The organism is Actinoplanes aureus (genome assembly GCF_015704865.1).
Taxonomy (GTDB): domain Bacteria; phylum Actinomycetota; class Actinomycetes; order Mycobacteriales; family Micromonosporaceae; genus Actinoplanes; species Actinoplanes aureus.
On the sequence record NZ_JADQTO010000008.1, the window covers coordinates 27231 to 84763 of the forward strand.

A 57533-nucleotide genomic window follows, 5' to 3' on the forward strand; every position below is an offset into this window, starting at 1 on the left:
CTGTCTATCACACCCCCTCCCGGGGGGGCCCGGGGCCCATCTCCGGCCCCCCCGCTTCCGTAGGCTTTCCGGTATGCGCCGCGAGTGGCATCAACTCAGTCACCCCGGGGTGGGCAACCCGGCTTTCCAGACGTCCCGCCCGTCCACCGACTCCGCCGAGGACTCCGCTCTCGGCCTCGACCACTGGCGGAGCCTGCCGCGCGTGCAGATGCCGCCGTGGCCGGACATGGGCGAGGTGGCCGAGGTCTGCAAGGTCCTCGACAACGTGCCCTCGATCGTCGCCCCCTACGAGGTGGACCAGCTGCGGGTCCGGCTGGCCGAGGTGTGCGAGGGGCGGGCGTTCCTGCTGCAGGGCGGCGACTGCGCGGAGACGTTCGCGGACAACACCGAGAGCCATCTGCTGGCCAACGCGCGCACGCTGCTGCAGATGGCGGTGGTGCTGACCTACGGCGCGTCGATGCCGGTGGTCAAGGTGGCCCGGGTGGCCGGGCAGTACACCAAGCCGCGGTCGTCGATGACCGACTCGCTGGGGCTCCCGGCGTACCGGGGTGACCTGATCAACTCGCTGGACGCGGACGAGGCGGCCCGCGTCGCCGATCCACAGCGCATGATCCGGGCGTACGCGAACTCCGCCGCGGCGATGAACATGCTTCGCGCGTACCTCTCGGGCGGCCTGGCCGACCTGCACGGCCTGCACGACTGGAACAAGGATTTCGTCCGCGCCTCGCCGGCAGGCGAGCGCTACGAGGCCATCGCCCGGGAGATCGACCGCGCGCTCGACTTCATCCGGGCGTGCGGGATGACCGACAGCGAGGCGCTGCGGACGGTGAGTCTGTACTGCTCGCACGAGGCCCTCGCGCTGGAGTACGACCGGGCGCTCACCCGGGTGAGCGACGGCCGCGCCTACGGCCTCTCCGGCCACTTCCTCTGGATCGGCGAGCGCACCCGCCAGCTGGACCACGCGCACATCGACTTCATCAGCCGCATCGCCAACCCGATCGGCGTGAAGCTGGGCCCCGGCACGTCGCCGGAGACCGCGATCGAGCTCTGCGAGAAGCTGAACCCGCAGAACATCCCGGGCCGGCTCACCCTGATCAGCCGGATGGGCAACGGCAAGGTACGCGACACCCTTCCCCCGATCGTGGAGAAGGTGACCGCGACCGGTGCCAAGGTGGTCTGGCAGTGCGACCCGATGCACGGCAACACCCACGAGTCGTCGAACGGCTACAAGACCCGCCACTTCGACCGGGTCGTCGACGAGGTGCTCGGCTACTTCGAGGTGCACCGTGGCCTGGGCACCCACCCCGGCGGCATCCACATCGAGCTGACCGGCGAGGACGTCACCGAGTGCCTCGGCGGTGCTCAGGGCATCGAGGACCTCGACCTCCCGGACCGGTACGAGACCGCCTGCGACCCACGCCTGAACACCCAGCAGAGCCTGGAACTGGCCTTCCTGGTGGCGGAGATGCTCCGTGGCTGACCTTCGTTCCGACACCGTCACCCGGCCCACCGCGGGGATGCGCGAGGCGATGGCGACCGCCGCGGTGGGCGACGACGTCTTCGGCGACGACCCGACGGTCAACGCGCTGGAGAACCACGTCGCCGCCCTGTTCGGGCACGAGGCCGCCCTGTTCGCCCCGTCCGGCACGATGGCCAACCAGATCGCCCTGCAACTCGTCGTCCCGCCGGGTGGCGAGCTGCTGTGCGGTGCCGACGCGCACGTGGTCACGTACGAGCTGGGCGCCGCCGCCGTGCTCGGCGGCATCTCCACGCGTACCTGGCCGTCCGACGGCGCGGCCCTGGACGTGGACCGGATCGCCGCGATGGTCCGCCCGGCCGGCTACCCGTCGGTGCCGACCGCCGCGATCGCCGTGGAGCAGACCCACAACCTCGGCGGTGGCGGCGTGGTCTCCCTGTCGGTCTTGCGTGACCTGCGCGCGGTGGCCGACGCACACGGGCTCGCCCTGCACTGCGACGGCGCCCGGATCTGGCACGCCCACGTCGCCGACGGGGTGCCGCTGGCCGAGTACGGCGGACTCTTCGACACCCTGTCGGTCTGCCTCTCCAAGGGCCTCGGTGCGCCGGTCGGCTCACTGGTGATCGGCAGCCACGAGAAGATCGCCCGGGCCCGGCTCCTCCGCAAGCGGATGGGCGGCGGCATGCGGCAGGTCGGCATCCTCGCCGCCGCCGGCCGGTACGCCCTCGACCACCACGTGCGGCGGCTCGCCGAGGACCACGAGCGGGCCCAGCGGCTCGCCGAGGCCCTGGCGCCGTACGGGGTGGTGGATCCGGCGCAGGTGCGGACCAACCTGGTGCCGCTGGACCTGTCGAAGTCCACGGTGGACGCGCCGACGCTGGCCGCCGAGGCGGCGAAGCGGGAGGTGCTGATCGCCGCGATGCTGCCCCGGACGGCGCGCCTGGTCACCCACCTCGACCTGGACGACGCCGCGGTGGATCACGCGATCGCGGTCCTGAGCGAGCTGCTCTCCTGACGCGCCGCGGCGGCCCGGACGAAGCCCCGGATCACCGGATGCGGGTCCGAGCCGTCACCGGCCAGTTCCGGCTGGAAGAGCGTGGCCAGGTAGAACGGGTGGCCGGGTAGCTCGGCCACGCGTACCTCGCCGGCGTCGTCGTGCCCGGTGAAGCGCATGCCGTGCGCTCGCAGCAGATCCAGGTGCGCGGATGCCAGGCCGTAGCTGCAGTGGTACCGCTCGACGGTGCGGGGCGCGCCGAGCAGGCGTTCGATGAGCGAGCCGGGTTCCAGGTCGATGGCGGCCTCGTGCCCGGCGAGCGAGCAGGCCAGTTCGACGACCAGCTCGTCGTCGCCGGCCGGACCGTACTCGGCGTGCTGGGCGCCGCCGAAGCCGCAGACGTCGCGGGCGAATTCCAGCATCGCGTGCTGGAAGCCGCCGCAGGTGCCCAGGAACGGGATGCCGGCGGTGCGGGCGAGCCGGGCCGCGGCGATCGCGCCCTCCGGGCTCCGGTACGGACTGCCCGGCACCATCCAGACGCCGGAGAACCCGCGGAGAGCCTCCGCGTCCTCGGCGTCCGGGGTGGGGAGCCAGTAGACGTCGATGTCCTCACTGTCCCGGAGCGCATCGAGGATGGCGGGGATGCGGACATGGGCGCGGACGGCCGGGGAACGGTCACCGACCAGGGCGATCGTAATCATGAGCTCATCCTCGGCCGCCGGGTGCGATCACGTCCAACGATGACTGATGACATCGGCATTAGCATCGCTGATGTGGATCCGCATCTGCTGCGTACCTTCGTCGCCGTCGCCGAGACCGGCTCCTTCTCAGCGGCCGCCCAGCGGCTGCGCTACACCCAGTCGGCGGTGTCCCAGCAGATCGCCGCACTCGAGGCGGACCTCGGCACGGCACTGCTGACCAGGCGGCCCGTCGCGCTCACCACGGCCGGCGAGCGACTGCACCGGCACGCCAACCTCATTCTGGTACGCCTGGAAGCCGCCCGCGCCGACGTGACCCGCGCGATCGCCCCGCCCGGCCGGTTGATCCTCGGTCTCACCCCGCTGGCCTGGAGCGAGCCGGTCTCCGCCGCGCTCGCCCGGATCCGGGGCGACTCCGCGCGCCTGCGCAGCCACGTGCTCGTCGACGGCCGGGACCGGATCGTCACGGCCGCCGCCACCGGCGAGATCGACCTCGCCCTGGTCGACGGGTTCACCGCCCCGAACGATCCGTTGCGCCTGCCCGAACCCGGTGCACAGGTCGCGGTGGGTGTGGCCGGAAGCCCGGCGGTGGTGGCGGTTCCCGACCGGCACCCGCTCGCCCGGCGGGCCGCGCTGGACCTCAATGACCTCGCGGACGCGTACTGGATCGACGCACCCATGGTGGCGCCGTTCTCCCGGCTCCCGGTCGACGGCCTGCGGGCCGGGCTGCGCTACGAGGGCGCCGACGTCACAGTCCTCACCGGCCTGGTCGCGGCCGGGCACGGCCTGATCGTGCTGCCGGCCCCGCTGGTCGAGCGGCGGCCCGGCCTGACCGGCGTGCCGATCGCAGCACCCCGGCTGGTGCACCGGGTGGAGCTGCTCCGCACCCCGAACGACGAGGAGCCGGCCGGCCGCCTGGCCGCGTTACTGGGAGCGCAGCCCCTTCAGTAGGGCGATGTCGGCGGCGTGGCCCTCGTGCTCCTCGGTCGGCGTCTCGACGATGATCGGCACGCCGGCCGTGGCCGGATGGGTGAACAGCTCGGCGAACGGGGCCGTGCCGATCCGGCCCTTGCCGATCGTCTCGTGCCGGTCCCGGGTGGAGCCGCACTCGTCCTTCGAGTCGTTCGCGTGCACCAGCTGGAGCCGTCCCGGTCCGGCCGCGGCGACCAGGGCGTCCAGCGTCTCAATCATGCCGCCCGGGGTGGCCAGGTCGTGGCCGGCCGCCCAGGCGTGGCAGGTGTCGAAGCAGACACCCAGCCACGGGTGGCCCTCCACCGCCGCCAGGTACGCCTCCAGGTCCTGCACCTTCGACGCCAGGCTGCGCCCGCCGCCCGCGCTCGGCTCGACCAGCAGCCGGGGCAGTCCCTCCGCGGCGGCCCGGTCCAGCAGCGGCAGCAGCGACTCGCGCAGCTGGTGCATGGCCTTGTCGGCGTGCGCCTCGTCGACCGAGCTGCCGGCGTGGAAGACGACCGCGGTCGCGCCGATCGCCCGGCCGCGCAGCAGCCCGTGCTCCAGGGTCGCCACCGAGCGCTCCACCGTCAGCTCGGTGGGCGAGCCCAGGTTCACCAGCAGCGAGGCGTGGATGTACGCGGGCAACCCCCGCTCACCGCACCCGTCGCGGAACAGGGTGTCCTGTTTCGGGTCGCCCGGAGGCAGTGCCCAGCCGCGCGAGTTGGAGACGTACACCTGAAGTGTCTCCGAGCCCGCCGCGTCGGCGTACGGGAGGGCGGCCTTGGCCAGCCCTCCCGACGTCTTCGTGTGCGACCCGATCCGGCGGTCTAGAGACACGTGAGAGCGACCTCGGTCTGCGGCGGCACCTGGGTATTGGGCCCCGGGTTCTGCGCACGGACGAACCCGTTCGGGTTGATGTCCAGCCGGGCTCGCAGGTTCATCCCCTGGAGGGTGGCCTGCGCCTGCGGGCACGGCTGGTTGGTCAGGTCCGGGACGGTGATCAGCGGCGGGCCCTTGCTGACGTCGAGGGTGATCTCGGTGTTCTTGGCCACGCCGGTGCCCGGCTTGATCGACTGGGCGAGGATCGTGTCGGCCGGCTGGTCGCTGTCCTTGGGGCGCTCGAGCGCCGTCAGGCCCAGCGTCTGAAGATCACCGCGCGCCTGGTTGATGTTCTTGCCGACCAGGTTCGGCACGGTGATCGGCGCACGGCCCTTGCTGACCACGACCGTGACGGTCGCACCCGGCTTGAGCTGCTCACCCGCCTTCGGGCTGGTGGAGATGACCACGCCCTCGGGTGCGGTGTCGCTGAACTGGCTCTTGCCTTCCTTGACCTTGAGCCGGAGGCTCTCCAGCTCGGCCTTGGCGACCGCCAGCTCGATGCCGACCACGTCCGGCACGGGGTGGACCTCCGGGCCGAGCGACAGGTTCACGGTGATCGTGTCGCCCTTGACGATCTTCTTCTGCGGGCCCGGGTTCTGGCTCACCACCGCGTCCTTGGGAACGGTGTCGCTGTAGATCCCGTCACCGGTGAGGACCTCGAAGCCCTTCTCGCCGGCGAAGGCGACGGCCTGCGCGCTCGTCATGTTGACGAGCGTCGGCGCCTCCGTGTACCGCCCCAGCGTCACCCACCAGGTACTGCCCAGGATGACCACGGCCATCAGGGCGATCAGTGAGGTCATCACCACGCGGCGCCGGTCGGCGAAGAACCCGCCGGCGGCGGGGGAGGCGGCCCGCCGGTGCGGCATGCCACGGCCTCCGCCCTGCTCGGGGAGCCGGGCCCAGGTGGGCCGGTGGGAGGCGTGGTAGGTGCCGGCGGGCACCGGCGGCACGATCGCGGTGGCGTCGGCGGACTGCACGGTCGGCACGAGGCTGGTGGCGTCCGACGCCCGGGACGGGACCTGCCGCAGCAGCGCCGTCTCCACGTGCACGGTGCCGAGGCCGTCCCGGACCGCCTGCACCTCGCTGAGGAGGGCGCCGGCGTCGGTGGGCCGGGAGCCGGGGTCACGGCGGGTGGCCCGGGCGACCAGCCGGTCCAGCACGCCCGGCAGGCCGGGTGTGACGGTCGACGGCGCCGGCACGTCGTTGTCGACGTGCTGCCAGGCGACCTCGACCGGCTCCGCCCCGTCGTACGGCACGCGGCCGGTGAGCATCTCGAAGAGCACGATGCCGGCCGAGTAGACGTCGGTGCGGGCGTCCGCCTGACCGGTCTGCACGAGTTCCGGAGCCACGTACGCCACGGTCGCCATCAGCTGGCCGGACTCGTCGACGGTGCTGGCCTCGATGGCCCGGGCCAGACCGAAGTCGGCAACCTTGACCACCGCGTCGACCAGGTCGGCGGTGCCGCCGCTGGGCGCCTCGGCAACCAGCACGTTCTCCGGCTTGACGTCGCGGTGGACCAGGCCGGCGCGGTGCGCGGCGGCGATCGCCGCGAGCATCTGCTCGAGGATCGCGAGCGCCTCGACCGGGCTCAGCTTGTGCCGCTGGCTCAGCAGGTCACGCAGCGTGCGGCCCTGCACGAACTCCATCACCAGATAGGGGAGTCCCTGGTGGCGGCCCTGGTCGTAGACGGCCACGACGTTCGGGTGGGTGAGCCGGGCGATCGTCTTCGCCTCGTCGGTGAACCGGTCGACGAAGTGCACGTTGGTGGCTTGCGAGGGGTGAATGATCTTCAGGGCGACGGTGCGCTCGAGCCGCTCGTCGGTGGCCCGGTAGACGGTCGCCATGCCACCACGGGCGACGCGACCGGTGATCCGGTAGCGCCCGTCAATCGTTGTGCCGATCAACGTATCGGCGACTGTGGTGTCCATCGGCGTGAAGTGTATGTGTCTTTCCGGTGGGGGTACGTCAGGATGTCACAGCTGAGTCCAAACGGGTACCCAGACCACCTGTGACCTGCACTGATCCCTTCTCGCCAGGCTGCGCAAAAAGGATCTTCCCGACTAATGCCGGTTCCGCCGGTGGTGATGGTGGCCACTGTCTCCGGCGCTCGGGCTGACATTCGGCACAGCTTCGGCCGATCCGCTCGGGTTCGCGGATGGGCCCGGTTCGCCCGAATTGCCGGGCTCGGCGGAGGGCTCTGCCGAGGTCCCGGAGGGTGCCGGGCCGGCGTTGCGCGGCGGAGTGGCCGACGGCGCCGTGGGCGTCGGTGCCGGCGGGGTGGGGCAGTGGCACTCCGGGTCGGCCGGACGGGTGGCGGGCCGCGGGGCCGGGCGCTGGGACGGGGTGTCCCCGGCGACCGGGATCGTCGTGGCCGGTTGCCCGGCCGGCCCGGCGGCCACCGGTGCGGCGCCACCGGCCGCCACGGCGGGCGTGGTCCGAGGCCGCCCGGCGGTCACCGGTCCGGAACCCAGGCCTGCCTCGTCAGAGCCGGAGCCGGTCGCCGGCGCCGCGGCCGGAGGAGCCCCCGGCGAGCCCGGCGACTGCTCCGCGAACACCGTGGTCGCGGCGAAGTAGGAGCCGCCGGCGCCGAGCACGGCGAGCAGGCAGAACGTAGTAACCGCGACAAATCGCCTCGGGGGTCGGGCATCCACGTCCGGCTGCGAGACGGGCAGATCCACCAGGGACCCCGGGAAGGTGCTCATCCCGGTCGAGGTGACGTCCGGCCCGCCGGTCGGCTCCACCGGCCGCCGGCCCAGGTCGTAGCGCAACGAACGCCACGCACCGGCCGACTCGTCGCGGATCCTGTGCCACAGGCTCATCAACTGCTCTCCGATCTGGTCTGGCACGCTGTACGAGTGAGTGAACCCGTAACCGCCGGCCCGGCCGGATGGATCAACCTGCCGGACGTTTCCGAGAAGCTCGGCGTGTCGATCAGCAAGGTGCACCAGATGATCCGAGAAGGCGCGCTGCTCGCCGTCCGCCGTGACGGCATCCGGCTGGTGCCCGCGGAACTGGTGGCCAACGACACCGTGCTGAAGCACCTGCCCGGCGTTCTCAACTTGCTGCATGACGCCGGGTACAACGACGAAGAGGCGCTCAAGTGGCTGTACGAACCGGACGAGGCGCTCGGCGGCAACGCGGCGATCGGCCTCGGCGGCCAGCAGGCGCGTGAGGTGAAGCGCCGCGCCCAGGCCGTCGGTTTCTAGCCGGCGACCTCAGACCGAGCGGCGGGTGCTGGCCTCGGCCAGCGCGGCCAGCACGCCGCGGGCCTCGTCCTCGATCGGGGCCTGCCGCAGCGCTGCGAGGGCCTCGGCGCTGAGGACGTCGATCCGCTCCTCGGTCGCCGCCAGGGCCCCGCAGTCGCGGATGACGGCCCGCAGGTGCTCCACACCGGAGTCGTCCAGCTCCGGATCGCCGAGCGCCGCGTCCAGCTCGGCCCGGGCCGGCTCGTCCAGCGCGGAGAACGCCGACGCCACCAGGTAGGTGCGCTTGCCCTCCCGCAGGTCGTCGCCGGCCGGCTTGCCGGTCTGTGCCGGATCGCCGAAGACGCCCAGCACGTCGTCGCGGAGCTGGAACGCCTCGCCGAGCGGCAACCCGAAGGCGGCGTACGCGGCGAACACGTCGGCGCCGCCGCCGGCCAGGGCCGCCCCGAGCAGCAGCGGCCGCTCGACGGTGTACTTGGCGGACTTGTACCGGGCCACCTTCCCGGCCCGCTCCACGGAGGTGTCCGCGGTCGCCTGCGTGAGCACGTCGAGGAACTGCCCGACCGTCACCTCGGTACGCATCTGGTCGAAGACCGGCCGGGCCCGCGCCAGATCGGCCAGCGGCAGCCCGGAGCCGTGCAGCATCTCGTCCGACCAGACCAGCGCCAGGTCGCCGAGCAGCACCGCCGACGAGTCGCCGAACCCCGCCGGGTCACCCCGCCAGCCCGCGCCGATGTGCCGTGCCTCGAACCGCCGGTGCACCGACGGCTCGCCGCGCCGGGTGTCCGACCGGTCCATCAGATCGTCGTGGATGAGGGCGCTGGCCTGCACGAACTCCAGTGCCGAGACAGCCGCCACCACCTCGTCGGAATCCACACCGCCGGCGCCCCGGAACCCCCAGTAGGCGAACGCGGGCCGCAGCCGCTTGCCACCGCCGAGGACGAACGCCGCCACGGTGTCGGCCACCTCGTCGAGCGCCGGGTCGATCTCCAGCAGCCGGGCCCGCTGAGTGGCGAGAAACCCGGCCAGAACCTTGTCGACACGCGGCCGCAGGCCGGCCCGCTCAAGGGGAGAAGTTGTCACGGAACTGACGCTATCTGGTCGGCTGTGGCACGGCACGAGCAGATCACCCGCCGTGGGCGCCCGGTACAGTGCCGGTGTGTCTCTCGGTCTTCCCTCCCGCCTGCCCGGCACGCCGTCCATCGGCGAGCTGATCCGCGGGGCGGCCCCGACGTTCTCGTTCGAGTTCTTCCCGCCCAAGACGCCGGAGGGCGAGCGGCTGCTCTGGCAGGCGATCCGCGAGCTGGAGTCGCTGCGGCCCAGCTTCGTGTCGATCACGTACGGCGCGGGCGGCACCACGCGGGACACCACGGTGGCCGTCACCGAGCGGGTGGCGACCGAGACCACCCTGCTGCCGATGGCGCACCTGACCGCGGTGAACCACTCGGTCGCCGAGCTGCGCAACGTGATCGGCCGGCTGGCCGGTGCCGGAATCCGCAACGTGCTGGCGCTGCGCGGCGACCCGCCCGGCGACCCGATGGGCGAGTGGGTGCGGCACCCGGACGGCGTGGACTATGCCGAGGACCTGGTCCGGCTGGTGCGGGAGGCCGGCGACTTCTGCGTCGGGGTGGCCGCGTTTCCGTACAAGCATCCGCGCTCGGCGGACGTGGCGGGGGACACCGCCAACTTCGTCGGCAAGTGCCGGGCCGGCGCCGACTTCGCGATCACCCAGATGTTCTTCGACGCGGACGACTACCTGCGGCTGCGCGACCGGGTGGCGGCGACCGGCTGTGACACGCCGATCGTGCCCGGCGTCATGCCGGTCACCCGGATGGCGACTATCGAGCGGTCGGTGCAGCTCTCCGGCGCGCCGTTCCCGCCGGAGCTGCTGCGGCGCTTCGAACGGGTCGCCGGCGACGAGGCGGCGGTCCGCAAGCTCGGCATCGAGACGTGCAGCGAGATGTGCGCGCGGCTGCTCGACGAGGGTGTGCCCGGCATCCACTTCATCACCCTGAACCGGTCGACCGCGACCCGCGAGGTCTGGCAGCAGCTGGCGCCCACCCAGGTCGCCGCGGCCGCCTGACCCGGCGGTGACCTGGGACGAGTACGCGACAGCCTGGTCCGGGCTGCACGGTGGCTTCGATCCGCGGCGGGCGTCGCCTCTGATCCGGGGGTGGGTGCGTGGGGCGTACCGAATCGGGTCCTGGCTGAGCCGTCACCACATCGCGCCGATCGTGGTGACCGCGACCGGGCTGCTGCTCTGTCTGGCCGTGCCGCTCGCGGCACTGGCCGGGTCGCCGGGTCTCGCGCTCGGCGCGATCCTGGTGCTGCTGGCCGCCGCCGCGGACGGGCTGGACGGCGCGGTGGCCGTGATCAGCGGGCGGACCAGCCGGGCCGGTTTCGTGTACGACTCGATCGCCGACCGGCTGGGTGAGATGGCCTGGCTGGCGGCCTTCTGGGTGGCCGGCGTGCCGGGCTGGCTGGTGGTGGTCGCCGGGGCGGCGAGCTGGCTGCACGAGTACCTGCGGGCGCGTGCGGCGGTGGCCGGGATGGCCGAGATCGGCGCGGTGACGGTGGGGGAGCGGCCCACCCGGGTGGCCGTCACGGTCAGCGGGTTTCTCGTCGCGCCCCTGGCCGCGCTGGTGGCGACGCCATGGGTCACGATCGCCGTGCTGGTCGTGGCCGCCGGCGCCTGGCTGGCGCTGCAGGTCGCCGGCCTGATCCAGCTGACCGTCGCCGTGCGGCGCGCGCTGCGCTGATCTTTATTCGGTTGTCGGGCGTCGATGCCGCGCCTATTTTCTTTGTCAGCAGGCAGGCCTTCTGACCTGCGATTTCCTTCACTTATTCGCTTGCGGAGGTGACGAAGAATGAGCGCGGTCATGGTGCTGAACGCCGACTGCGGGCCGCTGCATCGGGTCAGCCTCCGGCACGCGATTCGGATGCTGTTCCGGCAGGTGGCGGTGGTGCACGAGGCGCAGCCGGACGCGACCATCGGGGTGTTCCCGGTGCCGACCGTGGTGCGGCTGGTCAGCTATGTGGTGACCAGGTGGCGGCGGGGACGCGGACCGGCCTGGTCGCGGGCCGGTGTGCTGGCGCGGGACGGGCGGGTCTGTGCGTACTGCGGGGACACCGCGTCGACCATCGACCACGTGCTGCCCCGCTCGCGCGGCGGCCGTAACGAGTGGACCAACACCGTCGCCGCCTGCGGCCGGTGCAACAACCGCAAGGGTGACCGGACGCCCGCCGAGGCTCGCATGCCGCTGCGCGTGACGCCGACCGCGCCGGTGTGGGCGGTCTTCTCCTGATCAGACGGCCGGCGGGTGCACACGGGGACCCGCCGGCCGTCGCCTTAGGCTGGTTCTCGTGCCCGCGCCCGAACGAGCTCAGCGTGACATCAGCCGCCTCCTCAATGAGGCCGGGCACGTCCTGTCGAACCGGCTCGCCGCCGCGCTCGCCGAGATCGACCTGACGCCCCGGACGCAGTGTGTGCTGGTGCACGCGCTGGAGGAGGAGCGCACCCAGATCCAGCTCGCCGCCCTGGCCGGCGTCGACAAGACCACCATGGTGAGCACCGTCGACGAGATGGAGCGGCGCGGGCTGGCCGAGCGCCGCCCGGCCGCCAGCGACCGGCGGGCCCGGATCATCGCGGTCACCGAGGCCGGCCGGCGCCTGGCCGAAGAGGGCCAGCGAATCGTCGACCGCGTGCACGGCGAAGCCCTCGCCGCCTTCGATCCGGCCCGCCGCGACGCTTTCATCGACCTGCTGACCGAGTTGGCCGGCGCAATCTCACCCACCGGCCCGCAGCCGATCCGCCGCCCTCGCGGTCGCTGAGCCTGGCTATGTCAACAAATCGTTGACTTACGGTAGGCTGCCGGGGTGGCTGATCTGAGTGACCTTCGTGCGATCCCGGCTCGGCGGGCTCGCCTGGACGCCGAGGAACTGGCATTGATCGACCGGGCCCGGCGCGACGGTGCGACCTGGCCGGAGATCGCCGCGGCGCTCGGCCTGGCCAGCCGCCAGGCGGCCGAGCAACGCCGGCTCCGATTGGCCCGGGCCGCCGAGCGCGAGTCCCGGCCGCATCGGGATCAGCTCGATCTGGGGTACGGCCAAAGCGTCCCCGGCCTGCGCGAATCCGCCGTCGAGCTGCACCGGAGGATCGGTGCGGACCGTCGCTGGGACGGCCGGTTCGCTCGCGCCGCTCTGGTGCGCGAGACGCTGTCGGCCGCCCCCGATGCCCCCGCCGGAGCGCTCTTCGACCTGGTCGCCGCCGTGCTGACCGACCTCGCCGGACCGGAGGTCCCCACGCTTCCGGCACCGCTGCGCACGGCAGTGGCGCGACTGCGCGAGACGATGGCAGCCGCCACCCCGGATTGACATCGGTCCACTCAACACCCCAGGATTTGAGTCCTATCGACTCAGGTCTGGAGTGGTGGATGCGACGCAACAGCGCACTGTTCGTACTGATCTCGCTCTTCTCCGGCTTCGGCGGCAACGCGATGACCCTCGCCGCCGGGGTCTGGATCGTGGATCTGACCGGCTCCGCCGCCCTCGCCGCACTCGCCGGGCTCGGCATCTACGCACCCAGCCTGGCCGCGCCCTGGCTCGGTGCCCTCGTCGACCGGTTCCCGCGCCGCCCGCTGCTGATCGCCACCGATCTCCTGGTCGGCGCCGCGCTGTGCAGCCTGCTGACCGTCCACTCGACCGGCCAGGTGGCACTGATCTATGCGGTCCTGCTGGTCCGCGGCATCGGTTACGTCCTGCTGGACGCCGGTGAGACCGCCCTGCTGCCGGCCGCCCTGCCGCGGGATGCGCTGGGCACCGTCAACGGCTGGCGCTCCAGCGCCCAGGAGGGCATGAAGCTGCTGGCTCCGCTCGCCGGCGCCGCCCTCTACGCTTGGCGCGGCCCGGTCCCGGTCGTCCTGCTGTGCGCGGTCCTGCCCCTGGTGACCGCCCTCCTGTACGCCCTGGTCGCCCTCAGACCGGCCGCCACCGCCCCGCCGGCCGAGCACGAGCCCGCCGGCCTCGGATGGCAGTCGGTCAAGGCCGGTGTGCGCACGCTCTGGGATGGGCCGATGCGGGTTCCGGTCGCGGTCGCGGCAGTGGCGATCGGCGTCTCCGGTGTCACCAACGCGGCCGTGCTGTCCCGTGTCGTCGACGGGTTGCAGCTGCCCGCCACTCACCTGGGAATTCTCGCCAGCGTTCAGGGCGCCGGCTCGATCGTCGGCGGCGTCCTGGTCGGCCGGTTGCTGTCCCGGATCGAGGCCACCCGGGTGGCGTCGCTCGGCGCGGTGCTCTTCGCGTTCGCCTGCGCGGCCTGGTGCCTGCCCTGGTGGCCGGCGCTGATCGCGGGCAGCTTGCTGGCCGGGCTGGGCCTGCCGTGGACGTTGATCGCCGCTCTCACCGCGATCCAGACCGGGACGCCGGACCACCTGCTGGGGAGGGTGGCCGCCACCGGGAACATGGTCATGTTCGGCCCGATCGCTCTGACTCTCCCGCTCGGTTCGGCGCTGGTCCTGCTGGGCAGCCGCGTGCCACTGCTGCTCGGCATGGTGGTGGTCCTGGCCACTGGTCTCCTCGCGATCACCAGGCGGCCGGTGCCGGCCGACCGGCTGACGGTCACGACTGAGCGCGCAGACCGGCGAAGACGACGGTGAGAGTGCGTCTCTGCAGGTCTTCGTCCCAGCCGCTGTGCAGGGCGCCCTGACAGACGCTCACCAGCAGGGCCATCACCTCGGGCAGCCGGATTCCGGTGTGCACCGCACCGCTGGCCTGCGCCTCGGCCAGCAGGGTGCCGACGGCGCTCTCCAGATGACCGACGGCCTCCGCCAGGCGGATGTCGACGGGCAGCAGGTCGACGACGGTCTTCTTGGCCGCCGCCTGGGCCACCACATGCGTGAAGAAAGCGAACAGGTCGTGCTCGGCGGCCTCCTCGACCAGCCTGGCTAGCAGCCGTTTCATGATCGCGGCGAGCAGGTCGTCCTTGGTGGGGAAGTGCCGGAAGACCGTACCGATGGCGACTCCGGCGCGGCGGGCCACCTCCTCGGTCGAGGCGGTGGGTCCGAGTTCGGCGAAGACGGCCTCGGCGGCGTCCAGGATGCGTGCCCGGTTGCGCGCGGCGTCGGCGCGCAGGGGCGGCTCCTCTAGCAAGTTGAGTCTCCACTCACTATTGTCGGATAAATCGAGTGCTGACTCATATTACGAGGAGACTGCCGTGACACCGAGCGAAATCTTCGACCGGATGCGCGCCCACTGGCTGGCCGGCCGGTCCACCTTCGACGCCGAGCTGCTCGCCGACGACGTGGTGATCGAGACGCCGTTCGCAGCGCCCGGCCGGCCGAGCCGGACCGAGGGCAGGCAGCGGGTGCTGGAGTACACCGAGGCGGGCCGGGCGTCGTTCCCGGTGCGGTTCGACGACTGTCGCAACGTGACGATCCACGAGACCGCAGACCCGGAAGTGATCGTCGTCGAGTACGAGCTGGCCGGCACCCACACGGGCACCGGCGTGACCGCCTCCGCGCCGTTCATCGCGGTGCTGCGGACCCGGGACGGCAAACTCGCACACTGGCGGGAGTACCAGCACACCCTGGCCATCGCCGAGGCGATGGCCGGCTGAGCGAGGGAAAGCATCCGCCGATACCGGTGGGCAAGAGCCGAAACGGGTGCCCGGCACGTCGTTGTGCCGGGCACCCGGGTTCATGATCAGTGCTTGCTGATCGCCTTGCGGTAGTCGCTGTTGAGACGGCCGATCAGGCTGAGCGGGATGCCCTTGGGGCAGACCTCGGCGCACTCGCCCATGTTGGTGCAGCCGCCGAAGCCGGCGTCGTCCTGTGCCTGGAGCATGTCGATCACCCGGGTGTCGCGTTCCGGCTGGCCCTGCGGCATCAGGCCGAGGTGGGTGATCTTCGCGGCGGTGAACAGCATCGACGAGCCGTTCGGGCAGGCCGCGACGCAGGCGCCGCAGCCGATGCAGGTGGCCGCCTCGAACGCGGCGTCGGCGTCCTTCTTGGGCACCGGGGTGGCGTGCGCGTCCGGCGCGGTGCCGGTGGGGGCGCTGATGTAGCCACCAGCCTGAATGATCTTGTCGAACGAGGTCCGGTCGACGACCAGGTCCTTGATCACCGGGAAGGCGGCGGCGCGCCACGGCTCGACGTCGATGACGTCGCCGTCCTTGAAGTGCCGCATGTGCAGCTGGCAGGTGGTGGTGGCCTTCTCCGGGCCGTGCGCCACGCCGTTGATGACCATGCTGCACGCGCCGCAGATGCCCTCACGGCAGTCGTGGTCGAAGGCGATCGGGTCGTCGCCGTTGAGGATCAGCGTCTCGTTGAGTACGTCGATCATCTCGAGGAACGACGCGTCGGGGGAGATGTCCTTCACGTCGTAGGTGACCATCTGCCCGGCGGAAGAAGGGCCGGACTGACGCCACACCCGTACCTTGATGTCCATTACTTGTAGCTCCGCGTGCTCGGGTGGACGTACTCGAAGTTGAGCTCTTCCTTGTGCAGGGTCGGCTTGCCGTCGGCGCCGAAGTACTCCCACGCCGCGGCGTAGCTGAACTCGTCGTCGTGGCGCAGGGCCTCACCGTCCGGGGTCTGCGACTCGGCCCGGAAGTGGCCGCCGCAGGACTCCCGCCGGTGCAGGGCGTCGATGCACATCAGCTCACCGAGCTCGAGGAAGTCGGCGACGCGGCCGGCCTTCTCCAGGTTCTGGTTGAGTTCCTCGCCCTTGCCGGGCACCTTCACCCGGGTCCAGAACTCCTCCTTGAGCGCCCGGATCAGGCCGACCGCCTTGGTCAGCCCCTCCTCGGAGCGCTCCATGCCGCAGTACTCCCACATGATCTGGCCGAGCTCACGGTGGAAGGAGTCGACGGTCCGGTCGCCGTTGATCTCCAGCAGCTTCTTGATGCGGTCCTCGACCTGCTTGCGTGCCTCGACGACGGGCGCGTCCTGCTCCGAAAGGGAAGGGAACGGGCCGGCGGCGAGGTAGTTGTTGATCGTGTTCGGCAGCACGAAGTAGCCGTCGGCCAGGCCCTGCATCAGCGCGGACGCGCCGAGCCGGTTGGCGCCGTGGTCGGAGAAGTTCGCCTCGCCGATCACGAACAGGCCGGGGATGGTCGACTGGAGGTCGTAGTCGACCCAGAGGCCACCCATCGTGTAGTGCACGGCGGGGTAGATGCGCATCGGCGTCGCGTACGGGTCCTCGCCGGTGATCCGCTCGTACATCTCGAAGAGGTTGCCGTACTTCGCCTCGACCGCCTTGCGGCCCAGCCGCTTGATCGCGTCCGCGAAGTCCAGGTAGACGCCGAGACCACCGGGGCCGACGCCACGGCCCTCATCGCAGACGTTCTTGGCGGCACGCGACGCGATGTCCCGGGGCACCAGGTTGCCGAACGACGGGTAGATGCGCTCCAGGTAGTAGTCGCGGTCTTCCTCCGCGATCTCCGCAGCGGGCTTCTGGCAGTCGGCCGCGCGCTTCGGCACCCAGACCCGGCCGTCGTTACGCAGCGACTCCGACATCAGGGTCAGCTTCGACTGGTGCGAGCCGGACTCCGGGATGCAGGTCGGGTGGATCTGCGTGTAGCAGGGGTTCGCGAACAGCGCGCCCTTGCGGTGCGCCCGCCAGGACGCCGTGACGTTGCAGCCCTTGGCGTTGGTGGAGAGGAAGAAGACGTTGCCGTAGCCACCGGAGGCGAGCACCACGGCGTCGGCGAATTCAGTGGTGATCTCGCCGGTGACCATGTCCCGCACCACGATGCCGCGGGCCTTGCCGTCGACGATGATCAGCTCGAGCATCTCGTGCCGGGCGTTCATCTCGATGTTGCCGAGGCCGATCTGCCGCTCCATCGCCTGGTACGCGCCGAGCAGCAGCTGCTGACCCGTCTGGCCCCGGGCGTAGAAGGTCCGGGACACCTGGGTGCCACCGAACGAGCGGTTGTCGAGCAGGCCGCCGTACTCGCGGGCGAACGGGACGCCCTGCGCCACGCACTGGTCGATGATGTTCACCGAGACCTGGGCGAGCCGGTAGACGTTCGACTCGCGGGCGCGGAAGTCGCCGCCCTTGACCGTGTCGTAGAAGAGGCGGTAGACGGAGTCGCCGTCGTTGCGGTAGTTCTTCGCCGCGTTGATGCCACCCTGCGCGGCGATCGAGTGCGCCCGCCGCGGGCTGTCCTGGTAGCAGTACGACTTGACCCGGTACCCGGCCTCGGCCAAGGTGGCCGCGGCCGAGCCGCCGGCCAGGCCGGTGCCCACCACGATGACGGTCAGCTTGCGGCGGTTGGCCGGGTTGACCAGCTTGGCGGCGAACTTGCGGCGCTCCCAGCGGGTCTCGACGGGTCCGTCCGGCGCCGCCTTGTCGACGACCGGCTCGCCCTCGATCCAGAAGTCATTCATGATCAGTCCACCAATCCGGTCAGCACCGCGAACGGCACCGAGAGGTACATCGCGACCAGGGCCAGGGCCAGGAGCGAAGCGGCCGCCTTGGCCCGCCGCTCACCGTGCTTCGTCTGCTGGCCCAGCGTGCGGACCGCACTGAAGATGCCGTGCTGCAGGTGCAGGCCGACCGCGATGATCGAGACGGTGTAGAAGAGCGTCACGTACCAGCGGTCCGGCGCGAAGTCGGCGATCACGTTGGCGTGCGGACGCGAGCTGTCGCCGACCGGGTTCAGGTGACCGGTGGTCAGGTCGAGCAGGTGGTAGATGATGAAGAGCAGGACCAGCACGCCACCCCAGCGCATCGTCCGGGCGGCGTAGCTGCCCTGGATCTTGGGCCGGTGCGCGTACTTGACGGGCCGGGCCTTCTTCGCCCGCACGGTCAGTACCGTGGCCGACCAGATGTGCGCGAGGACGGCGACCAGCAGGCCGACTCGCATGATCCAGAGGAACCAGACGTCCGGGAGCAGGGGCGTGCCGATGGTGCGGAGCCAGTGCGCGTAGTGGTCGAAGTCCTCGTTGCCGACGAAGATCTTCAAGTTGCCGGCCGCATGCGCGAAGAGGAACAGGACCAGAGCGATACCACTGACCGCCATGATCAATTTGAGGACGACCGACGAGGGTCGCACCGACTTCCGCGGAGCGGGGCGTGCCGTCGCGCCCGCTGCGTTGGTCGTCTTCGGAATAGGAGTGTCTACCGCCACAACTTGGACCGTATGAACTCCGGGGCCATTCGTCTAATGCATGATCGGACGGGGTTCCATAGCTATAGTCTATTACCGTGCAGCTGCAACAACTCCGGTACTTCGTAGCGGTCGCCGATACCCGACATTTCACTCATGCAGCGGACATTTTGGGCGTCTCGCAACCGACCCTGAGTAAGCAGATTCACACCCTTGAAACTTCACTCGGCACGCCGCTGTTCGAACGGGTGCGAGGCGACGTAACCCTCACCGTAGCTGGTGAAACGCTGCTCCCGCTGGCACAGCGGATGGTTGCGGACGCCGACGCGGCGCGGGAGGCCGTGCAGGACATCGTCGGCCTGCGCCGCGGCGAGGTACGGCTGGGCGCCACCCCCAGTCTCTGCTCCTCCCTTGTGCCGGCCGTGCTACGGACCTACCGTGCCGACCACCCCGGCATCCAGTTGTACGTCAGCGAGGGCAGCTCGCAGGACCTGATCGCCGATCTGCTCGCACACTCCCTCGATCTGGCCCTGATCGTGCATCCCGAGCAGGGCGTCGACCCGGCCCTGGAGGCCACCGAACTGCTGCGGGAGAGTCTGGTGGTGGCGTCGGTGGCCGACGGGCCGCCGCCGACGGTGGCGCGCCAGCTGGATCTGGTCGAGCTCCGGCACACGCCGATGGTGATGTTCCGGGCCGGCTACGACATCCGCGACGTCACCCTCCAGGCCTGCGAGCGGGCCGGCTTCACCCCGAAGTTCGCGGTCGAGGGCGGCGAGATGGACGCGGTCCTGGCCTTCGTCGAGGCCGGGCTCGGGGTGGCGCTGGTGCCGAGCATGGTGCTGGCCAACCGGCCGCTGCTGCGGGCGACGCCGCTGGCGCCACCCGGCATGCGCCGGACGATCGCGATGGCGCAGCGGCGGGGCGCGGTGCTGCCACACGCGGCGGCCGCGCTGCGCGAGGTGCTGCTGGAGCACATCCGATCCGGTGAGCTGCCCTTCGGAGTATCCGTCCACTTCGGGTAGTGAGCGTTTCATACAAACGCCGTGGTCGAGGTCTGCTTGCCGGTCACTGTCCTTTTCGGTACGAGTGACCGGCGTCTTGCCGAAGCCGACCCGTACCCGCCCTCCCCGCGCGAGCCGAGCTGTCCGTCCCGGCCACACCGCGGCCGCCGGGAAACACCGATCCGTTGCGGTACGGCCGGGCTGTTTCCCGGCGGTCGCGCTGGGGCGGTGAGGGGCAGCCGGGCTCGCGCCGGGAGAGCGGGGACGGAGTCGGCTTCGGCGGGACGGCGGTTACGCGTACCCCGAATGAGCGGAACCGGCGGGCAGACCTCGACCCAGGAAGGGGTCTAGCATCCGAGCGTGTGGCATGGCGAGTTCCGCGATCCCCGGCTGGTCGAGGTCTATGACGCCGAATGCCCCTGGGGCTGGGACGACGACTTCTTCATGGCGGTGCTCGCCGAGCGCACCGCGCCCCGGGTCCTCGATCTCGGCTGCGGCACCGGCCGCCTGGCGATCGCGATGGCCGCCACCGGACACCAGGTCACCGGCGTCGACCCGGCCCGGGCCGCCCTCGACGCCGCGCGACGCAAGCCTGGTGCGGCCCGGGTGCGATGGATCGAGGGCTCGGTCGAGACGCTGCCGGCGAATTCGTTCGACGCCGCGTTCCTCACCAGTCACGTTTCGCAGTTCATCGTCGGTGACGAGGAGTGGTCCGCTGCCCTGCACGCGCTGCGCCGGGCCCTGGTCACGGGCGGGCGGCTGGTCTTCGACAGCCGGGATCCGGCGAGCCGCCACTGGGAGAAGTGGAACCCGGAGGACTCCCGGCGCTCCATCGTGCTGGACGACGGCGCGGTGGTCACGGCGTGGAGCGAGGTCACCTCGGCCGGCGCTGACGGTGTCGTGTCGTTCACCCAGCACTACCGGTTCTCCGACGGCCAGCATCTGACCAGTTCAGCAGCCATGCGGTTCCGGACCGAGGAGGACCTGCGGGATTCACTGTGGACGGCCGGGTTCCGGGTGGACCGGATCTACGGCGGCTGGGGACGGGAGCCGGTCGGCCTCAGTGAGGACGGCGAACTCATCGTGATCGCGAACGCCGAAATCAGCCCAAGATCGTGATCTTGTAGACCAATGTGCCAGATCTGGCAGAAGCCCCGGAAACCATTGCGAAACGTGAATCCAGGATTAGGATCCGCACCCATCGGCCTCGACCTGGATGAGGTGGCATGTCCGACAACGAGTGGCCAAGGCAGTTGCCCGCACCGGGCCACGGCGAGTGGAACGAGCCGGAGCACGGTCCGCGCCGGATAGTGCTCTCCGCCGTCCTGGTGCTGGCCGTCCTGCTGACCGCCGGCGGGGTCGCCTGGCAGCTGATGCGCAACGGCTCCGGGCAGCCGGCCGCCCAGTCCAGCGCGGCACCGTTACCGTCGGCCACCGGACCCAGCGTCGCGCCCTGCCCTGATCCGGAGCTCCGGGTGGTCGCGGCCCCCGAGATCGAGCCGGTGATCCGCGAGGCGGCCGCCACGCTCAACCCCGCCGGGCAGCGGTGTGCCCCGATCACCGTGCAGGCCCAGGAGCCGGGCGCCACCGTGCAGGACGCGCGGAAACCCGACGTCTGGGTGCCGTCCAGCAGCGCCTGGCTGCGGATCGCCGCGGACGGTGCCGCCTACTCGGTGGCGGGCAAGCCGGTCGCGTACTCGCCGATTGTGCTGGCCGGGCCGGAAGGCATCGGCCGGCTGTACGCCGAGGACGGCAACAGTTCCTGGACCGGCCTGATCCAGAGCCTCACCTCGGACCGGATACCCAGCGTCACCATGCCGGACCCGTTGACGACCACGGTCGGCCTGCTCAGCGTGCACGGCGTGCACACGGCGACCGCCCGTACCACAAAGGACGCCGGGATCGCCCAGCTCAAGGCACTCACCCTGCGCAGCCGGATCCAGGAGTCGACCGCGGACCCGGCCACCCTGCTCCGCCGGATGGCCGAGCAGCAGGACAACACCACCGCGGCGTACGACATCGGCGTCTTCCCGGTGGCCGAGCAGCAGCTCCGGGCGTATCAGAAGGCCGACCGGGGAGTCCGGCTGATCGGAGCCCCGCCGGTCGACGCGCGGGTGGAGGCCGACTACCCGTACGCGGTCCGCAAGGGAGCCGACCAGGCGCTCGCCGACAAGCTGCGCGCGGCGATCAGCAAGCAGGCGGTGACCGCCGCCGGCTTCCGTGACCAGCCCACCGCCGGAGTGCTCGGCCTGCCGGACACGGCGGCCCGGCTGCTCGGCCCGGCTCGCCAGTGGTCGCAGTACCAGAAGGTGGCGTTCCAGGTCCTGCTCCTGATCGACTCGTCCGGATCGATGAACGAGCGGATCACCGACCGGGGCGGCCGGGCCACCACCAAGGCCGCGCTGCTGCGCGAGTCCGGGTCCATCGCCGCCGATCTCTTCGACGACGAGGCGACGGTCGGGATGTGGTATTTCGGCAGCACCGATCGCAACGGTCCGGCGCACACCGAGCAGCTCGGGCTCGGGCCGGTCACCAGCACCGTCAACGGCAAGACCCGCCGTCAGGCGCTGGTCGACACCATCCGCTCGTACCGGCCGGCGGCAAACGCCGGAACCCCGCTGTACCAGGCGGTGCTCGACGGGGTAGGCACCATGCGGACCCAGGTCAAGCCGGAGACGGCGACCGTCGTGGTGGTGCTCACCGACGGTGCCGACGGTGGCACCCGGTTCGCCATGTCCAATGCGGAGTTCCAGAAGCGGCTCGCCGCCGGTCACGACCCGGCGAAGGCGGTGCCGATCATCGCGGTCGGGTACGGCCCGGACGCGAACATGCCCGCGTTGCAGGGCATGGCCAAGGCCACCGGCGGCAAGGCGATCGCCGCCCGGAACCCGGCCGACCTGGCCTCCGCGATCGCGCAGGCGTTCCTGGCCGCCCATACCTCCTAGGACGGGCCGATCTGGTCGGCGACGATGCCGGCGGAGAGGGTGACCATCGGCAGGCCGCCGCCCGGGTGGGCGGAGCCGCCGACCAGGTACAGGCCGTCGACCGGGCCGCGGTTCGCCGGCCGGAGCAGCCCGCCGGCGGTGCCGTAGATGGCGCCGCCGGGCGCGGCCGTGGCCTCTGCCAGGTCGGCCGGCGTACGCGTCTCGGCGAACGCCAGCCGCCCCCGCACGTCCAGCCCGCGACCGGCCAGCAGGTCCAGCAGGTGATCGCGGTACGCCTCCGCGAGCCCCGGCCGCCGCCAGTCCACAGCGGACCAGCCGGTGCCGTGGCGCGGCGCGTTCACCAGGACGAACCAGGCCTCGTGCCGGTCCGGCCGCACCGCCGGGTCGGCGGCCCGGGTCACGAAGATCGCCGGATCGTCGACCGGCCGGGCCCGCCGCGCGTCCGACCCGAAGATCGCGTCGAACTCGGCGTCGTAGTCGCGCGGGAAGAACACCGTGTGGTGCGCCAGCTCCGGGGTCTCGCCGCGCACTCCGAGCAGCAGCACGAACCCGCCCAGGCTGCGGTCGGCCAGCCCGGCCAGCCGCCCCGGGCTGGGCAGCAACTCCCGGTAGAGCGTCACCGCGTCCGCATTGGAGACGACGACATCGGCCGGTACGAACGCACCCGACGCCAGGCGCACTCCGCGTACCGCCGTGTCCGCCTCGATCGCCGCGACCGGGGAACCGAGCTCCACCCGTACGCCCAAAGATCGGCATCGGTCGTGCAGGGCCGCCGCCAGCGTGCCCAGACCGCCCGGCAGATACCAGCCGCCGTAGTTCAGCTCGGCGTACGGGATCGCCGCCAGCGCCGCCGGCGCGCGGCGCGGATCGGTGCCGGTGTAGGTGGCGTAGCGATCGAGCAGCATGCGCAGCCGCGGATCGCGCAGATACCGCCGGCCCAGGGCGCGCAGCGACCGGCCCGGCGCGATGGCCGCCAGGTCGCCGAGCCGCCAGGAGAGCCGGGCCAGCGACGCCGCGGTCACCGGACGGCGCAGCACCGACTCGTAGGAGGCGCGCCAGATCCGCTCGGCCCGGCGCCAGAAGCGGTCCCAGTCGGCGGCGGCCCCGGCGCCCAAGGCCGCGCGGATCCGGTCCAGGAAGATCTCGTGCGAGGAGGACGAGTCCAGGACGGTGCCGTCCGGGAAGACGTGCCGGACCACCGGGTCCAGCGGTTCCGGCCGCAGGTCCAGGTCCAGGTCGGCGAAGACCTGCGGCAGCGTGAGCAGGCTCGGGCCGGTGTCGAAGCGGAAGCCGTCCCGTTCGTACACGGCCAGCTTCCCGCCGACGGTGCCGGACCGCTCGTGCACCACCACCCGGTGTCCGGCGGCGGCCAGGCGGGCGGCCACGACCAGGCCGCCGACGCCGGCCCCGATGACCACGATCTCGCTCATCCCGACATGATCCTCCGGCCGCGCCAGACGAGCCGGCCCCGGCGCCGCAGATGGAACGAGCGCACCACCAGCCACCCGAACAGCACCACCGACACCGGATGCGCGACGGCGTCCGGCCAGGCCCGTCCGCCGGTCGCCGCCGCACTGATCACGCGCCCGGTCACGCCGAGCAGGTAGGCGGCTAGCGCCCACCAGCCGGTGGGCAGGAGGGCGAGCGGCAGCACGTACAGAAAAAGAAGAAGGACCACGACGGCGGCCGCGCCCGCCACCGAGCCGAACGACGCCCACAGCGACTTGCCGTAGCCGTCCGCCAGTTCGGACCAGGACTCGTACATCCGGCAGGTGGCCAGGCGGGAGCCGTCGGCGAGCGCGATGCGCCCGCCGGCGCGTTTCACCGCGCGCGCCAGGCCGATGTCCTCCAGGACGTCGTCGCGCACGGCGGCATGGCCGCCGGCCCGCCGGTAGCCGGCCCGGTCCACCACCAGCCACTGGCCTCCCGCGGCGGCCAGCGACGGCCGCGGCGAGCGTTCCATGCCGCGCAGCGGCAGGAAGGTGAGCCAGGACCACTGCAGCAACGGTTGGACCAGGCGCCCGGCACCGACGATCCGGGGGTACGGCGAGAGCAACGTGACCCGGGCACTCCGGAGCAGTTCCACCGCACCGGCGATCGCGTCGGGTGCCAGCACCACGTCGGCGTCCACGAAGACCAGTACGTCGGCGTCGCCGGCCTGGTCCGCGAGCCGCGCGCAGGCGTTCGGTTTGCCGAGCCAGCCCGGCGGTGGTGGGGTGCCGGTGTGCAGCCGCACCCGGTCGCCGGCCACCGCGCGCACCACGTCCGCCGTGCCGTCGGTGGAGCCGTCGTCGAGGACGTGGATCGTCAGGTCCGGCACGCCGCGTTGAGCCAGCAACGACTCCAGACAGGGCGTGACCCGCGCGGCCTCGTCGCGCAGCGGCAGCAGCACGGCGATCCGCTCCGATGTGGACGCGCTTCGGCGTGGGCGGCGCAGCAGCAGCGCGTTGCCCGCGGTGTGCGCGGTGAGCAACAGCAACGGCACCAGGAAGAACCAGGCGATCATGTGCGGAGCTTCAGCAGGAGGGGGAGGACCGCGGCGCCCATCAGCACCCCGCCCCAGACGGCGGAGGCGGGCAGATCGAGGAAGACGGCGTGCGCCAGGACCGAGGAGAAGTAGGTCCAGAGCCACAGGGCGTACATCGGTGTGTCTTTTTTATCGGTTTTTGAGGTGATTGTCATCGACAGAGCCGTCATCAGCAGCAGCGCGAACCCGAGCCAGCCCAGATAGTTGCTGATCGGGATGCCGGGCAGCCCCGGCAGCGCCGGCACCGGATCGTGCCAGCGCCAATAGCCCTCGGCGACCATCTGCGGATCGAGGAAGAGATCCCAGGCGGCCAGCCCGGCGGCGGCGAGCGCGATGCGCGCCGCCCGGCCGCGCACCACCCGCACCGCGGCCAGCCACGCCGGCCAAGCCATCCAGGTCCAGGCCAGGGGAATGATCAGGGGTACGCCGAGCAGCCGCGGACCGAGCTCGCCGGAGTAGTCGTAGGTCCCGAACGGGAAACCGGTCGCCACCCCGATCGCCTCGACCGCGAACCCGCCCAGCCCGGCCGACGCGACCAGTGCGGCGGCCGCCGTCGTCCCGCGGCTCAGGAAGGCGTGCGACACCGAGAGCAGAACCCCGACCAGTACGGTCGCCACGGTCAGCCCGGCGCGGACGTCACCGGAGGTGAGCGGATAGCAGATCTGGGCCAGGATCAGGACACCGAGCAGCGTCCAGGGAACCGCACGCACCTCTCAGCCGCCGACTGTCCCAGGACTGTCGTCGACCAGCGGCAGTTCCCGCCCGAGGATCGCGAAGGCCCGCTCGTCGCCGGGGAACATGAAGTTGCGCAGCACGTCGGTGAAGCCGAACCGCCGGTACAGCCGCCAGGCACGGGACGCCTGCTCGTCGGCCTCCGGAGTGGACAGCAGCACGGTCTTGCCCTCGGCCATGGCGAGCAGCGCGCGCAGCTGCCGGGCACCCACCCCGTGTCCCTGCGCCACCGGACGGACGTGCAACTCGACCACCTCGAAGCAGTCGGCCAGCCAGTGCCGCCGCGACGACTCGTCGAGCGCGGACCGCACCTGGTCGTGCCACCACTGGCCGGGAGCGGAGGTGTAGCCGTACCCGAAACCGGCGACCCGCCCGTCCGGGGTGGTGGTGGCGACCGCGCGGAAACCGAGGCGGCGTACGTGCGAGCCGATGTACCCGCGCCGGGTCTGCAGCAGCTCCTGCCGGTAGCCCATCGCCTCGCCGTAGACGGCGACCACGTCGTCGAGCCGGCGCAGCAGGTCGTCCGGCTGCCAAGCAACGAGCCTCATCGCTTCGTCCGCTCCTGTATGTCCTGTTCGGTGCCCGTCCAGCCCAGCACGGTCCGGTCACCGATGATGTCGTGCACCGCGAAACGGGCGAAAAGCTCCTCCGCGTACCAGCGGTCGGCCGGTGTGCGGGCGATCGCCGCGCGATGCTCCGGCTGACGGTACGCGAATGCGGTGAGATCCGTCGTGCTCCGCCACACGCTGACCGTGCCCTGCCAGCCGATCGGCGCCTCACCCACCCCGAACCGGGCGAGCAGCCCCGGCGCGGTGGCCACCTCCCGGGCCACCGCCGGGATCGCCCGCCAGAACCGGATCGCCCGGGTGGGCCGCAGCCGTGCCCGGGTGAGCGCCAGCACCATCCCCTCGGTCCGGCGCCCGGTCGGCTGGAACGGGCTGCGTCCGGACCACTCGCCACGGCTGACCAGCGGTTCCAGGTCGAGGCGCGCGCTGTGTGCGGCGATCCGGTCCCAGGCCGGGAACGTCACCGGCCGATCGGAGACCGTCACCGCCGCGTACCGGGTGAGGTCCGCGTCGCCGGGGCCGAAGCCGAGGCCGGTACCCGTACCGAGGAACTTGGCGAATCGGACACCGGGCAGGTGGCGGCGGGCGAAGGCCATGCGCAGCAGGGCCGAGCCGACGGCGCGGCGCGGCACCCGCCAGACGTGCAGGCTGACCTGGGTCGCGGTCATGCCACCTCGGCCGGGGTGCCGGCAGTGACTCGGACCAGCTCGGGATAGCTGATCGGAAAGACCGACCGCGGCACGCCACCGGCCGCCCAGACCACCGGGTACTGCTCAAGATCCACGTCGACCAGCGTACGCACGGGTTTCGGGTGGCCGACCGGTGCGACACCGCCGATCGCCTGCCCGGTGTGCCGCCGGACGAACTCGGGAGTGGCCCGGCCCAGCTTCGTGACGCCGAGCGAGGCCGCCACCTTCGCGGTGTCCACCCGGTGCGCTCCGGAGGTCAGCACCAGCAGCGGCTCCCCGTCCGCGTCGAAGATCAGCGAGTTGGCGATCTGGCCGACCTCGATCTCCAGCGCGGCGGCCGCGGCGGCCGCGGTGTGCACCGCCTCGTCCAGGATGACGATCTCGGCGGACACACCGGCGCTCTCCAGGGCGTCGCGTACCGCGGTCACGTTGGGATGGTTCCGCATCACCTCATCCTGCCGCGTTCTCGCTGGCTTCCCACAGCGCGGCCGCGAGTTGCGGATCGCGCGCGTACGGCGCCGGGCTGGTCAGCTCGTGGCCGACGTAGTAGCCGCCGTTCACCAACTCGCCGGCGGGTGCCGTGGCCAGCCAGACCAGCAGCTCCCCGGCCTTCTCCGGGGTCGTCAGGAACGGCGCGTACCGGTAGAAGAACCGGATGACCCGGCCGGTGCCGAAGTTGGTGCGGACCACGCCCGGGTGGAAGGACACGCTCGTCACCTCCGGCCAGCGCCGGGCCGCCTCGGCCGCGAAGAGGATGTTCGCCGTTTTACCCGCGCCGTACGCCTGCCAGGGGTCGTATCTGTCCTTCGCGCCGGGCAGGTCGTCCGGGTCGGGCCGGCCCCGGTTGTGCGCCCGGGAGGCGGTGTTCACCACCCGGCCGTCCTTCAGGCGCGGCAGCAACAGGGTGGTGAGCAGGAACGGGGACAGGTGATTGCTCTGGATGGTGGCCTCGTAGCCGTCGGCGGTGCGTCGATACTCGCCGACCATGCCACCGGCGTTGTTGGCCAGCACGTCGATCCGCTGATATCCGGCGAGGAGCTGGTCGGCGAGAGCGCGTACCTCGGCGAAGGACTCGAAGTCGGCCCGGAAGCTCGCCGGCTCCCGCCCGCCGGCCTGCCGCACCTGGGCGACCGCGTCCGCGAGCCGCCGCGGGTCCCGGCCCACCAGAATCACCTCGTCACCGCGGGCGGCGAACTGCTTGGCGGCCGCCAGGCCCACCCCCGAGCTGCCCCCGGTCACCACGATCGTCGCCACCTGTCGCCTCCTGCTCTCGTCCGCCCGCCTCGCCTGCCCGCCTCGCCTCACCGAGCATCCTGGCATCCGGCCCGGGTTTCAGCGCGGGGGCGAGGGTCAGCGTCACCGCGATCGCTATCACCACGATCGCGGATCCGGGCCCGGGGAGTTCGGCGACTGCGCCGGCCAGCCGGCACCGACCGCCTGCATGGTGTGCATGCCGAACTGTGCAACCCCGGCGGTCCCGCCGGAATCTCCTCGTCCCCGCTCTGCCGACGCGAGCCCGCCGCCCGTCCCGGCCTCACCGCGACCGCCGGGAACACCAATCCGTCCCGCCCGGCCCATCCCGCCCGGCCCATCCCGCCCGGCCCATCCCGCCCGGCCCATCCCGCCCGGCCCATCCCGCCCATCCCGCCCGTCCCGCCCGGCCCGTCCCGCCCCGCCCGTCCAGCGCCGGGGCGGGCTCCGCCAGGCGCGTTCCGAGTCAGACCGTCCCGCACCAGGCGGTTCCGTGCCGGGCTGTTCCGGCTGCTCACCGCAGGCGCCCGGCCAATGCCAACCCGATTCGGCCGGAACCACGTGGTCAGTTTCATGCGGAGCCGACCGGCCGACCGGCCGACCGGCCGACCGGCCGGCCGCTGCCAGCCGTAGTGGCGGCTCAACATCGCCGCCCTTTCACGTGTCGCCGCGCTGACATGGGCTGGCGGCCGAGCCACCTAACGACGGCCCTATCGGTGCCTCGCCGCCAGCCAGACTCGCTACCACCCTCTCCCCACGTGCGGCCGGGCTCACCCGGCTGGCGCCCAGTCCTCTCATGGAGGTTCTATCGGTGCCTCAGCGCCAGCTGGACCCGACTGCCCTCTTCACCTGCGGTTGGGGCGCGGGGACGGCCGGTCACGGGTACCGCTGGTGGAGAGCGGACCTCGGCCACTGAAGATGTTCAGCCGCTGCTCGCCGGCGCTTGCCGTTGTGGTTTGGCCCTGTCGGCGACCGGTCCCGACCACGCTTCGGGCCGGCTGATCCGGTGGCCGCTCCTTGTCGATCATCTGTTCGAAAAGATGCCCCGCGCGGGGCTGTGAAGGTTGCATTTTTGTCGTAGGGGGGTGTTAGTCTCTGCGGTAGTTAGAACGGATGTTCGAACGGGCTTCATCGCTCGGGCGACGGCGTTCTGATCCGGGAGCGTGTTTCGCGGCGCGTCTCCCGGGGCGGCACCGCGAAGTGCCGCACGCGTGGTTCGGGCATTCGCGGGCCCGGACCCGTACAAGGCAGGCCGTCGCCCGCTGCCCCCGACCCCCGGTGGCGGGCGACGGACCCGCCGGGTGGTGCCGCCGGGTGTGGTGTGGGGAAGCTTCACACCCGGTCGGCTCGCCGCCGGGGCAGGCTTCACGGTTTGCCCGACGGGGCTCCGGCTCTGCCCGCTGGAGCCCCGTCCCGGCCCCGGCCGGTCCGTTGCGGACCTGCTCGGCGCGCTGTGTCTTCCTCCGCAGCGCAACGGTTCGGCCCTCACGTCGGATGCGGAACAGGCGAGGAGAAACAACGATGGCGAGCATCACTGCCCCGGGCCTCGAGCCGGCTCCCGGTCCGGTTCGTGCCGGCACGGCCACCAGGGCGGATGCGCCCACGGTCCCGGCGCACATGCTGCCGCACCGCACACCGGCTCAGCTGCTGACGATCGCCCGCCAAGGGCTGGACGAGGCGGCACACACCAACCCCGACGGGCTGCGCTACGCGGCGGCTCATCTGGCCGCCCTGCGCGCCGCCGCCGCTCTGCTCGCCGCCCGCGCCCGGCCCGCCGCGCCCGGCCGTCGTGCCCGGGCGACAAGCGTCTGGTCCCTGCTCGTCCTGGTGGCTCCCGAGTTCGGTGATTGGGCCGGTTACTTCGCGCTGGGCGCGGGCAAACGCGCCGCCGCGGAGGCCGGTATTCCTCGTGTCGTGAGCGCCCGGGAGGCCGACGACCTGCTGCGCGCGGCCGAGCAGTTCGTCACCGTGGTCGAGTCGTCCCTGGGTCTGGCATACCAGCCACCCTTGGCGGCCTGATCCGGCCGTCGTGGCCGGGCTGTGGGCGCTGCGTGAGGGGGCGTAGTGGAAGCGGCCGTGCGCACGCTGCTGGTCTGGTGCCCGGACTGGCCGATCGTCGCTGCCGAGATTGTGGAAGGGGTGGCGGCCGGGGAAGCGGTCGTCGTCCTTTCCGGCAATCGCGTGCTGGCCTGTTCGGAGGCGGCGCGGCGGGAGGGCGTGCGACGGGGGTTGCGGCGCCGGGAAGCGCAGAGCCGGTGCCCGTGGATGACCGTCGTGGAGCATGATCCGGGACGTGACGCCCGGGCGTTCGAGCCGGTGGTGGCGGCGATCGAGGAGGTCGTGGCCGGGGTCGAGGTGATCCGGGCCGGTGCGTGCGCGGTCGCGGTGCGCGGCCCGGCGCGGTACTTCGGTGGTGAGGAGGCCGCGGCCGAGCGGATCGTCGAGCAGGTCGCGCAGGCGTGTGCCGTGGAGTGCCAGGTCGGAATCGCGGAGGGCGTGTTCGCGGCCGGGATCGCGGCGCGGACCGGGCGGGTCGTGCCGCCGGGGGAGACGCGGGAGTTTCTGTCCGGCGTACCTGTCGAGGCTCTGGAGCGGCCGGAGCTGACCGACCTCCTGCACCGGCTGGGGATCAAGACGCTCGGTCAGTTCGCCGCGCTGCCCGCCGGGGACGTGCTGACCCGGTTCGGGTTCGACGGCGCGCTGGCGCACCGGCTCGCGTCCGGGGCTGATCACCGGCCGCTCGCAGTCCGGAAACCGCCGCTCGACCTGGCCGTCGAGGACACCTACGACGAACCGCTGGAGCGGGTGGACGTGGCCGCCTTCGCCGGCCGGGTGCTGGCCGAGCGACTGCACGAGGGGCTTGCCGCGCACGGGCTGGCCTGCACCCGGCTCGGGGTGGAGGCGGTCACCGTGGACGGACAGGAGCTGTTCCGGATGTGGCGGCACGACGGCACTCTCACCGCCACCGCGATCGCCGATCGGGTGCGCTGGCAGCTGGACGGCTGGCTCACCGGGGCCCGGCGTGGCGTCCTGGAGCGGCCTACCGCCGGGCTGGTCCGGCTGCGCCTGGTACCGGACGGAGTGCTGGTCCATCTCGGGCTGCAAGCCGGACTCTGGGGCGAGACGGGCGCGGAGCGGGACCGGGCACACCGGGTCTTCAGCCGGGTGCAGGGCCTGCTCGGTCCGAACGCGGTGGTGACGCCGGTGCTGGGCGGTGGGCGTTCGGCGGACGACCAGGTGCGGCTCGTGCCGTGGGGCGACGAACGCGAACCGTCCCGGCCGGGTGCCGCGCACATCGATCCGATTCCCGGTGCCGGGCCGGAGCCACCCGCCGCGCCGGCGTTGCGGCTGGTCAGATCACTGCCAAGGGAGGCCGCCCAGGCGGCGCCGCCCACTGCGGCCGGGGCGGTGCCGGCCGCTGTGTCCGGGGCGGCTTCGGCCGCCGTGGCCGGAAAGGAAACGCCCGGATCGTCCGGTGATCTCGCTTCCGTGGTGCGGCTCCGCCCGCCGGAACAGGAACGTGAGCAAACGCGACCGGCGGCGGTGACGCGCCTGCGGCCGGTGCCGGTCATTCCGGCTGAGCCGGGCGGTGGGGCGCGGCCAGGTGGCGGGCGGGGTGGGCCGGTGCCGGCGGAGGTGCCGGACATTCCGGCTGAGCCGGGCGGCGGAGGGCGGCCAGGTGGCGGGCCGGGTGGGCCGGCCGCCGCGTCGTTTCCTGTGCCGGGGCCGGTGAAGCGGCCCGGTCGCAGGTCCGCCCGGCAGATCGCGTTGCCGCCCTGGCCGGGGCGGTTGCCCCGGCCAGCGCCGGCGGTGGTGCCCGGCCGGCCGGCTACGGCGGTGGTGCTCGACGCGGCCGGCCGGCCGGTGGGGGTGAGCGCCCGGCTGGAACTGACCGGGCCGCCGGTGACCGTCGCCGTGGAGCGGGGCGCGCCGGCCGAGATCGTCGGCTGGGCCGGGCCGTGGCCGGTGGACGAGCGCTGGTGGGCGGACGGGGAGGCGCGGAGGCGGGCCCGGTTCCAGGTGATGCTGGCCGGCGGGCGGGCGTTGCTGCTGTCGCTGGCGGGCGGTCAGTGGGTGGTGGAGGCGGTTTATGACTGAGGGGGAGTGGTGGGCTTCAACAACCCGGATGTGCCCTGGTCGCAGCTGGAGAGCACGCTGTCCGGGCGCACGCCGGCCGGGCAGCGTGACCTGTGGACGATCACCGACGACCAGCCGGTGGTCGATCCGCTGGCGATCGACGGGGACGGCGGGGACTCACCCGCCTGGAGCCGCAAGCGCGAGCCCTACCGGGCCGCGCCGGGGCTGGTCCGGGCCGAGAACACCACGGCGTACGCCGAACTGCACTGTCACACCAATTTCAGCTTCCTGGACGGCGCCAGCCACCCCGAGGAGCTCGCCGAGGAGGCGGCCCGGCTGGGCTTGACCGGGCTGGCCGTCACCGACCACGACGGCTTCTACGGCGTGGTCCGGTTCTCCCAGGCGGCCCGGGAGCTGGGCCTGCCCACGATCTTCGGCGCCGAGTTGTCGCTGGGCCTGTCCCGGCCGCAGGGCGGTGAACCGGATCCGGAGGGGGTTCATCTGCTGGCGCTGGCGCACGGCCATGAGGGCTATGCCCGGCTGGCCCGGGTGATCTCGCAGGCCCAGCTGGCCGGTGGGGAGAAGGGCAAGCCGGATTACGGCGACGTGGAGCAGGTCGCCGAGGTTCTCAAGGATCACGTGCTGGTGCTGACCGGATGCCGCAAGGGTCCGGTTCCGTGGGCGCTGGCCACCGGCGGCATCGAAAAAGCGGGGTACGAGCTGGACCGTCTCGTCAGCCTCTTCGGCGCCCCGAACGTGGCGGTGGAGCTGACCGAGCACGGCGACCCGTACGACTCGGATCGCAACGACGCCCTGTTCGAGCTGGCCGGCAGCCGGGGACTGGAGGTGGTGGCCACCAACAACGTGCACTACGCCACCCCGTCCCGGCGCCGGCTCGCGACCGCCCTGGCCGCGGTCCGGGCCCGGCGCAGCCTGGACGACATGGACGGCTGGCTGCCGGCGGCCGGCACCGCCCACCTGCGCAGCGGGGACGAGATGGCCCGCCGGTTCGCCGCCTATCCGGGCGCGGTGGCGAACGCCGCGATGTACGGCGACGGCCTCGCCTTCAACCTGGACCTGGTCGCGCCACGGTTGCCGGACTATCCGGTACCGCGGGGGCACACCGAGATGAGCTGGCTGCGGGAGCTGACGATGGACGGCGCCCGGAAGAGGTACGGAGAGCACCACCCGCGGGCCTACGCGCAGATCGAGAAGGAACTGCGCATGATCGAGGATCTCGGGTTCCCCGGCTATTTCCTGGTCGTCTACGACATAGTCCGGTTCTGCCGGGAGAACGACATCTACTGCCAGGGCCGCGGCTCGGCGGCCAACTCCGCGGTCTGCTACGCGCTTTGGATCACCAACGTCGACTCGGTGCGCTACAACCTGCTCTTCGAGCGGTTCCTCGCCCCGGAGCGGGACGGCCCGCCGGACATCGACGTGGACATCGAGTCGGACCGGCGTGAGGAGGTCATCCAGCACGTCTACGAGAAGTACGGGCGGGAGCACACCGCCCAGGTGGCGAACGTGATCTCGTACCGGCCGCGGTCGGCGGTGCGGGACATGGCCCGGGCGTTCGGGTTCTCCGCCGGGCAGCAGGACGCCTGGAGCAAGCAGATCGACCGCTGGGGTGACGTGGCGTCGGCCGACGAGGACATCCCGGAGCAGGTGATCGAGTTCGCGAACGAGGTGCAGACGTTCCCGCGGCATCTCGGCATCCACTCCGGCGGCATGGTGATCTGCGACCGGCCGATCATCGAGGTCTGCCCGGTGGAGTGGGGGCGGATGCCGGGCCGCACGGTGCTCCAGTGGGACAAGGACGACTGCGCCGCCGTCGACCTGGTCAAGTTCGACCTGCTCGGGCTCGGGATGCTGTCGGCGCTGCACTACGCGTACGACATGATCGACGACGAGCTGGACATCGCGACGATGCCGCTCGACGATGCCGAGGTCTACGAGATGCTCTGCCGGGCGGACTCGGTCGGTGTGTTCCAGGTGGAGAGCCGGGCCCAGATGGCCACGCTGCCCCGGCTCAAACCCAAGGAGTTCTACGACCTGGTCATCGAGGTGGCGCTGATCCGTCCCGGTCCGATCCAGGGCGGCTCGGTCCACCCGTACATCAGACGGAAGAACGGCCTGGAGCCGCCGCGCGTGCCGCACCCGCTGATGGCGAACGCGCTGGCCAAGACCCTGGGTGTGCCGCTCTTCCAGGAGCAGCTGATGCAGCTGGCGATCGACGTGGCCGGGTTCGACCCGGCCGAGGCGGACCAGCTGCGGCGCGCCATGGGCGCGAAGCGGTCCATCACCAAGATGGAGAAGATCAAACAGCGACTGTACGACGGGATGGCCACCAACGGGATCACCGGTGAGCTCGCCGACGACCTGTTCCTGAAGCTCTCCGCGTTCGCCAGTTACGGCTTCCCGGAGAGCCACGCGATGAGCTTCGCCTACCTGGTCTACGCGAGTGCCTGGCTGAAGCGGTACCACCCGGCGGCGTTCTGTGCGGCGCTGCTCAATGCCCAGCCGATGGGCTTCTACTCACCGCAGACGCTTGTCGACGACGCGCGCCGGCACGGGGTCGAGGTCCGCCGGCCGGACATCAACCGCAGCGACGCCGCCGCGACCCTGGAGACCACGCCGGCGATGAGGAGGAAGAGCGAGCCGGGGGAGCCGCCGCACGCCTGGGGGATCGGCGGCCCGGCCGTCCGGGAGGGACTGTCGAGTGTTCGCACGATCGGGACCGAGCTGGCCGAGCGCATCGAGGAGGAGCGGAAGGCGCGTGGGCCGTACCGGTCGATGACGGATCTCGCACGGCGTACCGGATGCTCGACTGCCCAGCTGGAGGCCCTCGCGACCGCCGACGCCTTCGCGGGTTTCGGTCTTTCGCGCCGTGAGGCGCTGTGGGCCGCGGGAGCGGCCGCCCTGGACAAGCCGGACCGCCTGCCCGGCACGGCGACCGGCACCGAGGCGCCGACGCTGCCCGGCATGAGCGAGGTGGACGTGCTGGTCGCGGACGTCTGGGCGACCGGGTTGTCGCCGGAGACGCATCCGGCGCGGTTCATCCGCCAGGAGCTGGAGCGGGCGGGCGCGCTGCCGATCGACACGCTGTCCGGTGTGGAGGCGGGCACCCGGATCCGGGTCGGCGGGATCGTCACCCACCGGCAGCGGCCGGCCACCGCGGGTGGGGTGACGTTCGTGAACCTGGAGGACGAGACCGGGATGCTGAACGTGACCTGCTCACCGGGGTTGTGGCAGCGGTATCGGCGGGTGGCCCGGAGCAGCGCGGCCCTGCTGGTCCGGGGCCGGCTGGAGAAGGCCGAGGGCGTGCTGAACCTGGTCGCGGACCGGCTCGAGACGGTGACGCCGCCGGTGACCCCGGCATCCCGCGATTTCCGATGAATTGCACCTTTCACGGTGTACGGTGCAACCCGAAGCTCATCGGGGGGCACCATGATCCAAACCATGATCGGACTTGCCGCGGTCTCGACGGCACTTCTGAGCACTGCGAACCCGGTGCCGCGGCCATCCGCCCGCGCCGATCTCACCCTCACTTACACGGCTGAAGCCGGCTTCGCCGCGGCCGTCAAACTCACCTGTTATCCGACCGGCGGTGGCCATCCCAAACCGGCCGAGGCCTGCGCGACGCTGCGGCGGGCCGGGGCGGACCCGGGGAAGCTGGCACCGGGCGACTCCATGTGCGTCCTGCTCTACCAGCCGGTGAAGGCGGAGCTGAAGGGCGTCTGGCAGGGCCGGTCAGTGCAGTGGACGAAGACCTACGGCAACACCTGCGAGATGAACCGGGCCACGGGTGTCCTCTTCGACTTCTAGGTCAGGGCTAGTCTGCCTGGGTGGAAACTGCATCTGCGCGTACCGGGAGGCCGGCTCGCACTGCGGCGGTCTGGGCGGTCCTCCGCCGGGAACTGGACCGGCACGCCGGTCGTGAGCTGACCGTGCTCGACGTCGGAGGTGGGACCGGTGGGTTCGCCGTGCCTCTCGCTGAGGCCGGGCACACCGTCACGGTGATCGACGCGAGCCCGGACGCGCTCGCCGCGCTGACCCGGCGCGCCGCCGACGCGGGCGTCGCGGACCGGGTGCACGCCGTGCAGGGCGACGGTGACGCGCTCGCCGCGCTGGTCGACCCCGGCAGCGCCGACCTGGTCCTGTGTCACTCGGTGCTCGAGGTGGTCGACGAACCGGCGCGGGTGGTGGCGGCGATCGCGGCCGCACTCCGGCCCGGCGGTGCGGTCAGCCTGCTGGTCGCGAGCCGCGCGGCCGCGATACTGGCCCGGGCCGTCAACGGCCACCTGCGTGCCGCGTCCGCCCTGGTCACCGACCCGGCCGGGCGCGCCGGGCCGCGCGACACCCTGCTGCGCAGATTTGACGCGGCCGGCGCCGTCGCGCTGCTGGAGGCCGCCGGCCTGACGGTGGAGGAGACCCATGGGGTACGTGTGGTCACCGACCTGCTGCCGGCCACGGTGCTCGAGGAGGACCCGCAGGCGGTCCTGGATCTGGAGCTGGCGTTGAGCTCCCGCCCGCCGTTCCGGGACATCGCCTCCCAGCTGCACCTCTTCGCTCGCCAACCGGTCGGGTAAGCCGTGGACACGCCCGAGGACGGCCTCCACCCCGACGCGCTCCGGACCCTGTCGCCCGCGTACGGGACGGGCAGCCTGGCCGACCTGCTGCCCAGCGTGTGCGCGGTGCTCGGCGTGCCGGGCGCGGTGGACGTCCTCGGCCTGACCGCCCGGCTGGACGGCATTGACAAGATCGGCGTGCTGCTCGTCGACGGGCTCGGCGCCTACCAGTTGCCGCTGGCCGCCCCGCACGCGCCGATCCTCGCCGATCTCGCCGCCGGCGGACGGGGTCACGCCGGCACGCTGACCTCCGGCTTTCCCTCCACCACCCCGGTCAGCCTGGTCACGCTCGGCGCCGGTGTGCCGCCCGGAGCGCACGGCGTTCTGGGGTTCACCGTGCGCCGCCCGGACGGCCGGGTGCTCACCCACATCTACTGGGCGGACGATCCGGATCCGCGCGAATGGCAGCCGGTGCCGACCTGGATGGAGACCGCCGCGGCCGCCGGGGTGCGGGTCACCGTGGTCAGCCGGCCGGCGTTCGAGGGCAGCGGGCTCAGCCTGGCGGCGAACCGGGGTGGCGAGTACCTCGGTGCCGCCGACGGCCCGGCCGTCGCCGCGGGGATGCTCGCGGCGCTGAACGCGGGCCCCGGCCCGGCCCTCGTCTACGGCTACCACCCGGACCTCGACCACTTCGGTCACGAGGACGGGATCGGCTCGGACAACTGGCGCCGGGCGGCCCGCGGCCTGGACAAGCTCCTGGACCAGGTGGTGCACGAGCTCCCGCCGGGCGCCGCGCTGCTGATCGTCGCCGACCACGGCCAGCTCAACATCCCGGAGAACGGCCGGTACGACATGGCCGCCATCCCGGCGCTGCGGGACGGCGTGATCGGAGTCGCCGGCGAGCCCCGGGTCCGCTACCTGTACGCCGCCGACGGCGCGCTGGACAGCGTGCTGGCGAACTGGCGCGGGGTGTTCGGTGCCGACGCCCGGGTGCTCACCCGGGACGAGGCGATCGCCGAGGGCTGGTACGGCCCGGTGACGCCGGCCCACGCCGGCCGGATCGGGGACGTGGTGGTGATCTGTCAGAGGCGGGCCGTGGCGGTCGCGTCCGGCTGGGAACCGGATAAGGCGGGACAGCTCGTGGCGTACCACGGCTCGGTCACCGCGGCCGAAATGACTGTCCCATTGCTGATCGTCCGTTGAGCCCGATCCCGGGTATTCTCGCCGATCTTGCGTATGGCCAGTTCACCGGCCGTGACCAGGGCCACTTCCACCCGTGATGGAGAGCCGTCACTCGGTCTTTTGGGGCGAACCGATCTTCCCGGCACGGAAAATCACCCGCACTCGGCCGTCGTCCCGCTTTCCGACCCGCCAACCCGCTCGTAGACTTGCGTGATAAGGCGGCCGACGGCTGCCCTGTAGGACCACACCTGCACCACCCCGACCCCACTGCGGGGCCGGACATGCGCCCGGGGAGGAATGCCGTGCCGCTCTCGGAGCACGAGCAGCGGCTGTTCGATCAGATCGAGCGGTCGCTTGCCGAGGACCCTAAATTCGCCTCGGCTGTGCGGGCCAACGACCCGCGATTCCATGCACGGCGCCGGCTCCTCATCGCCGCGTTCGTGATCGTCCTTGGTCTCGCCCTCGTCGTCTACGGGACCGTGAGTCAGAACACGCCGCTCGGCGTGGCCGGCTTCGTGGTCATGCTCGGCTCGGCGGCCTTCGCGATGCAGTCGCGACGCCGTGGCCAGGCGCCCGACCTGAAATCAGTCGGCGGCACCGCGACACGGCGCACACGGCAGGGCCGTAAGGGTGGACTCATCGACAGGCTCGAGGATCGGTGGCGGCAGCGCCCGGAGGGACATCGCTGACCTGCTGAGCCGGCGGCAAGCCGGCTCCCGACGAGGCGGCCGGAGCCGGCCGCCTTCGTCGTATTCCGGAGCGGTTCGCCGCACACACTCTCGATACGCGCTCGGGCGCGTCGTCAACAGCGCTGAGCGCCAGCCGAGCAATGTCGGCTGGCGCTCAGCGCTGTTCGGAACGGACCTCAGCGGGCTCGGCTGAGCAGCCGCCGTGGGCTGAAGCGACTCAGCGAGTCCCGCATCCGGGTCATGGCCTCCGCCGTACGCGTGGACCACTCACCCAGCGCGAGCCGCCAGTTCAGCAGCACCGACGGAGGCAGCAGGAGAGCCTGCATCCGGGTCCGGAACGTGGCCGACCTCGCCACCCCGGAGCGGACCCGGCCGATGGCGGTGACGAGTTCCGCCCCCTGCAACGGCCGGCGCGCGTACCGGGCTCGTTCCTCGGCCGTGCCCAGCAGCGTCGCGGCCTCGGACGCGTCGCCGGCGAGCTCGGTCTCCCGGATCAGCCGCTGCGCGGTGTGCCGCGGCGTCTCGGTCGGATCGACCGGTACCCGGAAGTCGATCATCGTGTCGATCAGTTCGTCCCAGGCCGCGTGCGCGTCCGCGCGGGCGCGCACCGAGTCACTGGTCACCACGATGTCGGTGACCGTACCGGCCGGCCCGGGATCACCGTCCGGTACGGCGGTGGCCGTCAGACCCGTGGTGGCCGAGTGCCGGCGGCGTCGCAGCAGGGCCCGGCGCATCGCCGGAATCAGCAGCAATGCGATGACCAGAGCCACCCCACCGGCGATCATCGCGCCCATCCAGGATCCGTCGTCCGGGACGACGCCGTCGCCGGCCAGCGCGCCGCCGCCGTCGTTGCCCTGCTCCGGGCGTTGCGGCACGGTCGGCGCCGCGGACGACTCGGTGTCCGGCCCGGTGGGGCCGGCCGAGGCGGAGGCCGTCGGTTCGGGACGGTCGACGTCCTGCGCCCACGCCGTACGGGTGGAGCCGGCCACACCGGCCGCCGGCGTGGCGTCGAACGGCACCCAGCCGAAGCCGTCCAGGTAGACCTCGGTCCACGCGTGCGCGTTCTTGTTCGTGATCTGGTACGTGCCGTTGCCGACCGCGGTGCCCCGGGTGAAGCCGAACGCCACCCGGGCCGGGATGCCGGCGGCGCGGACCATCCACGCCATCGCGGCCGCGTACTGCTGGCAGTAGCCGACCTTGTTCTTCAGGAAGGACGCGATGTCGGTGGCGTTGCCGCTGGACTCGGTGGCCACGTCGTACCGGAAGCCGTTCTTCGCCGAGAACGATTCGTAGATCGCCCGGACCTTGTCGTACTCCGAATCCTCGTTCCGGATCAGCCGCGCGACCAGGTTCTCCACCGAGGGGTCGTCGGGCGCCTCGGTGTACTTGCGCAGCGGGTCGTCCCGGTCCAGCGGCTGGGCCGTCCGCAGTTGCGACCGGTTGTACCGCGCCCGCTGGTAGGTGAACGAGTACTTCTGCTCCCCGGTCGTCGAACGCCCGGAGAACAGCACCTGCTGGCCCGGGTCGTACGACCAGTTGCCCTCGAGGTCGCGCACCTCGGCCGGGTAGGTGTAGAGCGGCACCATGCTCTGCCGCAGCGCGTCGCTGACCTCCACCTCGGCGCGGAACTGGGCGAAGTTCGCCTGCGAGGCCGCCTGGCGCGGGTCGGGCAGTCCTTCGGCCAGCGACGGGCCGCGCGGGGACTCGTTGCTGAAACCGTTCGTGGTCAGGGCGTCGGCGACGGCGAAGCGCAGGTAGAACGGCTCCGGCTCGTTCGTCGTCACCTTGATCAGGTTGACCGTGGCGGTCTGGTTGAGCTGACCGCTGAGCGCGGCGAACAGGTTGATCCGTCCGCCGCCGCCACCGCCGATGCCGGGACCGACTCCACCGCCGCTCTGGGTCCACCGGGAGAGCAGGCCACCCGAGACGGTCGGCACCGCCAGCGGCAGCAGCACCGCGACGAGCACGCCGAGCACGCCCATGCGGCGCCCGGCCGCGGCGAGCGGGGACGGCTCCCAGACGTCGACGTCCCGGCCGTCGCCGGTGAAGCGGCGGCCGAACCGGCGTACCCGGTCGACGTTGTCCGCCACCAGCAGCCACATGTAGCCGGCCGCGCCGATGATGAACGGGATCACCGGCACGCTGTCCAGGTAGACGGCGACCGGGATGGAGTAGATCGCGAGCATCGGCAGCCCGGCCAGGGCCGGACGGCGGAACACCGCGGTCAGCACATCCACCAGGATGGCGACCGCGCCGATGCCGAGGACGGTGACGAAGTGCAGGCCGTCCCGGTCGGGGACCGGTACGCCGTACGACCGGGTGTCCTCGCCGGCCTGCCGGATCAGGTCCGCGAAGTGCGCGAACGTGGCCGGCTGCGGGATCAGGATCTCCTTGCCGCTCGGGAAGATCCAGGTGAGGGCGAGTGCGAGCCCCACGATCATGCACAGGATCTGCGCCCAGGTGGGGAACCGCAGGGTACGTGCCCCGACCGCGGCGCCGGCGATGAGCAGCACCGTGAGCAGGCTCTGCAGCAGCCAGGTCCACGAGTCGAAGATCGCCGAGAGTGGTGCGGCGGCGAGCAGGGTGGCGCCCGCCGCGACCAGTCCGAGACGTCGCCGGCCGGTCATCGGGTCACCCCGCTCACGGTCTCGGCCATCGCGGCCCGGTACGCGAAGCCCTGCGAGCCCCGGCCCACCGAGGGCCAGAGCGCCGGCAGCGCGTCACCGTGCGCGACCGGCACCGATCGCCAGCCGCTGCGGACCAGGGCGAGTGACGCGGCCGCGTGCTCGCGGTCGGACTCCTGCCGGTCGCCGGAGGAGAGCGGCACCCAGGTGGAGCTGTCGATGGCGAATCCGATGCAACTCGCCCCGTTGCCGCGCAGCCCGCTGAGCAGCTCGGCCTCGGCCACCGTCAGCGCACCGAACAGGCCGATCACCAGCCCGCCGTCGTTGCGCCGCCGGACCAGCTCGACCAGCCCGGTGAGATCGCCGGTCTGGGTGAGCTTGACGTCGGCCAGGGTGTCCAGGATCAGGCCCTCGCCGCCCGCCTCGGAGGCGTCGATGTCGAGGCCGGTGCCGGTCACCAGCCGCAGCTTGTAGCCGGCCTGCCGCAGGTGGACCGCGATGCTGGCGGTCGCCGAGACGGCCCACTCGAAGCTGGCCGTCGGGCCCTCGCCCTGGTGCGCGTACAGCCGGGTGTCGAGCACCACCGTGGCCCGGCTCTCCCAGGGCTGCTCCTCCCGGCGGACCATCAGCTCACCGGTGCGCGCGGTGGACCGCCAGTGCACCCGGCGCAGGTCGTCGCCGCGCCGGTACTCCCGGGTCGCCGCGTCGTCCTCGCCGTGCACCGCGACCGAGCGGGCCCGGCTCTCTCCGGTGCCCGCGTACTCGCCGGCCAGCCGGACCCGGGGCAGCCCCACCACCTGCGGAATCACGGTCAGCCGGTCCACACTGGGGAACGAGCGGGTCAGCTCGCACAGCCCGAACGGGTCGGTGAGCCGCACCATGAGCGGGCCGATCGGGTACCGGCCTCTCACGTCGGCACGGACCGTGTACGCCACCGAGCTGGCCTGGTGCGCGCCGAGCCGTTCCAGCACCACCCGGGGCCGGCTGCCCAGCGCGTACGGCAGGCGGTCCTCCAGCAGCATGGTCCCGGTCGGCAGCCGGGACAGGTTCTGCAGGCGCAGGATGACCCGGGCGCTCGAGCCGACCGGAGCCCGGCCCGGCTCCAGCGACCGGGTGCAGGCCAGCTTGTACCGGCTGCGGCCGACGTACCACGCGGCCATCAGCGGCAGGGCGGCCAGCAGCACCGCGACCCGCAGCAGGTCGCGTTCGCCGAGGATGAGCGCGGAGACCGCGGCGGCGATCGCCGCGGCCAGGAACGAGCGGCCGCGCGTGGTCAGTCCCCGCAGCGCCTCCCGCATGCTCATCGCCCCCGTGACTCGTACGACGTGCGGCCGTCGCGGGTGTCGTACGGATTGCGGGCGCGATCGTGCGGCAACGGCAGCCGGTGCACGATCTCGGACACGATCGCGTCGGTGGTACGCCGGTTGAGCTGGGCGTCCGCGGTCGGAATGATCCGGTGCGCGAGGACCGGCACGGCCAGCGTCTGCAGGTCGTCGGGGAGCACGTAGTCGCGTCCCTCGAGCGCGGCCACCGCCTTGGCGGTGCGCAGCAGCTGGAGGGTGCACCGCGGTGACGCGCCGAGACGGATCTCCGGCGCCTCACGGGTCGCGGTGACCAGGGCGATCGCGTACTGCTGGACGGCGTCCGCGGCGTGCACGTGACGCACCGTCTCGATCAGCCGGCGGACCAGCGCGGCGTCCGCCACGGCACGCAGATCGTTCAGCGGGTCGTGGTCGCCGTGCCCGCTGAGCATGGCGAGCTCGGCGCGGGGGTCCGGGTAACCCATGGCGATCCGGGCGGTGAACCGGTCGCGCTGCGCCTCGGGCAGCGGATAGGTCCCCTCCATCTCGATCGGGTTCTGGGTGGCCACCACCATGAACGGCGCCTGCAGTTCATACGTCGTGCCGTCGACGGTGACCTGCCGCTCCTCCATGCACTCCAGCAGAGCGGACTGGGTCTTCGGCGAAGCCCGGTTGATCTCGTCGCCGACCACCAGGTTGGCGAAGACGGCGCCCGGCTTGAACTCGAAGTCGCGCGTCTCCTGGTTGTAGACGCTCACCCCGGTCACGTCGCTGGGCAGTAGGTCGGGCGTGAACTGAATCCGGCGTACCGAACAGTCGATGGAACGGGCGAGGGCCTTGGCCAGCTTCGTCTTACCGACGCCCGGCACGTCCTCGATGAGGAGGTGCCCCTCTGCCAGCAGAACCGCGACCGCGAGGCGTACCGTCGCGCTCTTGCCCTCGATGACCTGCTCGATGTTGGTCATGATGGCTTGCGTCGCGGCACCGAACTCGGCGCTCGTCAGCGGGCCTGCCGGCTCGCCCCAGGTCGGCGTTGTCACGGGCCTCCTCCAAGTCGTGTATGCCCCCGTGAGGTGAAACTCACCCCCCGCCGAGGACACCGAAGGTTGCGGGCGCCCAGCGGCCGTGGGCCTCCGGCGCTCGCCGCCCGTCCCCACAGGTTATCCCTGGACGCACAGATCGCCGAAAGGCCGGATCGACGAAGATCCGGGTCCGTGCGGGTATACCGGTCGCGGTCTGTGGCCGGTATGCGGGTATCATGCTTGCCATGGCTCGGTCCGTTCTGCTCCTTAGTCGGCCGTGCTGATCCGCTAGACGGACCAGGCACGGCGCCCCCTCCTGCGTGAGGGGCTTTTTTATGCCCTGAGGACGCGTCGACCCCAGCCGCGACGACTTAGACGAGATGGTGAAGATGAGCGAGACCGAGACCCCGCCGTTCCGCTACACCGCCGCGCTGGCCGGTGAGATCGAGCTGCGCTGGCAGGCCTACTGGGCCGAGAACGGGACGTTCCACGCACCCAACCCGGTCGGCGAGCTGGCCGACCCGACGCACCCCCGGGCCGGTGCGCCGAAGCTGCACGTGCAGGACATGTTCCCGTACCCGTCCGGTGCGGGTCTGCACGTCGGCCACCCGCTGGGCTACATCGGCACCGACAGCTACACCCGCTACAAGCGGATGGCCGGCTTCAACGTGCTGCACCCGATGGGCTTCGACGCGTTCGGCCTGCCGGCCGAGCAGTACGCGGTGCAGACCGGCACCCACCCGGCGACCACCACCGAGGCGAACGTCGAGCGGTACCGGCAGCAGCTGCGCCGGCTGGGCCTGGCCTACGACGAGCGGCGCTCGTTCTCGACCACCGACCCGGAGTACTACCGCTGGACGCAGTGGATCTTCCTGCAGGTCTTCAACTCCTGGTTCGACCCCGAGCAGGGCAAGGCCCGGCCGATCAGCGAGCTGATCGCTTCGTACGAGGCCGGCGAGCGGGGGACGGAATGGGCTGAGCTGACCCCGGTCGAGCGTCGCAAGCTGATCGACGCCCACCGCCTGGCATACATGTCCGAGGCGCCGGTCAACTGGTGCCCCGGGCTGGGCACGGTGCTGGCCAACGAGGAGGTCACGCCGGACGGGCGTAGCGAGCGCGGCAACTTCCCGGTCTTCCAGCGCAGCCTGAAGCAGTGGATGATGCGGATCACCGCGTACGGCGACCGCCTGATCGACGACCTGGACGCGCTGGACTGGCCGGAGCCGGTCAAGCTGATGCAGCGCAACTGGATCGGCCGCTCCCGAGGCGCGCACGTCGACTTCCCGATCGACGGCGGCCACATCCGGGTCTTCACCACCCGCCCGGACACCCTGTTCGGCGCCACCTACATGGTGCTGGCGCCGGAGCACGAGCTGGTCGAATCGGTCGTTCCCGCCGCCTGGCCGGAGGGGACGAAGGACGCGTGGACCGGTGGGCACGCGACCCCGGCCGAGGCCGTCGCGGCCTACCGCGCCGCCGCCGCGGCGAAGACCGAGGAGGAGCGGACCGCCGACGGCAAGGTGAAGACCGGCGTCTTCATCGGCGCTTTCGCGGAGAACCCGGTCAACGGCGTACGCATCCCGGTCTTCATCGCCGACTACGTGCTGGCCGGATACGGCACCGGCGCGATCATGGCGGTGCCCGGGCAGGACGAGCGCGACTGGGCCTTCGCCGAGGTCTTCCAACTGCCGATCATCCGTACGGTCGAAGCGCCCGACGGGTTCCAGGGCGCCTACACGGGTGAGGGACCGGCCATCAACAGTGACTGGCTGGACGGCAAGGGTGTCGCCGAGGCCAAGGCCGCGATGATCGCCTGGCTGGAGGAGAACGGCAAGGGCACCGGCGCCACCACCTACCGGCTGCGGGACTGGCTGTTCAGCCGCCAGCGCTACTGGGGCGAGCCGTTCCCGATCGTCTACGACGAGACCGGCCTGCCGGTCGCGCTGCCCGAGTCGATGCTGCCGGTCGAGCTGCCGGACGTCGACGACTTCTCGCCGCGCACCTTCGACCCGGACGACGCGGACACCGAGCCGGAGACCCCGCTGTCCCGCAAGAAGGACTGGGTGCAGGTCGAGCTGGACCTGGGTGACGGCCTGAAGACCTACACCCGCGAGACCAACACCATGCCGCAGTGGGCCGGCTCCTGCTGGTACGAGCTGCGCTACCTGGACCCGCACAACGACAAGGTGCTGGTCGACCCGGAGAACGAGGCCTACTGGATGGGCCCGCGCACGCCGGGCGACCCGGGTGGCGTCGACCTGTACGTCGGCGGTGTCGAGCACGCCGTGCTGCACCTGCTGTACGCCCGCTTCTGGCACAAGGTGCTGTACGACCTGGGCCACGTCTCGTCGTTCGAGCCGTTCAAGCGGCTGTTCAACCAGGGCTACATCCAGGCGTACGCGTACCAGGACGACCGCGGCTTCTACGTGCCGGCCGAGGAGGTCGTGGAGCGCGAAGGCGGGTACTTCTACGGCGACCAGCGGGTGACCCGCAGCTACGGCAAGATGGGCAAGTCGCTGAAGAACATCGTCACCCCCGACGAGATGTGCGACCAGTACGGCGCCGACACGTTCCGGGTGTACGAGATGGCGATGGGCCCGCTGGACGTGTCCCGCCCCTGGGAGACCCGCGCGGTCGTCGGCTCGCAGCGCTTCCTGCAGCGGGCCTGGCGTCTGGTGATCGAGGAGGAGACCGGCGCGGTCCGGGTCACCGACGAGCCGCTGGACCCGAAGACCCGCAAGGTGCTGCACCGGGTCATCGCCGGTGTCCGCGAGGACATGGACGAGCTGCGGTTCAACACCGCGATCGCGAAGCTGATCGAGCTGACCAACGCGCTGACCCCGCTGCCGGTGGTGTCGCGCGAGGCGGTCGTGCCGCTGGTGCTGATGATGGCCCCGTTCGCGCCGCACCTGGCCGAAGAGCTGTGGGGCAAGCTGGGCAACGAGGGCACGCTGGCGTACGCGGACTTCCCGGTCGCCGACCCGGCCCAGCTGGTCGCCGACGCGATCACGTACCCGGTGCAGGTCAACGGCAAGGTCCGCGGCCGGGTCGAGGTCGCGCCGGACACCCCGGAGGCCGAGGTACGCGAGGCCGCGCTGGCCGCCGTGGCCGAGGCGCTGGTGGGTCGCGAGCCCAAGAAGGTCATCGTGGTCGCCGGCCGGCTGGTCAGCGTGGTCGTCTGAGGTCGCGCACCGGGCCCGCCATGTGGCAACGTGGCGGGCCATGTCCTTCGACCTGACCGCGACCGAGTACCTGATCCGGGCGGATCTCCTCGCCCCGGGTCTGGTGGAGGGTCTCTACCTCCAGGGATCGATCGCGCTCGGCGACTACCGGCACGGCGTCAGCGACATCGACTTCGTGGCGGTGACCGAGGATCCGGCGGACCCGGGTCTGGTCCAGGAGATCCACCGGCGGATGCCGCGCCGCCCGTACTTCGACGGCCTCTACGTCACCTGGGACGACCTGCGCGCCGACCCCGCCTCCCTGGCACCCGGTCCGGCCGTCCACGAGGGCCGGGTCCTGCCGTCCTCGGACTTCGAGCGGAACCTGGTGACCTGGCACGTGCTGGCCCAGGGCGGTGTCGCGATACGCGGACCGCAGCGGCCGGAGATCTTCACCGACTGGCCGGCGCTGGCCGCGTCGACCCGGGCGAACCTGGAGTCGTACTGGCGGCCATGGGCCCGCCGGCTCCGCCGGCACCCGATGAGTCTCGGCTCGTGGGCGGTGTCCTGGGGCGTGCTCGGCGTCTCCCGGCTCCGGCACACCCTGGTGACCGAGCGGGTGACCGCCAAGACCGAGGCCGGCCGGTACGCACTGCGCAGCTATCCCGGCTGGGAACGGATCATCGAGGAGGCGCTGCGCATCCGGTGCGGCGGCCCGGCCCGCTACCGCGATCCGTTCCGCCGCCGCGCCGACCTGCTGGCCTACCTGGAGTTCGCCCTCGACCCGGACCGCCCGCCGGACGCGGATCTGCTTCGATGAGCCGGTGCTCTCCGAACGCGCCCTGAACCGGGCCACCCTCGCCCGGCAGTTGCTGCTGGAACGCGTGCCCGTGACGGTGCCCGAGGCGTTGCGGCGGCTGATCGGGTTGCAGGCCCAGGCGCCGGCCTCGCCCTGGCTGGCGCTCTGGAACCGGGTGGCGGGCTTCGATCCGGCCGCCCTCGACGCCGCCTTCGCGACGGGTGAGGTCGTGAAGGCCACGCTCATGCGGATCACCCTGCACGCCGTGCACCGCGAGGACTACCCGGTCCTGCACAACGCCGTGCTCCGCATCCTGCGCGCGGCCCGCCTGGGCGATGACCGGTTCGTCCGCAGCGGGCTGACCATCGCCGAGGTCGACGAGTTCCTGCCGGAGCTGATCGCGTTCGCGGACCGGCCGCGTACCGTGCCGGAGATCGAGAAGCTGCTCGCCGAGCGGTTCGGCGGTGACCGCCCGGGCCTCTGGTGGGCGCTGCGGACCTTCGCGCCGCTGCACCACGTGCCCACCGGCGGACCGTGGTCCTTCGGCGGCCGCTCGTTCGTCGCCGCCCCGGCCGGCCTGCCGTTCGAGGCGCGCGACGCGTCCACTCGTGAACTCGTCCGGCGGTACCTCGCGGCCTTCGGCCCGGCCACCGTCGCCGACATGGGTCAGTTCACCCTGCTGCCCCGGACGGTCCTGCGCGACGCGGTGCGCGCGCTGGGCGATGAGCTCACCCACCTGCCCGGCGGGAAACTGTACGACCTGCCGGGCGCCCCGATCCCGTCCGAGGACGTCCCGGCACCGGCGAGGCTGCTGCCGATGTGGGACAACGTGCTCCTCGCGTACGCCGACCGGACCCGGCTGATCCCGCCGGAGTACCGCAAGGTGTGCATCCGGATGAACGGCGACGTGCTGCCCACCGTGCTGGTCGACGGCTATGTCGCCGGTGTCTGGCGGGCGGCGCCGGACGGGATCGAGGTCACCGCTTTCCGCCCGTTGACGGCCGCGGCCTGGGACGAGCTGACCGCCGAGGCCGCCGCGCTCACCGCTCTGCTGGCTGATCGTGATCCGCTGGTCTACGCCCGCTACGGCCACTGGTGGGACAAGCCGCTCCCGGCGGCGGAAACCCGCGTGCTTCCCGGCTGACGGGTGAAGCGCGACGCCGTGCCCGGTCCCGGCGGCCGCGTCGCCGGCCGGATCGGTCGCCCGGATCGCGCGGGAGCGGCGGGACTGTGGTCGACGCGTACGAACAAAGAAGCCGGCGGCCGATAGTGGCCGCCGGCTTCGTGCGGGTTTGTCAGGCCATCGCCATGGCCGCGTCGCGGCGGGAGGTGTAGCGCCAGCGCAGGACGATGCCGGTGCTGAGAGCGAAGCCGATCGCCGCGGGGGCGAGGGTCGCGGCGTTCATCTCGCCGGGGGCGGCCACCGCCGCGCCGATCACCGCGTAGGTGACGGTGGACGGGATCGCGGCGATCGTGGTGCCGAGCAGGTAGCGCTTGCGGCAGACGCTTGTGGTGCCGTAGGCGTAGCCGACCAGCCCGAACGGGGCGAGCGGCAGGAAGCGGACCAGCAGCACCGCGGCGAGACCGCGGCGGTTCAGCCAGCCGTCGAGCCGGGCCAGACGGCTGCCGGCCCGGGCCTGAAGGGCGCCGCGACCGGCCCACCGGCCGGCGTAGTAGGTGGCGGTCGCCGCGATGATCGCCGCGGCGAGCGCGGCGAGCGCGCCGGTGGCCGCGCCGAGAAGCAGGCCGCAGAGGAGCGTGATCGCGGTACGCGGTACGAGCACCGACAGCAGCAGACCGCCCACCACCGCGACGGCGGCCGGCGCGCCCGGACCGAGGTTGTCCACGTTGGCGCCGATCTCCCGCAGCGGGAGGGTGGCGGCGGCCAGCGCGAGCGCGCCCACCACCGCGCCGAGCGCGCCGAACCGGATGAGACGGCGCTTCCAAGTCGCTGGGGCAGCCTGTGCAACGGCCTGAGGGTCCGCGGAGTCAACGCCCCGCGGGGCGATCAGGATGTCGGTCATGCAGGCATACCGCCCCAACTGTCGGTTTCAGGTCATTGTCACACTGCGCCGGCCGCGGCCAGGCGTTCGCCCCGGAGCCGGTCGGCCCACGAGTCATCCAGAGGCGCAAGCCTATCCGCGCCGGTGGACCAACGCAGTAGCAGATCGGCTATCGCTGGGTTGCGGGCGAGCGCCGGGCCGTGCGAGTAGGTACCGAGGATCTTCCCAGCCCAGGCCCCCTCCGTCTGGCCGTCGTTGCCGACGCCCGCGGTGACGCGGGCCAGCGGTGCGGCGTGCGCGCCGACATGGGTACGCCCACCGTGGTTCTCGAAGCCGGTCAGCGGCGGCAGGCCGAGCCGGGCGTCGACGTCGCCCCGCAGTTCGCCGACCGCCCGGGTGACGCCCCGGTCCGAGGACAGGTCGAGCAGTCCCAGCCCGGCGCACTTCGCTCCCTTAGCGAAGAACGAGTGGCCGAGCAATTGGTAACCGGCGCAGATGGCCAGAACCGACGCGCCCTGGTTGACCGCGCGGTGCAGGCCGCCGTCGGTGATCAGCCGCTGCGACGCGAGCGCCTGCGGGCCGTCCTCGCCGCCGCCGATCAGGTAGATGTCAGCCGTCGACGGCATCTGCTGGTCGGAGCGGACCTCGTATGTCTCCACCGGGATGCCGCGCGCGGCCGCCCGGTGCGCCAGGATCAGCAGGTTGCCCCGGTCGCCGTACGTCGACAGCAGATCGGGGTAGATCCACACGATCCGCAGGGCCTCAGTTGACACGGTCCAACTCCGCTCGGATGTCCTGGAACGCCGTGTAGTTGGCGATCACTTCGAGGCGGCCGGGCGGTACCGACCGCAGCGCCTCGTCGAAACTGAGTACGTGCCGGAACGGCACCTGGTTCACCTGGAGCCGGACGGCCAGGTCGTACGCGCGGTCGCCGGTGATCAGCACCGGGCGGGTGCGCAGGGGTGAGAAGTCGACGTCCCACAGCCACGAGGTGTCCAGCCCGTCGGGGTCCCGGGCGTTGATGGAGAGCAGCGTAGGGGCTTGATCGGCCATGTCGAAGGCCTCCAGCCAGCTGGCCGGGTTCTTGGCCAGCAGCAGCCGGATGTTGCGGCCGTCGCGGTCGACCTGGGCGTACCGGCCGGCGATCGATGTCACCCGGGAGAGGCGGGGGAGTGCCTCGATCGGGCGTACTCCGAACTCGGCGGCGACCGCGAGCGCGGTGGCCGCGTTACCGATGTTGACCCGGCCCGGGAGCTGGAGCTTGACCAGGTGCCAGTCGCCGCGCGGGTCGATCACGCCCTCGTCCTCGACCACCCAGCTCGGGCGCGGCCGGCGCAGCGGGCAGCCGGTGCACCACCACTCGCCCTGGGCGCGCTCGATCGGGTGGCCGCTCTCCGGGCAGACGAACGAGTCGTCGTGCCAGCGCTGGCCGGCGCTGAACCAGGTCACCTGCGGGCTGCCGCTCGCCGCCCAGACCACCATCGGATCGTCGGCGTTCGCCACCACGCGGATCTCGGGGTGGCCGGCGAGCTTGGTCTTCCACAGCTGCGCCATCATCGCCACCTCCTTGGCCCGGTCCAGCTGGTCGCGGGAGAGGTTGAGCAGCGCCACCACCTTGGGCCGGGTGGCGTCGATCACCTGGGCCAGGTAGTGCTCGTCGGTCTCCAGCACGGCGAACGGGGTGTGCCCCTCCTTCGCCAGCGCCGAGGTGTGACCGGTCGGCATGTTCGCGCCGTACGAGTTCGTGGCGACCCGGCCGAGCACGCCGACCGCGGCGGCGGTGAGCCGGGTGGTGGTGGTCTTGCCGTTCGTACCGGAGACCAGCGCCACGGCGCGGCCGGACGAGAGGTGGGCCAGCAGGTCAGGGTCGATCTTGAGGCCGATCCAGCCGCCGATCACCGAGCCGTCGCCGCGTCCCGCGGCCCTGGAGAGCGCCGCCGCGGTCTTCGACACGGAGGTCGCGACCTTGGCGATGAGAGGCATCTTCCCGTCCGTCACGCCAGCGAGGGTACCGGACGCGATTGTTACCGCGAGTTGCCAGACCATCAAGATCATCGCACGCCGGTGTTATACCCGGTCCAGACGTTTCCGGCGAATTCCCGGGTTGGCGGCGCACTTTTTCTGTGTTCTGGTTCACCCGTAACCTTCGACGCAGCGTGTTTCCGTGATCGCGTTAAGTCATGGCATTTGTCTCGTGGAGATAACAAACTGGACAGGGGCCAGTGTGCCAATTACATAGAGTGATTGTGCCCACGCCGACGATCAAGACGGAATTCAGGTAGCAAGGTTGCGCCGGCAGCAACCGCTCGCCGGTCGCGCCGAACCGGTTCACGCCGAGCCCTGCCCCGGACTGGACGACGCGACCATCGAAGTACCGCAGGACATAGCAGGCATCAGGGGGCAGGGACGGGGGACCCATAATCGGTCCGTCCCGCGCCGCGCAGTCAGCGGCGCACCCGGGACGACCTCGGGGTGAAGCCGCTTCGGCGGCCGGGCAACCTTCCCGCCCGAACCCGACAGCTAACCTCGCAGGCGTGCCGGAGGGAATTCTCTACCGTGCACGAACACAGTTCGCGCCGGGGCCGTCGCATGTCCGTCGGTACCGGCACTGTCGCACTGTCTCTGGGTCTCTGTCTTTGCGCCGGCCAGCTCGTGGCCGCGTCGCCGGCGGTGGCTTCCTCGGCCACCACCGTGGCCCCGGTCGCCGCTACCTCGTCGGCAGCGAAGGTCAAGCCCAAGTTGAGCACCTCGCTCAACACCCGGAGCCTCTCCAAGGGTTCCACCCTCAAGGTCACCGCCAAGGTGATCAACCCGCGCACGGGTAAGGTCGCCAAGGGCACCGTGCGGCTCCAGCTCTGGAAGAACGGAGCATGGCAGACCTGGGACAAGGCCACCGTCAAGAGCGGTGCGGTCACCCTCACCGCGAAGCCCACCAGGGCCGTGACCATCCGGACGTACTTCAGCGGCACCGGGTACGCCCCGGTCTCCACGAAGAAGGTCAAGGTCTCGATCCGGGCCGGCGGCGCCGCGATCCTCGCGGAGGCCAGGAAGCACACCGGGGCGCTGTACCTGTTCGGTGCGGCGGGCCCCAAGCGTTTCGACTGCTCCGGCTTCACCAAGTACGTCTACAAGAAGGCGGCCGGCAAGACGCTGCCGCACAAGGCGAACTCGCAGCAGAAGTACGGCAAGTCGGTCTCCAAGGGCAGCAAGCAGATCGGTGACCTGATCGTCTTCCGCAAGGGCTCGTACGGTTACCACGCCGGTATCTACGCCGGCAACGGCTACATCTACGACTCGCCGCACAGCGGTGCCCGGGTCGGCAAGCACAAGATGTGGAGCAGCAACTACGTCGTGCGGCGTCTCGTCGCCTGACACGCCTGCGCGGTGTGGTGGCACCGTGCGGACAACGACGCAGTAAGTGACGCAGTAAGTAAGGTATAGAAGCACGCCCGTGGGGCGTGGCCCGGTTCGGGTCACGCCCCACGGGCGTTTCTGCGCACCGGCTCTCCACTTTCCTCCACGGAGCGCGCCGGACCGCCCCCGACCGCGGTGTTTTCCGCTGTGCTGTGCTCCATGTCGGAAACCAGACCCGGTTGATCATGGCCGCGCCCTCCACCGCGCTCCACCGCCTTTGAACTGGGATTTCGTCCGCGAAAACGACTCGCGAGCGAGCTCATTCGGGTTGCAGGTGGAGGGATGTGGAGTAAAGTGGGGCGCAGTGGCAGGACCGAGGAACTTCAACCGAAGCCTGCCGGCCCGAGTTGACAGGCGGACCGACTCCACCGCGAAGGAGCGGACGCCACGGCAAGGGGGAAGGGCCGATGTTCCTCGGCACGCACACCCCTCGCCTGGACGAGAAGGGCCGGCTGATCCTTCCGGCGAAGTTCCGTGATGAGCTGGCGGGAGGTGTCGTGATCACGAAAGGCCAGGAACGCTGTCTTTACGTGTTCCCGATGCCGGAGTTCCAGCGCCTCGCGGGTCAGCTGCGAGAGGCGCCGGTGACGAACAAGGCCGCCCGGGCGTACAGCCGGGTGTTCTTCGCCAGCGCGCACGACGAGGTGCCCGACAAGCAGGGCCGGGTGACCATCCCGGCGCACTTGCGGGAGTACGCGAGCCTCGGGCGCGACCTCGTGGTGATCGGAGCCAGCACCCGGGTCGAGATCTGGGACAAGCAGTCCTGGGACGACTACCTCTCGGCGAGCGAGGAAGAGTTCGCCGACATCGAGGAGGGGGTGCTGCCCGGCGGACTGTAAGGCGTGGCACTCGGTTGGGCTGCTGGACGACCGGCCCGGACGCCACTGCCGCCGTACTGCGAGATCTCCAGCCGCTCCCGCTCCTGGCGCCTCTTCCCCGGCGCCAGGCGCGTGTCCGGGGCCGGATGAAACCGGCACGGGACATGAGCGGATGGGGATCTGGCGGTACGGATGGGCGACCGGGCCGGATCGGCAGGCAAGTGAACAACCGGGTGTGACGCGAGCGGGTAAGGCAATGGGGGTCGACATGGGGGAGCCACGAGGCACGCATGTGCCGGTGCTGCTCGAGCGATGCCTCGAGCTACTCGCTCCCGCGTGTGAGCTGCCGGGCGCCGTGCACGTCGACTTCACGCTGGGTCTCGGCGGGCACGCCGAGGCGGTGCTCGAGCGCCATCCGGACGTCGTCCTGATCGGACTGGACCGCGACACCGAGGCACTCGCTCACGCGGGGCACCGGCTGGAGCGTTTCGCCGGGCGTACGCACCTGGTCCACGCCGTGTACGACGAGCTGCCCCGGGTCCTCGGCGAGCTGGGCATCCCGGCGATCCACAGCGGACTGTTCGACCTCGGGGTCTCCTCGCTCCAGCTGGACGAGGCGGATCGCGGGTTCGCGTACGCGCAGGACGCCCCGCTCGACATGCGGATGGACCAGTCCCGGGGGATGACCGCCGAGGAGGTCGTCAACACGTACGAGCCGGGCGCTCTGGTGCGGGTGCTCCGGCAGTACGGCGAGGAGAAGTTCGCGCCCCGGATCGTCTCGGCGATCGTGCGGGAGCGGGCGAAGGCTCGGATCACGTCCACGGCCCGGCTCGCCGAGCTGGTGAAGGACGCGATCCCGGCCGCCGCGCGCCGAACGGGTGGAAATCCCGCGAAACGGACCTTTCAAGCACTACGCATTGAGGTGAACGGCGAGCTCGAGGTTCTTGAGCGAGCGGTTCCGCATGCTTTGGACGCGTTGGCGCCCAAGGGGCGTCTTGTGGTGATGAGCTATCAATCACTGGAGGACAGGATCGTCAAGCGCGCTCTCACCGCGAGGTCGCGCAGCACCGGGCCGATCGACCTGCCGGTCGAGCTTCCCGGTACCGGTCCGACGCTGCGGCTGCTGACCCGGGGGTCCGAGCCGCCCAGCGAGGCAGAGGTGGCGGCGAACCCGAGGGCGGCCTCGGTGAAGCTGCGAGCGGTGGAACGGATCGACGAGCAGGAGCAGGGACGCGAGTACAACCGGGCACCCGGGGCCGACCGCGAACGGCCCCGGATGGCGGCGTCTTCCGGCAGCGGTGAACCGAGGCCTGGCGGACGAGAAGAGCCCGGGGAGAGAACGCACGGGGGACAAGGGCGGTTACGCCCGGGGGCGAACAACAAGGGGGAGGGACGAGCATGAGCGAGCGGAACGACGCGCCGCGGTCGGGGGGCCGGGCGGCGCAGTCGCGTACCACGACGGGACGACGTGGTAACGGGGACAGCCGCGATGCCACGACCCGGGGAACTGGCGTCCGGGGGGTGCGCCAGTTCTCCGGGCAGTCCGACACGCGCCGTTCCGGGATCCAGGGCGGCAAGGCGACACGCGGTAAGGACAGCCCGGTGGAGGGCACCGCGGCGCTGGCTCTCGAGGTCACCGACATCGAGGTCACCGCGGTCGCTCCGCAGTCCAGCGGCCGGCCGAAGCTGTGGGTGGCCCCGCCGGTGCCGATCCGGGCGCCGCGGGCCACGTTCGCCGCCTCGGTGATCGCCGTCGTGCTGGTCGGTGTGCTCGGCATCCTGCTGATCAACACCAAGACGATGGAGCAGTCCTTCCGCCTGGACGCGCTGCGCCAGGAGAAGGCCGCGCTCGACAAGCAGCAGCAGGGGCTCGAGCAGCAGCTCATCCAGGCGTCCAACCCGGGCAACCTGCAGGCCGCGGCACGCCGGCTGGGCCTGGTGCCGGCCGACGCGCCGGCCATGATCCGGCTGCCGGACGGGAAGATCATCCGTACCCCCACGCCCGGGCGTGGCCAGGTCTCGGTGACCGCACAGGACCAGCTGAACAAAGCCGGTACGCCGTCCACGGGCGCCGGGCGGTAGGCCGCCGTGGCGCCGCGAGCAGACGACGAGGAACCGCGCCGGGGTACATCACCCCGGCGCGGTTCGTCGCGTGACGTTCCGACCCCGGACGAGCGCGAGGAGAGCACGGGCCGGCGGGGGCGCTCCAGCATCGGGGACGCGCGTGCCTACACGCCGCGCGGGCGTACCGTGGCCGAGCGCGGGCGCCTGCCGCGGTCCGGGCGCACCACCGACCCGTTCCGGCCGGCGTTGCAGGTGCTCGACGGCGGTGAGACGGGGCAGCGGTCCCGCGGGCGCAACGGCCGGCCCACCGAGGAGCGGCCGGAGAAGCCCGAGGAGCGGCCGGCGAAGACCACCGAGCGGCCGGCCAAGGCTGCCGAGCGGAAACAGCCGGAGCGCGGGCGCCCGGCCACCGCCGGTGCCGACCGGCGTGCCTCGGACCGTGCGGGTGCGGGCGCTGGGCGTACCAAAAAGGACGTCGGGGAGCGCAACCAACCGCCGCGCCGGCCGCGTCCGGTGCCGGCCGCGCCACCGAAGCTTGCCAACAGCACCCGCCGTCTGCGGCTGGGGACCGTGCTGGCGCTGTCGTTGTTCGTGGCGATCGGCGTGCGGCTGGTGGTGTTGCAGGTGGCCACCTCGCCGGCCGAGGCGAGCCGCCTGCTGGAGTTGCGGGCCAAGCGTCTGACCACGGTGGAGTTGCCGGCGCCGCGCGGCAGCATCCTGGACCGGTCCGGCGCGGTCCTAGCGCACAGCGTCGAGGCCCGGTACGTGTACGCCGACCCCGAGAACCCCAAGCTGCAGAAGAACATCGCGGGGACCGCGGCGAAGCTGTCCCCGCTGCTGGCCGTGTCGCGGTCCGAGCTGATGGCCGACATGCAGCGCAAGAAGGTGCTCGGCGGGTGGACGCAGTTCCGCTATCTGGCCCGTGGTGTGGACGTGGCGGTCGCCGACCGGATCGACGCGATGAAGCTGGACGGCATCTACACGCACAGCGATGAGCGGCGTGACGTGCCGGGCCGGGATCTCGCGGCGAACCTGATCGGCTTCACCGGTGACGACCACCATGGTCTGGAGGGGCTGGAGGCGCGCTACGACGACCTGCTGCACGGCACCGACGGCCGATGGGTGTTCGAGATCGGCAAGGGCAACCTGAGCGCGCCGATCCCGGGTGGGTACAACCGGAACACCGCCGCCGAGCCGGGCAACTCGCTGCAGCTGACCATCGACCGGGAGCTGCAGTTCCGGGTGCAGGAGATCCTCGCCGTCGAGGCCGAGAAGCGCGATGCCACGGTGGCCGGTGCGGTGGTGCTGGACGCGAAGACCGGTGAGGTGCTGGCCCAGGCCAGTTATCCGCCGTACAACGCGGCGAAGCCGCAGGCGTACGAGCCGGAGCAGCGGGCCGACGTGCCGACCAGTGTGGTCACCGACCCGGGATCGACGCACAAGGCGTTCATCTTCGGCGCCGCGCTTCAGGAGGGTCTGATCACGCCCGAGTCGACGCTGAAGATCGGGCCGGCGATCGAGCGCGGCGGCGAGCGGTTCGAGGACACCCACGAGATGCCCAAGAACACCGAGATGACCATGCCCGGGCTGCTCGCCTACTCCTCCAACGTCGGCACGATCCTGATCGGGGAGATGCTCGGCAAGGAGAAGATCTACGAGTATCAGCAGAAGTTCGGGCTCGGCAAGGCGACCGGTGTCGGCGTGCCGGGCGAGGCCGAGGGGCAGCTGCTGAAGCCGGAGGACTGGAGTGGCTCGGCGGTCGGGTCGGTGCCGGTCGGGCACAGCGT

Annotated in this window: 51 protein-coding genes and 1 riboswitch (1 of these 52 only partly in view); of the genes, 29 read left to right on the top strand and 22 right to left on the bottom strand. The window is 71.7% G+C overall.

Annotated features, from left to right (window positions below):
* The first annotated feature begins 73 nt into the window (after window positions 1–73).
* On the top strand, window positions 74–1480 hold the full coding sequence (locus tag I4J89_RS18425; RefSeq protein WP_196415221.1) for a class II 3-deoxy-7-phosphoheptulonate synthase: 1407 nt from the start codon (window positions 74–76) through the stop codon (window positions 1478–1480).
* Window positions 1473–2492, top strand: a complete 1020-nt coding sequence (locus tag I4J89_RS18430) for a threonine aldolase family protein (protein ID WP_196415222.1) — start codon at window positions 1473–1475, stop codon at window positions 2490–2492. The genes I4J89_RS18425 and I4J89_RS18430 overlap by 8 nt, the downstream gene beginning before the upstream one ends.
* Here I4J89_RS18430 and I4J89_RS18435 read toward each other — a convergent pair.
* Entirely contained in the window at window positions 2456–3172 is a 717-nt protein-coding gene (locus I4J89_RS18435) for a CTP synthase C-terminal region-related (seleno)protein (RefSeq protein WP_196415223.1), read from the bottom strand. The genes I4J89_RS18430 and I4J89_RS18435 overlap by 37 nt on opposite strands.
* A 39-nt stretch (window positions 3173–3211) precedes the next feature.
* Between I4J89_RS18435 and I4J89_RS18440 the strand changes: the two genes are divergently transcribed.
* Window positions 3212–4120, top strand: a complete 909-nt coding sequence (locus I4J89_RS18440) for a LysR family transcriptional regulator (RefSeq protein ID WP_196415224.1) — start codon at window positions 3212–3214, stop codon at window positions 4118–4120.
* Here the strand turns inward: I4J89_RS18440 and I4J89_RS18445 are convergent.
* From I4J89_RS18445 to I4J89_RS18455, 3 genes are all read right to left on the bottom strand, one after another.
* Window positions 4094–4957 carry a deoxyribonuclease IV gene (locus I4J89_RS18445; RefSeq protein WP_196415225.1) on the bottom strand — a complete coding sequence of 288 codons (864 nt, stop codon included), beginning with the start codon at window positions 4955–4957 and terminating at the stop codon, window positions 4094–4096. The two genes, I4J89_RS18440 and I4J89_RS18445, sit on opposite strands and share 27 nt — an antisense overlap.
* Entirely contained in the window at window positions 4948–6927 is a 1980-nt protein-coding gene (pknB, locus tag I4J89_RS18450; RefSeq protein WP_196415226.1) for a Stk1 family PASTA domain-containing Ser/Thr kinase, read from the bottom strand. Before pknB ends, I4J89_RS18445 begins: the two co-directional genes overlap by 10 nt.
* A gap of 132 nt (window positions 6928–7059) precedes the next feature.
* Entirely contained in the window at window positions 7060–7818 is a 759-nt protein-coding gene (locus tag I4J89_RS18455; protein WP_196415227.1) for a hypothetical protein, read from the bottom strand.
* 36 nt (window positions 7819–7854) lie between these two features.
* Between I4J89_RS18455 and I4J89_RS18460 the strand changes: the two genes are divergently transcribed.
* The gene (locus tag I4J89_RS18460) at window positions 7855–8205 is read left to right on the top strand and encodes an Rv2175c family DNA-binding protein (protein ID WP_196415228.1); all 351 of its coding nucleotides are present in this window, start codon (window positions 7855–7857) and stop codon (window positions 8203–8205) included.
* A gap of 9 nt (window positions 8206–8214) precedes the next feature.
* On the opposite strand, the gene I4J89_RS18465 is transcribed toward I4J89_RS18460, so the two are convergent.
* A complete protein-coding gene (locus I4J89_RS18465) occupies window positions 8215–9285 on the bottom strand; it encodes a polyprenyl synthetase family protein (RefSeq protein WP_309238366.1) in 1071 nt (356 codons plus the stop codon).
* Between the two features lie 76 nt (window positions 9286–9361).
* Between I4J89_RS18465 and metF the strand changes: the two genes are divergently transcribed.
* From metF to I4J89_RS18495, 6 genes are all read left to right on the top strand, one after another.
* Window positions 9362–10285, top strand: a complete 924-nt coding sequence (gene metF, locus I4J89_RS18470) for a methylenetetrahydrofolate reductase [NAD(P)H] (RefSeq protein WP_196415230.1) — start codon at window positions 9362–9364, stop codon at window positions 10283–10285.
* Between the two features lie 7 nt (window positions 10286–10292).
* Window positions 10293–10961: a CDP-alcohol phosphatidyltransferase family protein gene (locus I4J89_RS18475; protein ID WP_196415231.1), complete on the top strand. Its 669-nt coding sequence runs from the start codon at window positions 10293–10295 to the stop codon at window positions 10959–10961.
* A gap of 108 nt (window positions 10962–11069) precedes the next feature.
* Window positions 11070–11507 carry an HNH endonuclease gene (locus I4J89_RS18480; protein WP_196415232.1) on the top strand — a complete coding sequence of 146 codons (438 nt, stop codon included), beginning with the start codon at window positions 11070–11072 and terminating at the stop codon, window positions 11505–11507.
* Between the two features lie 58 nt (window positions 11508–11565).
* Window positions 11566–12033, top strand: a complete 468-nt coding sequence (locus I4J89_RS18485) for a MarR family winged helix-turn-helix transcriptional regulator (protein WP_196415233.1) — start codon at window positions 11566–11568, stop codon at window positions 12031–12033.
* Between the two features lie 45 nt (window positions 12034–12078).
* Window positions 12079–12576, top strand: a complete 498-nt coding sequence (locus tag I4J89_RS18490; RefSeq protein WP_196415234.1) for a hypothetical protein — start codon at window positions 12079–12081, stop codon at window positions 12574–12576.
* A gap of 59 nt (window positions 12577–12635) precedes the next feature.
* The gene (locus I4J89_RS18495) at window positions 12636–13856 is read left to right on the top strand and encodes an MFS transporter (protein WP_196415235.1); all 1221 of its coding nucleotides are present in this window, start codon (window positions 12636–12638) and stop codon (window positions 13854–13856) included.
* Here I4J89_RS18495 and I4J89_RS18500 read toward each other — a convergent pair.
* Complete coding sequence (locus I4J89_RS18500) at window positions 13819–14349, bottom strand: TetR/AcrR family transcriptional regulator (RefSeq protein ID WP_196415236.1); 531 nt, start codon at window positions 14347–14349, stop codon at window positions 13819–13821. The two genes, I4J89_RS18495 and I4J89_RS18500, sit on opposite strands and share 38 nt — an antisense overlap.
* A 64-nt stretch (window positions 14350–14413) precedes the next feature.
* Here I4J89_RS18500 and I4J89_RS18505 point away from each other — a divergent pair, with 64 nt between their 5' ends.
* Complete coding sequence (locus I4J89_RS18505) at window positions 14414–14815, top strand: nuclear transport factor 2 family protein (RefSeq protein WP_196415237.1); 402 nt, start codon at window positions 14414–14416, stop codon at window positions 14813–14815.
* An 86-nt stretch (window positions 14816–14901) separates the two neighbouring features.
* On the opposite strand, the gene I4J89_RS18510 is transcribed toward I4J89_RS18505, so the two are convergent.
* Genes I4J89_RS18510 through I4J89_RS18520 form a run of 3 tightly spaced genes read right to left on the bottom strand, consistent with a single transcriptional unit; the run spans window position 14902 to window position 18256 of the window.
* Window positions 14902–15645, bottom strand: coding sequence for a succinate dehydrogenase/fumarate reductase iron-sulfur subunit (locus tag I4J89_RS18510; protein ID WP_196415238.1), 744 nt, complete (start codon window positions 15643–15645; stop codon window positions 14902–14904).
* Window positions 15645–17588: a fumarate reductase/succinate dehydrogenase flavoprotein subunit gene (locus I4J89_RS18515; protein ID WP_196415239.1), complete on the bottom strand. Its 1944-nt coding sequence runs from the start codon at window positions 17586–17588 to the stop codon at window positions 15645–15647. The genes I4J89_RS18510 and I4J89_RS18515 overlap by 1 nt, the downstream gene beginning before the upstream one ends.
* Window positions 17589–17590: 2 nt before the next feature.
* A complete protein-coding gene (locus I4J89_RS18520; RefSeq protein ID WP_309238367.1) occupies window positions 17591–18256 on the bottom strand; it encodes a succinate dehydrogenase cytochrome b subunit in 666 nt (221 codons plus the stop codon).
* Between the two features lie 146 nt (window positions 18257–18402).
* Between I4J89_RS18520 and I4J89_RS18525 the strand changes: the two genes are divergently transcribed.
* The 3 genes from I4J89_RS18525 (at window position 18403) to I4J89_RS18535 (ending at window position 22256) form a co-directional block, all read left to right on the top strand.
* Window positions 18403–19332, top strand: a complete 930-nt coding sequence (locus I4J89_RS18525) for a LysR family transcriptional regulator (protein WP_196415473.1) — start codon at window positions 18403–18405, stop codon at window positions 19330–19332.
* A 339-nt stretch (window positions 19333–19671) separates the two neighbouring features.
* The gene (locus I4J89_RS18530; protein WP_196415241.1) at window positions 19672–20430 is read left to right on the top strand and encodes a class I SAM-dependent methyltransferase; all 759 of its coding nucleotides are present in this window, start codon (window positions 19672–19674) and stop codon (window positions 20428–20430) included.
* A gap of 107 nt (window positions 20431–20537) precedes the next feature.
* Entirely contained in the window at window positions 20538–22256 is a 1719-nt protein-coding gene (locus I4J89_RS18535) for a substrate-binding domain-containing protein (RefSeq protein WP_196415242.1), read from the top strand.
* Here the strand turns inward: I4J89_RS18535 and I4J89_RS18540 are convergent.
* Genes I4J89_RS18540 through I4J89_RS18570 form a run of 7 tightly spaced genes read right to left on the bottom strand, consistent with a single transcriptional unit; the run spans window position 22253 to window position 28015 of the window.
* A complete protein-coding gene (locus I4J89_RS18540; protein WP_196415243.1) occupies window positions 22253–23686 on the bottom strand; it encodes a phytoene desaturase family protein in 1434 nt (477 codons plus the stop codon). The genes I4J89_RS18535 and I4J89_RS18540 overlap by 4 nt on opposite strands.
* Window positions 23683–24762: a glycosyltransferase family 2 protein gene (locus tag I4J89_RS18545; protein WP_196415244.1), complete on the bottom strand. Its 1080-nt coding sequence runs from the start codon at window positions 24760–24762 to the stop codon at window positions 23683–23685. The genes I4J89_RS18540 and I4J89_RS18545 overlap by 4 nt, the downstream gene beginning before the upstream one ends.
* Complete coding sequence (locus I4J89_RS18550; protein ID WP_196415245.1) at window positions 24759–25493, bottom strand: carotenoid biosynthesis protein; 735 nt, start codon at window positions 25491–25493, stop codon at window positions 24759–24761. The genes I4J89_RS18545 and I4J89_RS18550 overlap by 4 nt, the downstream gene beginning before the upstream one ends.
* Window positions 25494–25496: 3 nt before the next feature.
* Window positions 25497–26063 carry a GNAT family N-acetyltransferase gene (locus tag I4J89_RS18555; protein WP_196415246.1) on the bottom strand — a complete coding sequence of 189 codons (567 nt, stop codon included), beginning with the start codon at window positions 26061–26063 and terminating at the stop codon, window positions 25497–25499.
* Window positions 26060–26749, bottom strand: coding sequence for a monooxygenase (locus I4J89_RS18560; RefSeq protein ID WP_196415247.1), 690 nt, complete (start codon window positions 26747–26749; stop codon window positions 26060–26062). The genes I4J89_RS18555 and I4J89_RS18560 overlap by 4 nt, the downstream gene beginning before the upstream one ends.
* Complete coding sequence (locus I4J89_RS18565) at window positions 26746–27216, bottom strand: YbaK/EbsC family protein (RefSeq protein WP_196415248.1); 471 nt, start codon at window positions 27214–27216, stop codon at window positions 26746–26748. The genes I4J89_RS18560 and I4J89_RS18565 overlap by 4 nt, the downstream gene beginning before the upstream one ends.
* Window positions 27217–27220: 4 nt before the next feature.
* The gene (locus I4J89_RS18570) at window positions 27221–28015 is read right to left on the bottom strand and encodes an SDR family NAD(P)-dependent oxidoreductase (RefSeq protein ID WP_309238381.1); all 795 of its coding nucleotides are present in this window, start codon (window positions 28013–28015) and stop codon (window positions 27221–27223) included.
* 1623 nt (window positions 28016–29638) lie between these two features.
* Here I4J89_RS18570 and I4J89_RS18575 point away from each other — a divergent pair.
* From I4J89_RS18575 to I4J89_RS18605, 7 genes are all read left to right on the top strand, one after another.
* The gene (locus I4J89_RS18575; RefSeq protein WP_230859220.1) at window positions 29639–30040 is read left to right on the top strand and encodes an SAV_6107 family HEPN domain-containing protein; all 402 of its coding nucleotides are present in this window, start codon (window positions 29639–29641) and stop codon (window positions 30038–30040) included.
* Window positions 30041–30097: 57 nt separating this feature from the next.
* Window positions 30098–32119 carry a DNA polymerase Y family protein gene (locus I4J89_RS18580; protein WP_309238368.1) on the top strand — a complete coding sequence of 674 codons (2022 nt, stop codon included), beginning with the start codon at window positions 30098–30100 and terminating at the stop codon, window positions 32117–32119.
* 9 nt (window positions 32120–32128) lie between these two features.
* Window positions 32129–35497, top strand: coding sequence for an error-prone DNA polymerase (locus tag I4J89_RS18585; RefSeq protein WP_196415252.1), 3369 nt, complete (start codon window positions 32129–32131; stop codon window positions 35495–35497).
* 63 nt (window positions 35498–35560) lie between these two features.
* Window positions 35561–35926 (top strand): SSI family serine proteinase inhibitor, encoded by a 366-nt coding sequence (locus tag I4J89_RS18590; RefSeq protein ID WP_196415253.1) that lies wholly within the window; start codon window positions 35561–35563, stop codon window positions 35924–35926.
* A gap of 20 nt (window positions 35927–35946) precedes the next feature.
* Entirely contained in the window at window positions 35947–36690 is a 744-nt protein-coding gene (locus I4J89_RS18595; RefSeq protein ID WP_196415254.1) for a methyltransferase domain-containing protein, read from the top strand.
* 3 nt (window positions 36691–36693) lie between these two features.
* On the top strand, window positions 36694–37872 hold the full coding sequence (locus I4J89_RS18600; protein WP_196415255.1) for an alkaline phosphatase family protein: 1179 nt from the start codon (window positions 36694–36696) through the stop codon (window positions 37870–37872).
* Between the two features lie 281 nt (window positions 37873–38153).
* Window positions 38154–38540 (top strand): SCO2097 family morphological protein, encoded by a 387-nt coding sequence (locus I4J89_RS18605; RefSeq protein WP_196415256.1) that lies wholly within the window; start codon window positions 38154–38156, stop codon window positions 38538–38540.
* Between the two features lie 176 nt (window positions 38541–38716).
* Here I4J89_RS18605 and I4J89_RS18610 read toward each other — a convergent pair whose 3' ends face one another.
* From I4J89_RS18610 to I4J89_RS18620, 3 genes are read right to left on the bottom strand one after another with little or no spacing between them, the layout of a single operon-like run.
* A complete protein-coding gene (locus I4J89_RS18610; protein ID WP_196415257.1) occupies window positions 38717–41167 on the bottom strand; it encodes a transglutaminase TgpA family protein in 2451 nt (816 codons plus the stop codon).
* On the bottom strand, window positions 41164–42462 hold the full coding sequence (locus tag I4J89_RS18615; protein ID WP_196415474.1) for a DUF58 domain-containing protein: 1299 nt from the start codon (window positions 42460–42462) through the stop codon (window positions 41164–41166). The genes I4J89_RS18610 and I4J89_RS18615 overlap by 4 nt, the downstream gene beginning before the upstream one ends.
* Before the next feature lie 2 nt (window positions 42463–42464).
* Window positions 42465–43505, bottom strand: a complete 1041-nt coding sequence (locus tag I4J89_RS18620; protein ID WP_196415258.1) for an AAA family ATPase — start codon at window positions 43503–43505, stop codon at window positions 42465–42467.
* Between the two features lie 362 nt (window positions 43506–43867).
* Between I4J89_RS18620 and leuS the strand changes: the two genes are divergently transcribed.
* Genes leuS through I4J89_RS18635 form a run of 3 tightly spaced genes read left to right on the top strand, consistent with a single transcriptional unit; the run spans window position 43868 to window position 48591 of the window.
* Window positions 43868–46669: a leucine--tRNA ligase gene (gene leuS, locus I4J89_RS18625; RefSeq protein ID WP_196415259.1), complete on the top strand. Its 2802-nt coding sequence runs from the start codon at window positions 43868–43870 to the stop codon at window positions 46667–46669.
* Between the two features lie 40 nt (window positions 46670–46709).
* A complete protein-coding gene (locus I4J89_RS18630) occupies window positions 46710–47468 on the top strand; it encodes a nucleotidyltransferase domain-containing protein (RefSeq protein ID WP_196415260.1) in 759 nt (252 codons plus the stop codon).
* Window positions 47469–47472: 4 nt separating this feature from the next.
* Window positions 47473–48591 (top strand): winged helix DNA-binding domain-containing protein, encoded by a 1119-nt coding sequence (locus I4J89_RS18635; RefSeq protein ID WP_196415261.1) that lies wholly within the window; start codon window positions 47473–47475, stop codon window positions 48589–48591.
* Window positions 48592–48742: 151 nt separating this feature from the next.
* Here I4J89_RS18635 and I4J89_RS18640 read toward each other — a convergent pair whose 3' ends face one another.
* From I4J89_RS18640 to I4J89_RS18650, 3 genes are read right to left on the bottom strand one after another with little or no spacing between them, the layout of a single operon-like run.
* Complete coding sequence (locus I4J89_RS18640) at window positions 48743–49471, bottom strand: TVP38/TMEM64 family protein (protein ID WP_196415262.1); 729 nt, start codon at window positions 49469–49471, stop codon at window positions 48743–48745.
* Window positions 49472–49509: 38 nt separating this feature from the next.
* Window positions 49510–50223, bottom strand: coding sequence for a type 1 glutamine amidotransferase (locus tag I4J89_RS18645; protein ID WP_196415263.1), 714 nt, complete (start codon window positions 50221–50223; stop codon window positions 49510–49512).
* Complete coding sequence (locus tag I4J89_RS18650; RefSeq protein WP_196415475.1) at window positions 50213–51433, bottom strand: MurT ligase domain-containing protein; 1221 nt, start codon at window positions 51431–51433, stop codon at window positions 50213–50215. Before I4J89_RS18650 ends, I4J89_RS18645 begins: the two co-directional genes overlap by 11 nt.
* A 441-nt stretch (window positions 51434–51874) precedes the next feature.
* Window positions 51875–52000, top strand: a riboswitch (cyclic di-AMP (ydaO/yuaA leader).
* A 39-nt stretch (window positions 52001–52039) separates the two neighbouring features.
* On the opposite strand from I4J89_RS18650, the gene I4J89_RS18655 reads away from it, so the two are divergent.
* The 5 genes from I4J89_RS18655 to I4J89_RS18675 form a co-directional block, all read left to right on the top strand.
* The gene (locus I4J89_RS18655; protein ID WP_196415264.1) at window positions 52040–52822 is read left to right on the top strand and encodes a C40 family peptidase; all 783 of its coding nucleotides are present in this window, start codon (window positions 52040–52042) and stop codon (window positions 52820–52822) included.
* A 449-nt stretch (window positions 52823–53271) separates the two neighbouring features.
* Complete coding sequence (mraZ, locus tag I4J89_RS18660) at window positions 53272–53703, top strand: division/cell wall cluster transcriptional repressor MraZ (protein ID WP_196415265.1); 432 nt, start codon at window positions 53272–53274, stop codon at window positions 53701–53703.
* 247 nt (window positions 53704–53950) lie between these two features.
* On the top strand, window positions 53951–55084 hold the full coding sequence (gene rsmH / locus I4J89_RS18665) for a 16S rRNA (cytosine(1402)-N(4))-methyltransferase RsmH (RefSeq protein WP_230859179.1): 1134 nt from the start codon (window positions 53951–53953) through the stop codon (window positions 55082–55084).
* Between the two features lie 119 nt (window positions 55085–55203).
* Window positions 55204–55764, top strand: coding sequence for a cell division protein FtsL (ftsL, locus tag I4J89_RS18670; protein ID WP_196415267.1), 561 nt, complete (start codon window positions 55204–55206; stop codon window positions 55762–55764).
* Between the two features lie 6 nt (window positions 55765–55770).
* Window positions 55771–57533 carry the 5' portion of a peptidoglycan D,D-transpeptidase FtsI family protein gene (locus tag I4J89_RS18675; protein WP_196415268.1) on the top strand. Its footprint extends 496 nt past the window's final position, so the window shows 1763 of its 2259 coding nt (coding positions 1–1763); the start codon lies at window positions 55771–55773; its stop codon lies beyond the right edge, outside the window.

Coding starts and splice junctions, on each gene's coding strand:
- I4J89_RS18425 (WP_196415221.1), top strand. CDS start 74: ATGCGCCGCGAGTGGCATCAACTCAGTCACCCCGGGGTGGGCAACCCG.
- I4J89_RS18435 (WP_196415223.1), bottom strand. CDS start 3,172: ATGATTACGATCGCCCTGGTCGGTGACCGTTCCCCGGCCGTCCGCGCC.
- I4J89_RS18440 (WP_196415224.1), top strand. CDS start 3,212: ATGACTGATGACATCGGCATTAGCATCGCTGATGTGGATCCGCATCTG.
- pknB (WP_196415226.1), bottom strand. CDS start 6,927: ATGGACACCACAGTCGCCGATACGTTGATCGGCACAACGATTGACGGG.
- I4J89_RS18455 (WP_196415227.1), bottom strand. CDS start 7,818: ATGAGCCTGTGGCACAGGATCCGCGACGAGTCGGCCGGTGCGTGGCGT.
- I4J89_RS18480 (WP_196415232.1), top strand. CDS start 11,070: ATGAGCGCGGTCATGGTGCTGAACGCCGACTGCGGGCCGCTGCATCGG.
- I4J89_RS18495 (WP_196415235.1), top strand. CDS start 12,636: ATGCGACGCAACAGCGCACTGTTCGTACTGATCTCGCTCTTCTCCGGC.
- I4J89_RS18510 (WP_196415238.1), bottom strand. CDS start 15,645: ATGGACATCAAGGTACGGGTGTGGCGTCAGTCCGGCCCTTCTTCCGCC.
- I4J89_RS18515 (WP_196415239.1), bottom strand. CDS start 17,588: ATGAATGACTTCTGGATCGAGGGCGAGCCGGTCGTCGACAAGGCGGCG.
- I4J89_RS18535 (WP_196415242.1), top strand. CDS start 20,538: ATGTCCGACAACGAGTGGCCAAGGCAGTTGCCCGCACCGGGCCACGGC.
- I4J89_RS18540 (WP_196415243.1), bottom strand. CDS start 23,686: ATGAGCGAGATCGTGGTCATCGGGGCCGGCGTCGGCGGCCTGGTCGTG.
- I4J89_RS18545 (WP_196415244.1), bottom strand. CDS start 24,762: ATGATCGCCTGGTTCTTCCTGGTGCCGTTGCTGTTGCTCACCGCGCAC.
- I4J89_RS18555 (WP_196415246.1), bottom strand. CDS start 26,063: ATGAGGCTCGTTGCTTGGCAGCCGGACGACCTGCTGCGCCGGCTCGAC.
- I4J89_RS18560 (WP_196415247.1), bottom strand. CDS start 26,749: ATGACCGCGACCCAGGTCAGCCTGCACGTCTGGCGGGTGCCGCGCCGC.
- I4J89_RS18565 (WP_196415248.1), bottom strand. CDS start 27,216: ATGCGGAACCATCCCAACGTGACCGCGGTACGCGACGCCCTGGAGAGC.
- I4J89_RS18575 (WP_230859220.1), top strand. CDS start 29,639: ATGCTGCCGCACCGCACACCGGCTCAGCTGCTGACGATCGCCCGCCAA.
- I4J89_RS18590 (WP_196415253.1), top strand. CDS start 35,561: ATGATCGGACTTGCCGCGGTCTCGACGGCACTTCTGAGCACTGCGAAC.
- I4J89_RS18610 (WP_196415257.1), bottom strand. CDS start 41,167: ATGACCGGCCGGCGACGTCTCGGACTGGTCGCGGCGGGCGCCACCCTG.
- I4J89_RS18615 (WP_196415474.1), bottom strand. CDS start 42,462: ATGCGGGAGGCGCTGCGGGGACTGACCACGCGCGGCCGCTCGTTCCTG.
- leuS (WP_196415259.1), top strand. CDS start 43,868: ATGGTGAAGATGAGCGAGACCGAGACCCCGCCGTTCCGCTACACCGCC.
- I4J89_RS18630 (WP_196415260.1), top strand. CDS start 46,710: ATGTCCTTCGACCTGACCGCGACCGAGTACCTGATCCGGGCGGATCTC.
- I4J89_RS18640 (WP_196415262.1), bottom strand. CDS start 49,471: ATGACCGACATCCTGATCGCCCCGCGGGGCGTTGACTCCGCGGACCCT.
- I4J89_RS18650 (WP_196415475.1), bottom strand. CDS start 51,433: ATGCCTCTCATCGCCAAGGTCGCGACCTCCGTGTCGAAGACCGCGGCG.
- I4J89_RS18655 (WP_196415264.1), top strand. CDS start 52,040: ATGTCCGTCGGTACCGGCACTGTCGCACTGTCTCTGGGTCTCTGTCTT.
- mraZ (WP_196415265.1), top strand. CDS start 53,272: ATGTTCCTCGGCACGCACACCCCTCGCCTGGACGAGAAGGGCCGGCTG.
- rsmH (WP_230859179.1), top strand. CDS start 53,951: ATGGGGGAGCCACGAGGCACGCATGTGCCGGTGCTGCTCGAGCGATGC.